Origin of the sequence: Paenibacillus whitsoniae, from assembly GCF_003955665.1 — a bacterium.
Lineage (GTDB): Bacteria > Bacillota > Bacilli > Paenibacillales > NBRC-103111 > Paenibacillus_E > Paenibacillus_E whitsoniae.
On sequence record NZ_RXHU01000065.1, the window covers coordinates 1 to 57,671 of the forward strand.

The 57,671-nt window shown below is 52.0% G+C and carries 54 protein-coding genes and 1 other RNA gene (1 of these 55 running past the window's edge); 7 read left to right on the forward strand and 48 right to left on the reverse strand.

Annotated elements, in window-relative coordinates; translation table 11 throughout:
- The 22 genes from EJQ19_RS20560 to EJQ19_RS20665 form a co-directional block, all read right to left on the reverse strand.
- A partial coding sequence (locus EJQ19_RS20560) for a glycosyltransferase (protein ID WP_206438460.1) occupies nt 1-609 on the reverse strand: 609 nt, incomplete at its 3' end.
- A 7-nt stretch (nt 610-616) separates the two neighbouring features.
- The gene (spoVE, locus tag EJQ19_RS20565; protein WP_126143123.1) at nt 617-1,714 is read right to left on the reverse strand and encodes a stage V sporulation protein E; all 1,098 of its coding nucleotides are present in this window, start codon (nt 1,712-1,714) and stop codon (nt 617-619) included.
- A gap of 42 nt (nt 1,715-1,756) precedes the next feature.
- On the reverse strand, nt 1,757-3,142 hold the full coding sequence (gene murD, locus EJQ19_RS20570) for a UDP-N-acetylmuramoyl-L-alanine--D-glutamate ligase (protein WP_126143124.1): 1,386 nt from the start codon (nt 3,140-3,142) through the stop codon (nt 1,757-1,759).
- 3 nt (nt 3,143-3,145) lie between these two features.
- Nucleotides 3,146-4,081 (reverse strand): phospho-N-acetylmuramoyl-pentapeptide-transferase, encoded by a 936-nt coding sequence (gene mraY, locus EJQ19_RS20575; RefSeq protein WP_420901691.1) that lies wholly within the window; start codon nt 4,079-4,081, stop codon nt 3,146-3,148.
- A gap of 271 nt (nt 4,082-4,352) precedes the next feature.
- The gene (locus EJQ19_RS20580; RefSeq protein WP_126143126.1) at nt 4,353-5,771 is read right to left on the reverse strand and encodes a UDP-N-acetylmuramoyl-tripeptide--D-alanyl-D-alanine ligase; all 1,419 of its coding nucleotides are present in this window, start codon (nt 5,769-5,771) and stop codon (nt 4,353-4,355) included.
- Nucleotides 5,768-7,258, reverse strand: coding sequence for a UDP-N-acetylmuramoyl-L-alanyl-D-glutamate--2,6-diaminopimelate ligase (locus EJQ19_RS20585; protein ID WP_126143127.1), 1,491 nt, complete (start codon nt 7,256-7,258; stop codon nt 5,768-5,770). Before EJQ19_RS20585 ends, EJQ19_RS20580 begins: the two co-directional genes overlap by 4 nt.
- A 263-nt stretch (nt 7,259-7,521) precedes the next feature.
- Nucleotides 7,522-9,453: a stage V sporulation protein D gene (locus tag EJQ19_RS20590; protein WP_126143128.1), complete on the reverse strand. Its 1,932-nt coding sequence runs from the start codon at nt 9,451-9,453 to the stop codon at nt 7,522-7,524.
- Between the two features lie 100 nt (nt 9,454-9,553).
- Nucleotides 9,554-11,857: a penicillin-binding transpeptidase domain-containing protein gene (locus EJQ19_RS20595; protein WP_126143129.1), complete on the reverse strand. Its 2,304-nt coding sequence runs from the start codon at nt 11,855-11,857 to the stop codon at nt 9,554-9,556.
- A 15-nt stretch (nt 11,858-11,872) separates the two neighbouring features.
- Complete coding sequence (gene ftsL, locus EJQ19_RS20600) at nt 11,873-12,322, reverse strand: cell division protein FtsL (protein ID WP_126143130.1); 450 nt, start codon at nt 12,320-12,322, stop codon at nt 11,873-11,875.
- 20 nt (nt 12,323-12,342) lie between these two features.
- Nucleotides 12,343-13,293: a 16S rRNA (cytosine(1402)-N(4))-methyltransferase RsmH gene (gene rsmH, locus EJQ19_RS20605; protein WP_126143131.1), complete on the reverse strand. Its 951-nt coding sequence runs from the start codon at nt 13,291-13,293 to the stop codon at nt 12,343-12,345.
- Between the two features lie 30 nt (nt 13,294-13,323).
- The gene (gene mraZ, locus EJQ19_RS20610) at nt 13,324-13,761 is read right to left on the reverse strand and encodes a division/cell wall cluster transcriptional repressor MraZ (protein ID WP_126143132.1); all 438 of its coding nucleotides are present in this window, start codon (nt 13,759-13,761) and stop codon (nt 13,324-13,326) included.
- A 123-nt stretch (nt 13,762-13,884) separates the two neighbouring features.
- On the reverse strand, nt 13,885-14,982 hold the full coding sequence (locus EJQ19_RS20615; protein ID WP_126143133.1) for a DUF4349 domain-containing protein: 1,098 nt from the start codon (nt 14,980-14,982) through the stop codon (nt 13,885-13,887).
- A gap of 353 nt (nt 14,983-15,335) precedes the next feature.
- Nucleotides 15,336-16,598, reverse strand: coding sequence for an adenosylhomocysteinase (locus EJQ19_RS20620; protein WP_126143134.1), 1,263 nt, complete (start codon nt 16,596-16,598; stop codon nt 15,336-15,338).
- A 12-nt stretch (nt 16,599-16,610) separates the two neighbouring features.
- The gene (gene bshC, locus EJQ19_RS20625) at nt 16,611-18,245 is read right to left on the reverse strand and encodes a bacillithiol biosynthesis cysteine-adding enzyme BshC (RefSeq protein ID WP_126143135.1); all 1,635 of its coding nucleotides are present in this window, start codon (nt 18,243-18,245) and stop codon (nt 16,611-16,613) included.
- Nucleotides 18,246-18,384: 139 nt separating this feature from the next.
- Nucleotides 18,385-19,347, reverse strand: a complete 963-nt coding sequence (locus tag EJQ19_RS20630; protein ID WP_126143136.1) for an ABC transporter ATP-binding protein — start codon at nt 19,345-19,347, stop codon at nt 18,385-18,387.
- On the reverse strand, nt 19,340-20,374 hold the full coding sequence (locus EJQ19_RS20635) for an ABC transporter ATP-binding protein (RefSeq protein ID WP_126143137.1): 1,035 nt from the start codon (nt 20,372-20,374) through the stop codon (nt 19,340-19,342). The genes EJQ19_RS20630 and EJQ19_RS20635 overlap by 8 nt, the downstream gene beginning before the upstream one ends.
- Before the next feature lie 16 nt (nt 20,375-20,390).
- A complete protein-coding gene (locus tag EJQ19_RS20640; protein WP_126143187.1) occupies nt 20,391-21,320 on the reverse strand; it encodes an ABC transporter permease in 930 nt (309 codons plus the stop codon).
- A 2-nt stretch (nt 21,321-21,322) separates the two neighbouring features.
- Nucleotides 21,323-22,255 (reverse strand): ABC transporter permease, encoded by a 933-nt coding sequence (locus EJQ19_RS20645; protein WP_126143138.1) that lies wholly within the window; start codon nt 22,253-22,255, stop codon nt 21,323-21,325.
- A 90-nt stretch (nt 22,256-22,345) separates the two neighbouring features.
- The gene (locus tag EJQ19_RS20650) at nt 22,346-24,121 is read right to left on the reverse strand and encodes a peptide ABC transporter substrate-binding protein (protein ID WP_338143340.1); all 1,776 of its coding nucleotides are present in this window, start codon (nt 24,119-24,121) and stop codon (nt 22,346-22,348) included.
- A gap of 304 nt (nt 24,122-24,425) precedes the next feature.
- Nucleotides 24,426-24,827 carry a DUF3397 domain-containing protein gene (locus EJQ19_RS20655; protein ID WP_126143139.1) on the reverse strand — a complete coding sequence of 134 codons (402 nt, stop codon included), beginning with the start codon at nt 24,825-24,827 and terminating at the stop codon, nt 24,426-24,428.
- 19 nt (nt 24,828-24,846) lie between these two features.
- The gene (locus EJQ19_RS20660; protein ID WP_126143140.1) at nt 24,847-25,800 is read right to left on the reverse strand and encodes a ketopantoate reductase family protein; all 954 of its coding nucleotides are present in this window, start codon (nt 25,798-25,800) and stop codon (nt 24,847-24,849) included.
- 104 nt (nt 25,801-25,904) lie between these two features.
- Nucleotides 25,905-26,558 carry an RsfA family transcriptional regulator gene (locus EJQ19_RS20665; protein WP_126143141.1) on the reverse strand — a complete coding sequence of 218 codons (654 nt, stop codon included), beginning with the start codon at nt 26,556-26,558 and terminating at the stop codon, nt 25,905-25,907.
- Between the two features lie 355 nt (nt 26,559-26,913).
- Here EJQ19_RS20665 and EJQ19_RS20670 point away from each other — a divergent pair, with 355 nt between their 5' ends.
- On the forward strand, nt 26,914-27,144 hold the full coding sequence (locus EJQ19_RS20670) for a DUF2626 domain-containing protein (RefSeq protein ID WP_126143142.1): 231 nt from the start codon (nt 26,914-26,916) through the stop codon (nt 27,142-27,144).
- Nucleotides 27,145-27,217: 73 nt separating this feature from the next.
- On the opposite strand, the gene EJQ19_RS20675 is transcribed toward EJQ19_RS20670, so the two are convergent.
- Nucleotides 27,218-28,327: a class I SAM-dependent methyltransferase gene (locus tag EJQ19_RS20675; protein WP_126143143.1), complete on the reverse strand. Its 1,110-nt coding sequence runs from the start codon at nt 28,325-28,327 to the stop codon at nt 27,218-27,220.
- Nucleotides 28,328-28,418: 91 nt separating this feature from the next.
- Here EJQ19_RS20675 and EJQ19_RS20680 point away from each other — a divergent pair, with 91 nt between their 5' ends.
- The 3 genes from EJQ19_RS20680 to EJQ19_RS20690 all read left to right on the forward strand — a co-directional run bounded on the left by EJQ19_RS20680 (nt 28,419) and on the right by EJQ19_RS20690 (nt 31,103).
- A complete protein-coding gene (locus tag EJQ19_RS20680) occupies nt 28,419-29,378 on the forward strand; it encodes a hypothetical protein (RefSeq protein ID WP_126143144.1) in 960 nt (319 codons plus the stop codon).
- Between the two features lie 105 nt (nt 29,379-29,483).
- Nucleotides 29,484-30,578, forward strand: a complete 1,095-nt coding sequence (locus EJQ19_RS20685; protein WP_126143145.1) for a murein hydrolase activator EnvC family protein — start codon at nt 29,484-29,486, stop codon at nt 30,576-30,578.
- A gap of 36 nt (nt 30,579-30,614) precedes the next feature.
- On the forward strand, nt 30,615-31,103 hold the full coding sequence (locus EJQ19_RS20690; RefSeq protein ID WP_126143146.1) for a hypothetical protein: 489 nt from the start codon (nt 30,615-30,617) through the stop codon (nt 31,101-31,103).
- 56 nt (nt 31,104-31,159) lie between these two features.
- Here the strand turns inward: EJQ19_RS20690 and EJQ19_RS20695 are convergent, their stop codons facing one another.
- Nucleotides 31,160-32,491: a PhoH family protein gene (locus tag EJQ19_RS20695; protein WP_126143147.1), complete on the reverse strand. Its 1,332-nt coding sequence runs from the start codon at nt 32,489-32,491 to the stop codon at nt 31,160-31,162.
- 117 nt (nt 32,492-32,608) lie between these two features.
- On the opposite strand from EJQ19_RS20695, the gene EJQ19_RS20700 reads away from it, so the two are divergent.
- The gene (locus EJQ19_RS20700) at nt 32,609-33,148 is read left to right on the forward strand and encodes a YhcN/YlaJ family sporulation lipoprotein (RefSeq protein ID WP_241243014.1); all 540 of its coding nucleotides are present in this window, start codon (nt 32,609-32,611) and stop codon (nt 33,146-33,148) included.
- Nucleotides 33,149-33,198: 50 nt separating this feature from the next.
- On the opposite strand, the gene EJQ19_RS31925 is transcribed toward EJQ19_RS20700, so the two are convergent.
- The 6 genes from EJQ19_RS31925 to EJQ19_RS20725 all read right to left on the reverse strand — a co-directional run bounded on the left by EJQ19_RS31925 (nt 33,199) and on the right by EJQ19_RS20725 (nt 37,232).
- Entirely contained in the window at nt 33,199-33,336 is a 138-nt protein-coding gene (locus EJQ19_RS31925; protein WP_164716646.1) for a hypothetical protein, read from the reverse strand.
- 253 nt (nt 33,337-33,589) lie between these two features.
- Nucleotides 33,590-33,871, reverse strand: coding sequence for a hypothetical protein (locus tag EJQ19_RS20705; protein ID WP_126143149.1), 282 nt, complete (start codon nt 33,869-33,871; stop codon nt 33,590-33,592).
- A complete protein-coding gene (locus tag EJQ19_RS20710) occupies nt 33,868-34,296 on the reverse strand; it encodes a hypothetical protein (RefSeq protein WP_126143150.1) in 429 nt (142 codons plus the stop codon). The genes EJQ19_RS20705 and EJQ19_RS20710 overlap by 4 nt, the downstream gene beginning before the upstream one ends.
- A 27-nt stretch (nt 34,297-34,323) precedes the next feature.
- Nucleotides 34,324-34,599 carry a YlaH-like family protein gene (locus EJQ19_RS20715; protein ID WP_126143189.1) on the reverse strand — a complete coding sequence of 92 codons (276 nt, stop codon included), beginning with the start codon at nt 34,597-34,599 and terminating at the stop codon, nt 34,324-34,326.
- Nucleotides 34,600-34,743: 144 nt separating this feature from the next.
- Nucleotides 34,744-36,585: a translational GTPase TypA gene (gene typA / locus EJQ19_RS20720; protein ID WP_126143151.1), complete on the reverse strand. Its 1,842-nt coding sequence runs from the start codon at nt 36,583-36,585 to the stop codon at nt 34,744-34,746.
- A 164-nt stretch (nt 36,586-36,749) separates the two neighbouring features.
- Nucleotides 36,750-37,232: a hypothetical protein gene (locus tag EJQ19_RS20725; protein ID WP_126143152.1), complete on the reverse strand. Its 483-nt coding sequence runs from the start codon at nt 37,230-37,232 to the stop codon at nt 36,750-36,752.
- Between the two features lie 173 nt (nt 37,233-37,405).
- Between EJQ19_RS20725 and EJQ19_RS20730 the strand changes: the two genes are divergently transcribed.
- Complete coding sequence (locus tag EJQ19_RS20730; RefSeq protein ID WP_241243015.1) at nt 37,406-38,710, forward strand: MFS transporter; 1,305 nt, start codon at nt 37,406-37,408, stop codon at nt 38,708-38,710.
- 57 nt (nt 38,711-38,767) lie between these two features.
- On the opposite strand, the gene EJQ19_RS20735 is transcribed toward EJQ19_RS20730, so the two are convergent.
- The 9 genes from EJQ19_RS20735 to EJQ19_RS20775 all read right to left on the reverse strand — a co-directional run bounded on the left by EJQ19_RS20735 (nt 38,768) and on the right by EJQ19_RS20775 (nt 46,901).
- Nucleotides 38,768-39,433, reverse strand: coding sequence for a TerC family protein (locus EJQ19_RS20735; protein ID WP_126143153.1), 666 nt, complete (start codon nt 39,431-39,433; stop codon nt 38,768-38,770).
- Between the two features lie 30 nt (nt 39,434-39,463).
- Nucleotides 39,464-40,681, reverse strand: a complete 1,218-nt coding sequence (gene thiI, locus EJQ19_RS20740; protein ID WP_126143154.1) for a tRNA uracil 4-sulfurtransferase ThiI — start codon at nt 40,679-40,681, stop codon at nt 39,464-39,466.
- Nucleotides 40,678-41,862 carry a cysteine desulfurase family protein gene (locus EJQ19_RS20745; RefSeq protein WP_126143155.1) on the reverse strand — a complete coding sequence of 395 codons (1,185 nt, stop codon included), beginning with the start codon at nt 41,860-41,862 and terminating at the stop codon, nt 40,678-40,680. The genes thiI and EJQ19_RS20745 overlap by 4 nt, the downstream gene beginning before the upstream one ends.
- A 156-nt stretch (nt 41,863-42,018) precedes the next feature.
- A complete protein-coding gene (locus tag EJQ19_RS20750; protein ID WP_126143156.1) occupies nt 42,019-42,747 on the reverse strand; it encodes a lytic transglycosylase domain-containing protein in 729 nt (242 codons plus the stop codon).
- A 134-nt stretch (nt 42,748-42,881) separates the two neighbouring features.
- Nucleotides 42,882-44,180, reverse strand: a complete 1,299-nt coding sequence (locus EJQ19_RS20755; protein ID WP_126143191.1) for a hemolysin family protein — start codon at nt 44,178-44,180, stop codon at nt 42,882-42,884.
- Nucleotides 44,181-44,527: 347 nt separating this feature from the next.
- Entirely contained in the window at nt 44,528-44,929 is a 402-nt protein-coding gene (locus tag EJQ19_RS20760) for a hypothetical protein (protein WP_126143157.1), read from the reverse strand.
- A 24-nt stretch (nt 44,930-44,953) separates the two neighbouring features.
- The gene (locus tag EJQ19_RS20765) at nt 44,954-45,169 is read right to left on the reverse strand and encodes a DUF1540 domain-containing protein (protein ID WP_126143158.1); all 216 of its coding nucleotides are present in this window, start codon (nt 45,167-45,169) and stop codon (nt 44,954-44,956) included.
- 42 nt (nt 45,170-45,211) lie between these two features.
- The gene (locus tag EJQ19_RS20770; protein ID WP_126143159.1) at nt 45,212-46,318 is read right to left on the reverse strand and encodes a glycoside hydrolase family 15 protein; all 1,107 of its coding nucleotides are present in this window, start codon (nt 46,316-46,318) and stop codon (nt 45,212-45,214) included.
- An 82-nt stretch (nt 46,319-46,400) separates the two neighbouring features.
- Nucleotides 46,401-46,901, reverse strand: coding sequence for a YpuI family protein (locus EJQ19_RS20775; RefSeq protein WP_126143160.1), 501 nt, complete (start codon nt 46,899-46,901; stop codon nt 46,401-46,403).
- Between the two features lie 341 nt (nt 46,902-47,242).
- Here EJQ19_RS20775 and EJQ19_RS20785 point away from each other — a divergent pair, with 341 nt between their 5' ends.
- Nucleotides 47,243-49,225, forward strand: a complete 1,983-nt coding sequence (locus EJQ19_RS20785) for a S8 family peptidase (RefSeq protein WP_241243016.1) — start codon at nt 47,243-47,245, stop codon at nt 49,223-49,225.
- Between the two features lie 108 nt (nt 49,226-49,333).
- On the opposite strand, the gene rnpB is transcribed toward EJQ19_RS20785, so the two are convergent.
- From rnpB to recO, 9 genes are all read right to left on the reverse strand, one after another.
- An RNA gene (gene rnpB / locus EJQ19_RS20790) (RNase P RNA component class A) lies at nt 49,334-49,747 on the reverse strand.
- A 93-nt stretch (nt 49,748-49,840) separates the two neighbouring features.
- Nucleotides 49,841-50,950: a Nif3-like dinuclear metal center hexameric protein gene (locus EJQ19_RS20795; RefSeq protein WP_126143162.1), complete on the reverse strand. Its 1,110-nt coding sequence runs from the start codon at nt 50,948-50,950 to the stop codon at nt 49,841-49,843.
- Nucleotides 50,926-51,690: a tRNA (adenine(22)-N(1))-methyltransferase gene (locus EJQ19_RS20800; protein WP_126143163.1), complete on the reverse strand. Its 765-nt coding sequence runs from the start codon at nt 51,688-51,690 to the stop codon at nt 50,926-50,928. Before EJQ19_RS20800 ends, EJQ19_RS20795 begins: the two co-directional genes overlap by 25 nt.
- 3 nt (nt 51,691-51,693) lie before the next feature.
- Nucleotides 51,694-52,524: a hypothetical protein gene (locus EJQ19_RS20805; RefSeq protein ID WP_126143164.1), complete on the reverse strand. Its 831-nt coding sequence runs from the start codon at nt 52,522-52,524 to the stop codon at nt 51,694-51,696.
- Nucleotides 52,525-52,658: 134 nt separating this feature from the next.
- Nucleotides 52,659-53,774 carry an RNA polymerase sigma factor RpoD gene (rpoD, locus tag EJQ19_RS20810; protein ID WP_126143165.1) on the reverse strand — a complete coding sequence of 372 codons (1,116 nt, stop codon included), beginning with the start codon at nt 53,772-53,774 and terminating at the stop codon, nt 52,659-52,661.
- A 36-nt stretch (nt 53,775-53,810) separates the two neighbouring features.
- The gene (gene dnaG / locus EJQ19_RS20815; protein WP_126143166.1) at nt 53,811-55,661 is read right to left on the reverse strand and encodes a DNA primase; all 1,851 of its coding nucleotides are present in this window, start codon (nt 55,659-55,661) and stop codon (nt 53,811-53,813) included.
- A gap of 49 nt (nt 55,662-55,710) precedes the next feature.
- A complete protein-coding gene (locus tag EJQ19_RS20820; RefSeq protein WP_126143167.1) occupies nt 55,711-56,172 on the reverse strand; it encodes a YaiI/YqxD family protein in 462 nt (153 codons plus the stop codon).
- Between the two features lie 88 nt (nt 56,173-56,260).
- Nucleotides 56,261-57,076 carry a pyruvate, water dikinase regulatory protein gene (locus tag EJQ19_RS20825; protein WP_126143168.1) on the reverse strand — a complete coding sequence of 272 codons (816 nt, stop codon included), beginning with the start codon at nt 57,074-57,076 and terminating at the stop codon, nt 56,261-56,263.
- Nucleotides 57,077-57,168: 92 nt separating this feature from the next.
- A protein-coding gene (gene recO / locus EJQ19_RS20830) for a DNA repair protein RecO (RefSeq protein WP_126143169.1) crosses the window boundary here: on the reverse strand, nt 57,169-57,671 show its 3' portion. Its footprint extends 247 nt past the window's final position; 503 of the gene's 750 nt are visible here — the last part of the coding sequence; its start codon lies beyond the right edge, outside the window; its stop codon occupies nt 57,169-57,171.

Sequence of the window (57,671 nt, forward strand, 5' to 3'; positions counted from 1 at the left end):
CGCACCGTTCAGCACTTGCGAGCCAAGGCTGCCGCCCATGACGAGAATAACCGGCTTTTGCGTATGAAAGTCGCACAATTGGACGCCTTTGGACGCTTTGCCCTGCAGGATGCCTTCGCGGATCGGAAGGCCCGTCAGCAGCGCTTTTTCTTTGCCGATATGCGCCATCGACTCCGGGAACGTCACGCACACTTTCGTTGCGAACGGAATCGAAATCTTGTTCGCCAGCCCTGGCGTCATATCCGATTCGTGGATGATAACCGGAATGTTGTTCATTCTCGCGCCCAGAACGACCGGAACGGAAACGAACCCGCCCTTGGAGAACACAACGGCGGGTTTCAAACGTTTAAGCAATCGATACGATTCATAAACACCTTTCAGCACGCGAAACGGATCTTTCAAGTTTTTCAGATCGAAGTACCGGCGCAGCTTCCCCGACGAAATCGGATAGAACGGAACCTGCTCCCGGGCGATAATATCTTTTTCAATGCCAGTTGCCGAACCGATATATGAAATTTCCCAGCCCTTCATCTTCAGCTTGCTCATGAGCGCCAAATTGGGCGTTACATGGCCAGCGGAGCCGCCGCCGGTAAAAATAATCGTTTTCATTCCCCAGTCACCTCGAATAACGCGATATGTTGAGCAGGATGCCGACAGACGTCAGCATAAGCGTCAAGGATGACCCTCCCGCACTGATAAAAGGCAGTGTAATCCCGGTTACCGGGAACATGCCGATGACAACGCCGATGTTGATAATCACCTGCACGGCGATCATGCCGATGATGCCGACAGCGATTAAGCTGGCAAACGTATCCGGCGCCGTAATGGCCGCCCGCATGCCCCGCCACACCAGGATGGTAAAGAGCAGCAGCACGAGCGTCCCGCCGATAAAGCCAAGTTCTTCTGCAATAATGGAAAAAATAAAATCCGTTTGCGGTTCCGGCAAGTAACTGAACTTCTGGCGGCTCATCCCAAGCCCGAGTCCGACCAAACCGCCCGGTCCGATCGCATACAACGATTGAATCGATTGATAGCCGGCGCCAAGCGGGTCCTGCCAAGGGTCCAGAAAGGCGGTAATCCGCTTGAGGCGGTACGGGGCGGCAATGACCAAGCCTACGAAACCCGCAACCCCTATCATACCGAGATAAGAGAGATGAAGCAATCTAGCGCCTGACGTATAAATGATTAGGAGAGAGGCGCCGACGAGCACGACCCCGGTGCCAAGGTCCGGCTGCAGCATGATCAATCCGAAGGCAAGCCCCATGATGCCAAGAGGCGGCAGCAAGCCTTTTGTGAAAAGCATAATTTTGGACTGCTGCTCGGACAACAGCTTCGAAAGAAACAGGATCATGCCGATCTTCATGAACTCCGACGGTTGAATGCCGAAAGCGCCGATCCCCAGCCAGCTTCGCGCACCGCCTCGCACGACGCCGATGCCGGGAATCAAGACGATGACGAGAAGTCCGAAGCACAAGATCAAGGCGATTTTGGCATACTTTTTCCAGACCAGATAATCGACATTCATCGTAAAAAACATCGCCACGATGCCGAGCACGGCAAAAATAAGCTGCCGCTTCAAATAATAGAACGAGTCGCCGAATTCGCGATACGCGAGGACATTGCTGGCGCTATATACCATAATAACGCCGATCGTTAACAGCATCAGAGTTGGAATGATGATCCAAATATCAGGAGCGGAACGTGCTTTACCCATACAAACACCTCTTTGTAAGTACTGGGCGTGGATAAGCCCTACTTAAAGGTTATGCACGGACTCCTTAAACATGCCCCCCCTGATCTCATAGGATGGAAACATATCCCAACTGGCACAAGCAGGCGACAGGAGCACAATGTCACCCGGTTCGCTCATCTGCCAAGCCAGCTGTACGGCCTGTTCAACCGCGTCCGCTGCATTAGCAGTATCGACGGTTTGCAGGCGGCTAATCCCCGCCAGCTCAGCAACATGATTAATTTTTTCGCGGGTCTGACCCAACGTGACGAGACCTTTGATCCGCTCGCGGAATATCGGAAGCAGTTCCATATAGTCCGAGCCGCGGTCGAGTCCGCCGGCAATAAGGACGATCGGCTGGTCGAGCGCCTCAATTGAACTGATCGTAGCGACGGCATTCGTCGCCTTGGAGTTGTTATAGAACGAGACGCCGTCCAGTTCTCGGACAAGCTCCAGACGGTGCTCAACGCCCGTGAAGCTGCGCAGCACACCCGCAATCGCTTCCAGCGGCACGCCGGCCGTAATCGCCGCTGCGGCAGCAGCCAGGGCGTTCTCGACGTTGAAGCTGCCGGCGATGCCGATCTCACTGGCTGGCATAATCGGCTGCACGCTGCCCTGTCCGTCTGCATATACCAGCATGCCGTTCTCCAGATAGGTGCCTTCACTCAGTTTCTCCTTCCTGGAGAACGGCAACACTTTCGCCTTGAGGTTCGGCATAATGGCCCGGCACACCGGATCGTCCCAGTTCAGAATCGCCGTATCTTCCTGCGTCTGATTGGCGAATAATTTGGCCTTGGAACTAATATAGTCTTCCATGGTGCCATGGTAGTCCAGATGCGTCTCATAGAGGTTAAGCAGCAGACCGATGGCGGGCCGGAACGATGTCGTCCCTTTCAGTTGGAAGCTGCTAAGCTCCACCACCATCGTGTTCTCCGCCGTGACTTCAGGCGCCGCTTCCGTCAAAGCGCGGCCAATGTTGCCCGCCACGACAGGCTTAAGCCCCGCAGCGTCCAGCATCAGGCCGATGAGCGTTGTCGTCGTCGTTTTACCGTTGGAGCCGGTGATGCCGATAATCGGCGCCTCGCAGAACAAATACGCCACCTCCACCTCGGTGACCACTTCAATCCCGAGCGCTTCCGCCCTCCGGACAGGCTCGACCGAATACGGGATGCCCGGGTTTTTGACGACAAGCGCCACCCCTTCATGAACGAGGGAGTCCGGATGATACCCACAAACAACAGAAATACCCAGAGCCTCCAGTTCGTCGGCTTCAGGGCATGCAGTCCGGTCCTTTTTGTCATTTACCGTTACAACAGCACCGATTTGGTGAAACAGCTTCGCCGCAGCGACACCGCTGCGCGCAAGCCCAAGGACAACCACTTCCAGTCCACGATATTCCCGCGGATGCTTCATGTTCTATAACACCTCATTCATATAAAGTCCGAGCGCCGCAAGCACGAGGCCTACCACCCAGAACGTGATGACAACTCGCCATTCGGACCAGCCGACCAATTCAAAATGGTGATGAATCGGACTCATTTTAAATACGCGCTTGCCTCTTGTTTTAAACGATACAACTTGGATCACAACCGATAAAATCTCAATCAGGAACACACCGCCGACAATCGCCAGCAGCAGCTCCGCTTTCGTCAAAATCGCAACGGCCACAAGTCCCCCGCCGATCCCGAGTGAGCCCGTGTCGCCCATAAACACCTTCGCCGGATGCGCATTAAAGACGAGGAAGCCCAGTACGGCGCCTACCATGGCCGCAGAAAAAATCGCCGCCTCCGGCTGCGTGTTGTTCATCGCGATAATCGTATAAGCGCCGAATGCGATCGCACTCGTCCCTGCGAGCAAGCCGTCAAGGCCGTCCGTGAAGTTCACTGCATTGGATGCGCCCAGCATAATGATCGCCATAATCGGGAAGTAGAGCCAACCTGCATTAATGTGGAACGAGACGAAAGGAATGTAAAATTCCGTGCTGTGCCCCTGCACAATCAGCAAATAGCAGACGATGGCGGAGATCAACAGCTGGCCGAAAAGCTTTTGCTTCGCGGTAAGCCCCAACGAGCGTTTAAACACAATTTTAATATAATCGTCTAAAAAGCCGACAAGTCCATATCCCAGTGAAGCGATCAATAAAATGAGCAAATCCATATTTTTCTCGGCAAAACGCAGCGTCGCCAGCGAAAGCGCCAGCAGAATGATGATGCCGCCCATCGTCGGTGTGCCCTGCTTTTTGAGATGCGCCTTCGGGCCTTCCTCCCGAATCTGCTGGCCGAATTTCATGCGCCGCAGTATCGGAATGCACAGCGGGCCCATAATCAAGGCCAGCACAAATGCGACGCCCATGGTAAATAACACTTCGTTTTCCACATTGGTTCCCCCTGCTCGTTTCCGTCACTCTATTGTCCATACCATGCGTGTTCAAAAAGTCGGGTTTTCAGCACCGAGAAGTTACGAGAAGTTGAAGAAAGAGGAGCGGAGTGTAGGCAAAACCTACATGGCTACCTTCCTTCAATCGAAGCTGAATGCAAGATTCAATGTCGAATCCGCTTCCTGGCTTACTTCGTGATCAAAAGACGACTTTGTGAACTTCCTCATCAGTGAAGCATATAACGTTCTATTTTTCAAGCAAGGTCTGCACGACTTGTTCAAGCCGCATGCCGCGCGAGCCTTTCACGAGCACCAGGTCCTCGGGGGCCGCGGCTGCGGCGAGTTCCTCCGCCAGCTGCGCTTTGTCGTCGTAGGCGCGCACATGCGCCGCCGGGAACGCCTTCTGCGCTTCCTCAGCGATGAAGCGCCCAAGACGGCCGAACGTGAAGACGTAGTCGACACGTTCCGGCGACAGCATCGCGCCAATGCCGCGATGGAACTGCTCTTCGTGCTCGCCAAGCTCCAGCATGTCGCCGAGCACGAGGAATTTCCGACCGAAGCCGCTCAGCTGCTCGGTCAAGGTAATCGCAGCCCGCATCGAGGCGGGGCTGGCGTTATACGCATCGTTGAGCACGGTCAGCCCGGAGGCTGCCGTCAGCTTCTCGATGCGCATGCTTGTCATTTGCAGCGAGCTCAGCCCCGCTGACACATTTGCCGGCGAGACGCCGAAGCGCTCGCCGATGGCGATGGCCGCGAGCGTGTTCACCACGTTGTGCTCGCCGAGCAAAGGCACGAACAATTCCGGATACTCCGGGGAATTGATCGTGAAGTACGCCCCGTCCGCATCCATCCGGATGCCGGTCGGGAAGCGGTCGTTGTCCGCCGCACGGCCAAAGCGGACATGCTCCAGGTTGGCCGGCAGACCATCGGTTGCCGTCACGGTCGTGCCGCCGGCGCTGCGTTCCGTCAGCGCCATCGCAATCAGCGGCTCGTCGCCGTTGTAGACGAGCAGCCCGCCGGGCTTCAGGCCGGCAACGATCTCGGCCTTCGCTCGGGCGATCTCCTCTCGGGAGCCGAGCTGCAGCATGTGCGACTCGCCGATCATCGTAATGATCGCCGCGTCCGGCTCCGCGAGCTGGGACAAGAGCGCGATCTCACCGCGCCCGCTCATGCCCATTTCCACGACCGCGAACGGGGTGGTTTCTTCCAGTGCGAGGAGCGTCAGCGGCAAACCGATGTGGTTGTTCAGGTTGCCTTTCGTTTTATGCACCGCATACGTGCTGCCGAGCACGGCGGCGACCAAATCTTTGGTCGTCGTTTTGCCATTGGAGCCCGTAATGCCGATCACTTTCACAGCCAGCTCGTTTTTGTAAGCTTTGGCCAGCTGCTGAAGCGCCAGCAGTGTATCCGTGACGACGATGTGCGGAATGTCCGCAGGGCCGGCGCCGTGGTCGGCTTGCCACAGCACAGCCGCCGCTCCTTTTTGCATAGCTTCTCCCACATAATCGTGCGCGTCAAACCGTTCTCCGATCAGCGGGACGAACAGACTCCCGGCCTGAATGGATCGCGTATCCGTCGAAACGCCGGTAATGCGCACTTCCTGCGCCGTCCCGGACACTTCGCTATGAATCATCGCCGCAATGTGCGCTAACGTTCGTTGAATCACTGGTTTCTCCCCCTAATAGCCGCCCTGGCGATCAAGCGATCGTCAAAATCGTGCTTGACCCCCATAATATCCTGATACGTTTCGTGGCCTTTACCCGCTATCAATACTACATCCTTGGGGCCTGCCCCTTCAATAGCCATCTGTATCGCTTTTCGGCGATCCGCGATGAGTGTAAACTGATCCTCCGGATAATGCAGCTCCTCTAGACCTGGCACAATATCCCGCAAAATGGCCTCCGGGTCTTCCGTCCGCGGATTGTCCGACGTCACGTAGACATAATCGCTGTACGAAGCCGCCACTTTGCCCATCACCGGCCGCTTCGTCCGGTCGCGGTCCCCGCCGCAGCCGAATACGGTAATGACCCGACCCTCGGCAAATTCGCAAACCGTCGACAGCGCATTTTCCAGTCCATCCGGCGTGTGCGCATAATCGACCAGCACGAGATACGGTTGGCCTTCATCGACCACTTCCATACGGCCCTCCACGACTTGTACAGCCGCCAGGCTGTCACAGATCGCGTCAAGCGAGATGCCTTCGGCAAGCGCTGCGGAAATCGCCGCAAGCGTGTTGTAGACGTTAAATTTGCCGACCAAGCGCAGCTGGAGGCTCCGGCTTCCGGCAAACGTACGTACTTCGAACGCCGTGCCCTGGGACGTCATTCGGATGTCGGTCGCCTGCACATCGCACGGCTGATCGATGCCGTACGTGATCACTTGCGCCGCCGTGAGCTCTTCGAACCGCTCGGAAGCGGCGTCGTCCGCATTCAAGACGGCATACTTGCGACCGGCAGGCTCCCCGTTAAAACTGTTGCCGAGTCGTGCGAACAGCAAGCCTTTTGCCTCCGTGTATGCTTCCATCGTTTTATGATAATCGAGATGATCCTGTGTCAAATTCGTAAAAATCCCCGTCCGGAACGATACGCCCTTGACCCGCCCCATGGCGAGACCGTGCGAGGACACTTCCATGACGCAGTACTCCGTACCGCTATCTGCCATCTGCCGCAAAATGCGCTGCAGCTCCAGCGCCTCCTGCGTGTTCGTCGCCTTATTCTCGTGGTATTCATTGCCAATCTTGATATGAATGTTGCCCATCAGGCCTGTGGTAAAGCCTTGATCCGCCAATATTTTTTCCAATAAGTACGTTGTCGTCGTCTTTCCGTTCGTTCCTGTAATTCCGATCATCTTCATCTCTTCACTCGGATATCCGTAGAAATGCGCCGCCAACGCTGCCATCGCGTAGCGGGCGTCCTTCACGACGAGCTGAGGAACCGGCAGCTCCAGCACACGCTCCGTGACAAGCGCAGAAGCCCCAAGCGCAAGCGCTTTTGGGGCGTAGTCATGGCCGTCTACGGTAAGTCCCGGAATACAGAGGAAGAGATCCCCCGGCTTTATTTTACGAGAGTCTGCCTCAATCCCAGTGATGTCTGTGTCAGCGTCTCCGACGATGCGGGTGATGAGCAGTGCGGAAGCAAGCTCGATCAGTTTCATGAGCAACCCTCTCTTCCCAATGAGGTAGTTCAAAAAGTCGTCTTTTGATCACGAAGCCATGCAGGAAGCCTCTTGCGTTCAGCTTCGAAGGAAGGTAGCCATGTAGGTTTTGCCTACACTCCGCTCCTCCTTCTTCAGCTTCTCGCAACCTTCTCGGTGCTGAAAACCCGACTTTTTGAACACTATCTTATTATGGACAATTTTATGCAAGTAGAAAAGTGAAACATGTCTTATTCGCAAAATCTTTTTGGGCAAGCGCTACGTTATTGCTGAGGCGGCTCAACATTGGAAAGGAAAATCCGGATCGTCGAGCCTTGATCGACACGCGTGCCCGCTTTAGGCGCCTGGGAAATGACGTATTTCCCGTTGCCCGATTTCGCCAGCTTAAAATTCATGTTCAGATCTTCTAATATATCATCAACTGACGCGCCAACCAAGTCCGGCACTTCCACAACCGGCGTTTCGCCGTAGCGGTAATCTTTGTCAAGCTGGTTTTTGTCCGGTTCCACTTTCATGTAACGCAGGGCGTCCGCCATGATGTTCTTGACGAGCGGCGCTGCGATCAGCCCCCCGAACTGAATGCCTTGCGGATCGTCCACTGCCGCGTAGACAATCACCTTCGGGTTATCCGCCGGCGCAAAGCCGATGAAAGATACGATATGTTCATCCGGTGAATACCGGCCGTTGATGACTTTCTGCGCCGTACCCGTTTTGCCGCCGACCCGGTAGCCGTCGATGAACGCGTTGCGCCCCGTCCCTTTGGCCACGACGCTTTCCAGCGCTTCGCGGACTTGTTGCGACGTGTTCTCTGAGATTACGTTGCGCACGAGCTGCGGCTCGACAACGTCGACAACTTCCCCGGTATCCGGGTTCGAGAACGACTTCGCCAGAAACGGCTTGAACAGCTTGCCGCCGTTGATCGCCGCCGATACCGCCGTAATCTGCTGAATCGGCGTCACGGATACGCCCTGCCCGAACGCAGTCGTTGCAAGCTCGACCGGTCCGACTTGCGACGGTTTGAACAGAATGCCGTTCTCTTCACCGGCAAGATCAATGCCTGTTTTCTTCCCGAAGCCGAAGTTATAAATATAATCGAAGAGCTTCTCTTTGCCAAGACGCTGGCCCATTACGACGAAGCCAGGGTTGCACGAGTTCTGCACGACTTGCAGCATCGTCTCGCTGCCATGGCCGCCGCGCTTCCAGCAACGCAGGCGCGCGCCGCCGACTTCGATGGCGCCGGGATCGTAAAACTGCTCGTTTTTGAGATCGACCTTCTTCTCTTCTAGCGCCGCAGCCAGCGTAATAATCTTGAACGTGGAACCCGGCTCATACGTTTTCCATATCGGCAGGTTTCGGTTATACGTCTCCGCCGGGTACTCTTGATATTTCGCCGGATCATACGTCGGGCGTGAACCCATGGCCAAAATCTCGCCGTTGTTCGGGTCCATCATAATCGCGACGACGTTCTGCGCTTGGTACTGCTCCATCGCCTGATCAAGCTCGCGCTCCATCACGGACTGTAGATGGCTGTCAATCGTCAATTTGACGTTGAGTCCGTCTTTCGGCGGCGTGTACGTCTCTGTTGTGCCTTCCAAGGTGCGGCCTGCCGCGTCCGTCATATAGGCGATGCTGCCTCTAAGGCCGGTTAATTGCTCATTGTATTTGGCTTCAATGCCCGTAAGCCCTTTATCGATGCCAGCAAACCCAAGGATATGCGCAGCAAGCGTGCCGAACGGGTAGTAGCGTTTATTGTCTTCGGCCACGACGATGCCGGGCAGATTCAACTTGCGGACTTCCTCCCCCTTTTCCAGTGTAATCTTGCGGCCGGACGGGCGGATGTAATTTTGCGACGCTTTCTTCGTGATCTGCTTGTAAATATCATCGACATTGCCTTCCAGCACCTCGGCCAGCTTCTGCGCTGTGCTCTGCGGGTCTTTGACTTGCACGGGAATGGCAACAATCGTAGGCGTCGTTATACTGTACGTGAGGGCAACGCCGTTTCGGTCCTGAATTTCGCCCCTTTTCGGCATGTAATAAATTTCTCGGCGCCAACTGTCATCGGCTTTGTCCGCCAACTCTTGTCCTATCCACAGTTGCACATAGGCCAACCGGATAATCAATGCTGTAAAAATAACCGTACCGATAATTAACGCCATAAACAATCGGCGGCGCAGCGTAACGTTAGAAGCTCGCATGAACGTTCAGTCTCCCTTCCCAACCTGTCAGGACTATTCCTAACATGAATATTCGGGACAAACAGGGGTTAGAACAAGCTCTCATGCGAGCTTCCCGGGGTTAAGGCGTTTTCGATTTATTTTGCGTCTTGGCGGCCGTGCCTGGCGTCGGCGTCGGGGACGGAGGCGGTGCATCCCCTGCGTCACCGTTCGAGGTTGGCGGAGCGCTTGCCGTCGTCTCCTCGCTCACGCCGATTGGCCGCAAGGTCAATTTGACCGCTTGTCCAGCCTCCGCTGCGCCCTGCTCCGTGACATACCCTTCGCCGGACGTTTGACATTCCGTGCCGAAGAAGGAGCACACCTCCACCGCGTCGCGCAGCGATTTGCCGATCAGGTTCGGCAGCGGCATGCCGGTGACGTCCTGCATCGCAACATACGTGTGCTGCGTGGATAAAATTTCAGTGCCCGCTTTCGGGAACTGGTTGACAACCTTGTCGCCTCGCCCGAAAACATCGAGCGTCAAGCCGGTATCCTTCGCGATGCTCTTCGCATTGTCCTGTGACATGTCCGCAAAGTTCGGCATCGTCAGCCTGCTCGTTTCTTTCTTTACGACCTTCGCCGGCTTCTTGCTGGAGGGAACCCCCAAATATTGCAGAGATTCGCCTGCAATTTCTTTAAATGCCGGCGCCAGCACCTGACCGCCGAGGTGGTAGTTGCCGCCGAGATCCGGCTGGTCGGCGATCAGCGTGATCAGAATTCGGGGGTCTTCAACCGGGGCATAGCCGATAAAAGAAATCACCCACGTATTCGGGGAGTACGTTTTATCTCCAGGCAATACGATATTTGCCGTCCCTGTTTTTCCTGCGACACGATAATCGTCCATAAAGGCTAGCTTGCCCGTTCCGATCTCCTGATCTGAGACGACCTGCTCCAGATAACCGCTCACTTGGGAGGCGACTTCCGGGCTGACCACTTGACGGATCACCTGCGGCTGCACGTCGGAGATGGTTTTGCCGGTTTTCGGATCGACAATCGCCTTCACGATATGGGGCCACATGAGCTTGCCGCCGTTGGCGATCGCCGCATAGGCCGCCGTCTGTTGGATCGCCGTGACGACGACCTTCCCTTGTCCGTATGTTGCTGTTGCAAATTCCGACGGATATTGCATATCGATAAGTCCGGACACTTCGCTCGGCAGATCGATATTTGTTTTCGTTTTAAAACCAAACTTCTCGATATAATCTTTGAACTTCGGCGTGGTCAGCTTCTCGATCCCCAGCTTCACAAACGCAACGTTACTTGAGCGCTTCAGCCCGTCCAGGAATGAAATTTTGCCCCATCCTACATTGTTGTGGTCATGGAGAATACGGTCCGAGACCCGGATTTCCCCGGACTGGTACATTTCATTCGGGTTGAACACCCCTTCCGCTACTGCGCCGGCCAGCGTCACCAATTTGAACGTAGAACCCGGCTCATAGCGTGACGACACCGCCCGGTTAATGAACGCCGATTGATCTTTCGTGGAGCCGTACGTATTCGGATTAAATGTCGGCGTATTCGCCATCCCCAAAATTTCCATCGTCTTCGGATCGACCGCAATCGCCGTGAGGCTCTTCGGGTGCCATTGATCATTCACTTTCGCCAAGGCGCTTTCCAGATAATACTGGATATTCTTATCGATGGTCAGACGCACGTTGCTGCCGTCCTCTGCCGGTTTGAAATCGACTTTCCCCTCTGGCAGTTCCACGCCTTTGCCGTCCTTCTCGTAGCTCATGCTGCCCGGCACACCCTTGAGCACGTCGTTCATTTTAAGCTCGAGTCCTAGCGAAGGTTCGCCCTCCTTGTTCGTATAGCCGAGAATGTGTGCCGCCAGTGTCTCATTCGGATAGTAGCGTTTCTTGTCTTCTAAAATATAAATGCCAACATTCGCTTTCGTCCCCAGTTTCAACTTGGTTTGCAGCCTGGCAATCAGTTCGCGAACTTGATCCGCTTTATCCTTACCGATCTTCCAACCTTCGTTGCGGATCTCGACATTTCGGGCCAGCTTTGTGCCGTCCAAATTTTTCCTAGTCGCCCGATCCCGAATCTTATTCACAAGCTCGGCTCGAACAGCCTCCGAATCTTTCAAAATGTCCGCCAAGCCCTGCGAGACATCCTCCACAATTTGATAGTTGTTCAGCATTTCCGGATCGAGTGCGATCGTATAAGCGGTCGACTCAATCGCGAGCGGCTTGTCATTTCGATCCACGATGCTTCCGCGGACAGGAGTAATGATTTTATCCGTCTCCCACCGTTTCTCCGCTTTCTCTAGCAGCCAGGAGGCTTCTACGACTTGAATCCAATAGACTTTCACAATGAGGACAACAAAAAGAAGGGTAAAAAACCCTCCGATCAGTAAAGAGCGCAGCTTAATTTTTTTTGTCATAGGAATACCTGCCTGTTACGGTTTAGAAGACGTTTTGCCGGATTTACTGTTCGTGGCAACCGTTGTCGTTTTCGATTTCGTTCCCGTGGTCGTCGCAACGGCGCTCTGCTTCTCATCCGTGACGTTAAACCCTAACCGCGCCGCTTCCTCCTTCAATCGTTCCGGACTTTGCAGCTTGTAGACTTCCGACTTGAGCGCGCTGTTCTGCGCCTCGATCTCCTTGATCTGCTCCTGCATCACTTTAATCTCCGCATTCATCTGGTAGATCGCCGCATAGCGCCACAAAATGACACCTGCAACGATAATGCACAACACCACGGTAAACAGATACAGCAGCTTTTCCTGTGCAGGAAGGGCGGACTTGCGGTACATCACCTTCGTCGTCTCTTTTATTTTCACGCGTTGAGGTGCCGCTGGCTTGCGTTTGGGGTCGAGGGCCAAATTGCCCTGAATGTATCCTGGCATCGTTTATTTCCTCCCTTGGTTCAAAGCCTCTCTGCTATGCGAAGCTTCGCTGATCGTGCTCGTTGGTTGACGTCCAGTTCTTCTTGACTGGCTACGATAGGTTTGCGGGTTACTAACTTAAGCGTGCCGGATTTGGTGCAGACGCACATCGGAAAATCCGGCGGGCATGTACATTTTTCTAATTGGCTGGTAAAAAACTGCTTGCAGATGCGATCCTCGAGCGAGTGGAACGTAATGACGGCAATGCGCCCTTGCGGTGCTAGGCAGCGTATGGATTGTTCCAGCGCCTCTTCAAAAGCGCCAAGCTCATCGTTCACCGCGATCCGCAGCGCCTGAAAGCTCCGCTTCGCAGGGTGACCTCCCGTGCGTCTTGCCGCAGCGGGAATCCCTTCCTTAATCAGTTCGACGAGCTCGCCGGTCGTTTCAATCGGCTTTTTGCTGCGCGCTTCGACGATCACGGCGGCGATGCGCCGCGAGAATTTCTCTTCGCCATATTCATACAAAATTCGCGCAATTTGGTCAGCGGGCCACTCATTTACGATGATTTTGGCGGTGAGCTCCGTCGATCGGTCCATTCTCATGTCGAGCTCCGCATCCTGATGATAGCTGAACCCTCGTTCGCCTTCGTCAAGCTGCGGGGACGAGACACCAAGATCAAACAAAATGCCATCCACCTGCGGCTTACCATCCTTCATTGCTCTGGGCTCGCTGCGCAGCACCATTTCCAATTCGCGGAAATTGCTTTTGACGATGGAAACGCGATCACCATACGGGGCAAGCACCGTCTGCGCATTCGCGAGCGCAACGTCGTCTTGGTCCAGCGCAATCAGCAGTCCGTTCGGTCCAAGCTTGGACGCGATCAGCGAACTGTGCCCTGCCCCTCCCATTGTGCAATCGACATAAACGCCGTCTGACTTTATATGTAGTCCTTCTACCGATTCTTCTTTAAGTACCGTCACATGATGAAACACTGGATGTCCTCCTACAACTACTGCCTTTTTCTATAAATCAAAATTAAAATCGACCAGCTTTTCCGCAATTTCGTTGAAAGACTGTTCAGACTCATTGGCATAGCTTTCCCAAATTTGCTTGCTCCAAATCTCAACGCGGTTGGAAACGCCGATCACGACGCAATCTTTCTCCAGCTTTGCATGCTCGATCAAGTTGCCCGGAATGTTGGCACGGCCCTGCTTGTCCAGCTCACACTCCGCTGCGCCCGAGAAGAAAAACCGGGTGAACGCACGCGCGTCCGACTTCATTAGCGGCAGAGCTTTCAGCTTGCCTTCGAGGATCAGCCATTCCGACTGCGGATAGACGAACAAGCACTGGTCCAGTCCACGGGTGATGACAAAAGATTCGCCGAGGGCTTCCCGAAACTTGGCGGGAATGATCATGCGCCCCTTTTCGTCGATGCTATGTTGATATTCACCCATGAACACAGCACCCGGCCCCCTTTTCCTCCACTTTGTACCACTTTCCACCACATTTGAATCAATATTCGCTAAAAATAAGAAAAATCCTGCTTCGTCAGCAGGATTTTCAAAATAATTTTCATTTTTTTGCTAAGATTGTACGTCTTTCGTCTCCGTTTCGCTCGCAGACTGCTTCTCACCCAAGGCATTGTCCCTTTGAAGCGCTGCGCGAATGGCTTCCAATTTGCTGCGGCGTTTGCGTCTGTAGGCCCAGATCGGGATGCCAAGCAGTAGTAAGATAACCAGCACCGGGAACGCAGCCGCCAGAAAGACAAGGATTCCCTGCAAGCAGGCAACTAACACATTGAGACTGGACTGCCATGCCTTTTGCACGCGCTCGGTCAAAGTCAGTTCATTCGGATTAGCGAGCAAAGGCTTCTTGCCCGTTGCCTGAAACATGCGCAGCTCGACCGTGGAATACGCGACATTCTGATCCAAGTAGCGCATGCGCCCTTTGATTTGCTCAATCGCCTCCTGCACCTTGGAAAGCTCATTCGAAAAAGCAAGCAGATCGTCCGTCTTCGTCGCCTTCTCCATAAAGCTCAGCAGCCGCTCTTCGAGCACTTGCTTTGCCTTTAGTCGCGAGGTGAGGTCGACATACTCTTCCGTGACATCCTGCCCCTGCACATTCCGCTGCAGCGTCGGCGAAATTTTCTCCAGTCCGTCGAGCAGCGAGACGAAGCCGTCTGCCGCTATCTTGATCGTGTACGTCCCGCCACGTTCGCCGGTGGTTGCGTTCTCCGAAAATTGCAAAATGTAGCCTCCGCTCAGCGCCACGAGATCGCGCAGCGCCGTCTGCGCCTTGGCGTAGTCCTCTACCGGCATGACCAAGTTAGCTTTATAGATCAGTTTCCGGTTAAAACCGTCCACGCCATCGGCCCCCGTCGGCGTCACGACCAGGCTCGGCGCAGGTTGACCCGACGTTGATGACGCGCTGGCCGCGTTGGCTTGGGCCGCTGGCTGCGCCTGCGACGATGTCGATTGCTTCGTCTCTTGGCCAGATGCGTTCGCACGGTCCGCCGTTGCCGTCGTTGTCCCCTCCGCCTTCGCCGGCTGCACCGCTTTCATATCCTGTGCGCTTGAAGCCGCCGTGCTGCCCGCATCCTTGGCCGAGCTGCAGCCTGCGAGCAGCAGCAGGGCGATGAACGCCACTGCAAGCCACCAATTCCCCTTACGAGCTGCAAACATTTGACGCGCCCCCTCTGTTAATATTTGGCATGACAACCTCTTAACGATGGAGGACGCATCAAAGTTGCATACCAGCAACGAATGTTTTTTCGTCGGGCCGGCCCTTGCTTCTATTAAGCAAGTTCAGCTCGCATCGCAGTAGCTTGCCTATGAGGCGGAGCCGATTTTAGCGGTTACCACAGCGCTTATTCGCCTAAATTTGCCTCGTTTCAGACTCTAACGGTTGCCATAGGGCTTATCCGTCCTGCCCATTTTATTCAAAACAAAAAGCCGCCCCGATACGCCAATGTTCTCTCGAACACGACATATCAAAGCGGCATGTACTTCACACCGTTATATTTAAACTTATACTCTTAATGCTCCGCCCAGCTGTCCAGATACAGCTTCTGCTCATCCGACAAGCTGTCGATGGAGGTGCCCAGCGACTCCAGCTTGTAGCGCGCCACTTGCTCGTCGAGCACGTACGGCACGTTCACGACTGTTTGGCCGAGCGCTTTATATTGCTCGTTCACGTGCTTTAGCGACATCGCTTGCAACGCGAACGTCATATCCATAATTTCCGCCGGGTGGCCGTCCCCAGCCGCCAGGTTCACAAGCCGGCCTTCCGCGAGCACATACAGCTTACGGCCGTCTTTCAATTGATACTCCTCGATGTTGCGGCGCACCGTCCGGATCGTTGTCGACAAAGCCGCAAGCTCCGGTTTGTTCACTTCAACATCGAAATGTCCGGCATTTGACAGAATCGCGCCGTCCTTCATCACTTCGTAGTGCTCACCACGGATCACGTCACGGTTGCCTGTGACCGTCACAAAGAAATCGCCCAACTTCGCCGCTTCCTTCATCGGCATAACTGCAAAGCCGTCCATGTAAGCTTCAACACCTTTAATGGCGTCGATTTCCGTCACGATGACATTCGCACCAAGCCCTTTGGCCCGCATCGCCACACCTTTGCCGCACCAGCCATAGCCGACAACGACGACGGTTTTCCCGGCCACCACCAGGTTCGTCGTCCGGTTAATACCGTCCCAAACCGACTGCCCCGTGCCATAGCGGTTGTCGAACAAGTACTTACAAAACGCGTCATTCACTGCAACCATCGGGAACGCCAGCTTGCCTTCCTTTTCCATCGCTTTCAGACGCAAAATGCCTGTTGTCGTTTCTTCCGCACCGCCACGCACATTGACCGCCAAGTCGGTACGCTCGGAATGAAGGATGGATACGAGATCGCCGCCGTCGTCAATAATTAGATCCGGCTTGGACTCGAGTGATTTAATCAGCAGTTCTTTATACTCTTCCGGAGACGGATTATATTTCGCAAACACTGTAATGCCGTCTTCTACCAGCGCCGCGCACACATCGTCCTGCGTGGAGAGGGGGTTGCTGCCCGTAATCGTCACTTCGGCACCGCCGGCTTTGACGACTTTCGCCAAATACGCCGTTTTCGCCTCGAGGTGAAGGGAAATCGTCACTTTCAGCCCTTTGAACGGCTGTTCCTTCTCAAACTGCTCGCGAATGCGGTTCAATACAGGCATATGCGCCTGCACCCAATCAATTTTCAAGTGGCCATCCGGCGCAAGCGCCATGTCTGTTACGATGCTTTTTTCCAATGTCGACATTCCCAGTTCCTCCTACAAATAAAATACGCGATGCACGCCGTCTACAGGAATCGGCGTATCCAGCAAGGCATGCAGCCAGCCGTCCCCATAGCGATTCAGATAAGCACACCCATTATACACTCTTTCCTGCGGCTTGGCGAACGGAATAATCGTCAAACGAACGCGCTCCAGCTGCCGAATGGCACTGTCAAATTGCGTTTGATGCGCTTCGGACGCTTTATGTTGGAGGTAATCGATCTGTTCCAAAATTTTGGCCATGTTCGTATCCCCAAGTTTTTTCACACCGGAATTAATCGAACCGAGGGATTCGACCAATGGCTGATAGCTGTCACGAAAAATCGCCTTCACCTGCTCAAACCGCTCCGGTAGCCGAAGGGTATCCTGCTCATCCAGCCAAGCCTGCTTCTTCTGCTCGTAACGTTCAATTACATCATTCAATGAAAAATCATATTTATCCATCTGCTTTTTGATCGTACCTTCGATCAGCGTAAACTCCATTCGCGGCAGCACAATCGGCATCTGCAGACCGAACCTCTCAAACGCTTCTTTCGTCAGCGACCAATAAGCAATTTCCCCTGGTCCGAGCACCGTTGCCAGCACTGGAAACAAGTAATCCTGCATCAGCGGCCGCGTCATGACGTTATTACTGAACGACTCCGGTTCACGCAGCGCCCTCTCGCGAAGTTCTTCCGGCGTGAATCGAACCGTTCCTTTCCGATCGGTGTACACGCCATCTTCCCGATGCAGCAGCAGCCGCTGACCATGGGCAAAAACAAACAGATTCGCGCCATTATCCTGAATATCGGCCTGCGCTCCGTAACCGGCTGCCACAACTGCTTCCTTGCTCGCGGCCAGCGCTTGTGCCAGTTCTTCATTACGCACGATAAGCTGCTCGAACAGGCCCGCTTCCAGCTTGCGCAGCGCCGGTTCATCGGAGTCGATCAGCACGAGGCCGTATTCGCCGAACAGCATCGCCATCCAGCGTGCAAACGCATCGCTAAGCGTCGCGCCTTGCTCCACTGAAGCGCGAAGCTTCCCGAGCAGCGCTTCCTTGAATTCCGTATCCATCAGCGTGTGATCCAACGCTGTAAGGGCTTCTTCCCAAGCTTCCGGCGATACAGGAAGCCGGCTGACCGATGTGCGCTGTCCTGTCGGATGATCGATTTTTATCTTCTCAATCTGCTGCGCCTGCGTCAGTGCAAACAGATGATTCACTTCGTCGAAATCATGATCCTCGCCCGCAATCCAGAAGATCGGCACAACGCTTCGCCCCAGCTTACCGCTCCACTCACGCGCGGCCTGAATTAGCGTAATCGCTTTATACAGCACCAGCAATTGCCCGCCAAATAAGCCGGCCTGCTGTCCGCCGACAATCGCCAACGTCTTCGCATCATGCAGCGCCGCAATCGAAGCGAAAGCCTGATCGTGATTGCCGATCCTTTCATTATATGTGCGCAAAACCTGCACGAGCTGCTCGCGGTCGGCTTGCGGTCTCCCTGCAGCTTCATCCAACCATTTGACCCGGGTTTCCCAGCTCGCAGCGCTCGCAAAATGATGCGGATATAGCGCCCTCACAGCTTCCGAACCGGCAACATAATCTTCCGCCAGCGGTTGGGATTTCTTCCAATGAAATGAATCTATTTGCATCGACATCTGTCTCCTCTTCATCCCAATTCAACTCTCATCCTTTGATTGTACACGTTAGGTCCCTAATCGTCAAAACTGTATTTTTAATAATTACAATTCATAACCAAAGAAACCGCCCCTCTCGGGACGGTTCGAACAATTAATATAAATGGCAAGCGACAAAATGGTTCGGTTCCACTTCGATGCTAGGCGGCATAGATGCCGCGCATTTCTCCATCGCATGCGGGCAGCGCGTACGGAACGGGCAGCCGCTAGGCGGATTGAGCGGACTCGGCACATCGCCTTCCAGAATGATCCGCTGACGCGAACGTTCGACCTCCGGATCCGGAATCGGAATCGCGGAAAGCAAAGATTGCGTGTACGGGTGCAGCGGCTTCGCATATAGATTCTCCGACGTCGTAACTTCAACCAGGTTACCCAGATACATCACGCCGATCCGATCAGATATATGCTTCACCATCGCAAGGTCATGGGCGATGAACAGGTACGTTAAACCCATTTCCTTTTGCAGACGTTTAAAAAGATTGACAACTTGCGCTTGGACGGATACGTCCAAGGCGGAAATCGGCTCATCCGCAATAATGAATTTCGGCTCGATGGCAAGTGCACGGGCAATCCCGATCCGCTGACGCTGACCTCCTGAGAACTCATGCGGGAAGCGGCTCGCATGCTCGTCGTTGAGACCGACGGCGCGCAGCAGTTCCATGACGCGTTCTCTGCGTTTCGCGCCGGAATACAGGCCGTGAATATCGATTCCCTCGGCGATAATGTTGCCAACTGTCATCCGCGGATTCAGGGACGCGTATGGATCCTGGAATACCATTTGCATATTCCGATTGAAGTCCTTCAGCTTTCTCCCTTTCAGCTCATGAACGTTCTCGCCTTCAAACAGAACTTCACCGGAAGTTGCTTTATATAAGTTAATGATCGTACGACCCGCTGTGGATTTCCCGCAGCCGGACTCGCCGACAAGACCAAACGTTTCACCGCGCTTAATCTCGATCGAAAAGTTATCAACGGCTTTCAAAATCTTGCCGTTGCCGAGATTAAAGTGCTTTTTCATATCGCGGATCTGCAAAATCGGTTGCTCAGACTTAGACATGTTGTCTACCTCCCACTCCGGCAGGGCGTTCAACCTTAGGTGCATCCGGGTGCTGCAACCAGCAAGCAGCTGTGTGCGTCTCGGAAATAATCGTATGCTCCGGGTCCTCTTCCAAGCAATGATTCATGGCATAAGGACATCTCGCCGCGAACGCACAGCCCTTCGGAGGTGCAAATAGATCCGGCGGCGTGCCGGGAATCGGCACGAGTTCTTCGTCGCTGCTAGTGTCCAGACGAGGAACGGAACGGAGCAAGCCCCACGTATACGGATGCTGCGGCTCGTAGAAAATTTCGTCTACGGTGCCCTGCTCGATAATTTTACCTGCATACATCACCACGACGCGCTGCGCCATTTCCGCAACAACACCCAGGTCATGCGTAATGATAATGATGGATGATTCCGTTTTCTCGGAAATGCTTTTCATCAGCTCGATAATTTGCGCTTGAATCGTCACGTCGAGGGCTGTTGTCGGCTCGTCCGCGATCAGCAATTTCGGAGAGCAAGCGAGTGCAATGGCAATCATGACACGCTGGCGCATACCACCGGAAAGCTCGTGCGGATATTGGTGAATCCGACCTTCCGGCGAGTTAATACCGACCAGTTTAAGAATTTCTATCGCTTTTTCGCGAGCTGCTTTCTTGCTAAGACCTTGGTGCTTCATCAAGCCCTCGGTAATTTGATCCCCGATCTTCATCGTTGGATTGAGAGAGGTCATCGGATCTTGGAAAATCATACCCATTTCGGAGCCGCGAATTTTCTCCATTTGACGGTTGGAGAGCTTGGTAATGTCGACCTTGCCGTCAAAAATAATCGAGCCGCTTTTTATATAGCTAGGCGGTGAAGGGATCAAACGCATCAGCGTTTGAGCGGTAACGGATTTTCCGCAGCCGGATTCCCCTACGATCGCCAATACTTCACCTTTTTTCAAAGAAAACGAAACGCCGCGCACGGCTTGTACTTCCCCCGCATACGTACGGAAGGAAACACGCAAATCTTTTACTTCCAGCAAATTGTTATTGGTGCTCATCAACATTCACCCCTTCTTACTTGCGCATTTTCGGATCAAGCGCATCACGAAGCCCGTCGCCGAGCAGATTGAAGCTCAGGAGAATCAAGCTGAAAATAATCGTCGGGAAAATCAGGCGATGCGGGAACAGACGAATATAGTTCGCGCCGTCCGACAGCAAGTTACCAAGCGAAGCCAGCGGCGGCTTCACACCGAGACCGATAAAGCTCAGGAACGCTTCTGTAAAAATCGCCGAAGGGACGACGAACGTAATTTGTACGATAATGATGCCCAGCGCATTCGGAATCAGACTGCGCATAATGATGCGCATCGGGGAAGCTCCGAGTGTGCGGGAGGCCAGAACGAATTCCTGTTCTTTCAGCGTAAGCATTTGCCCCCGGACAAGCCGAGCCATCGGTACCCAGCCGGTAATGCTGTAAGCAATAATGATGGACGAAATCCCGGAACCGATGACCATGATCAACAGGATCGCGATCAAGAGGAACGGAATCGCATAGACGATTTCAATGGAGCGCTGCATGATCTCATCGACTTTCCCGCCGTAGTAAGCGGAGATACCGCCATAAATCACGCCGATCACCAAGTCAATCAATGCCGCGACAATCCCGATAAACAAGGAAATGCGCGTTCCCCACCAGACACGCGTCCAAAGATCGCGGCCGAAATCGTCGGTTCCGAACCAATGTTCAGAAGAAGGTCCGATATTTTTTATTTTTAAATTTTGCGTTTGATAGTCATAACTAGAAACAAAAGGCACAACGATCGCGAGAATGATTAAAAGAACTAATATAATCAAGCCGGCCATAGCCAGTCTATTTTTCTTAAGTCGTCTCCAAGCGTCCTGCCAATAATTCAGCGAAGGTCGAACGATAACCTCGCTCGCCAAGCTCTTATCGGATACGGGAGCAAACTTGTAGTTGTTAGCTGCATCCTGCGGAGTTTGCATCATTATTTCCCGCCTTTCCCAAGACGAATTCTAGGATCTACAAAACCATAAACGATGTCCGTAATGAAAATGACGACAATCAGAATGACCGAGTAAAAAATCGTCAAACCCGAAATCATGGTATAGTCATTCGAATACACGGAAGATACGAAGTGTTTCCCAAGGCCAGGAACACTGAAAATTTGCTCAACAACGAGCGTACCTGTGATGACGTTTACAAATATTGGACCAATGATCGTAATAACCGGCAATATGGCATTACGAATCGTATGCTTGACGACAACCGTAAGACTGGACAAGCCTTTCGACTTCGCTGTTTTAATATAATCCTGATTGAGTACATCTAACATCGACGTACGCATCAAGCGCGCAAGAATGGCAATGGTACCGAACGAAAGCGCAATGGCCGGGAGCACTTTATAGCTTGGGCCTTTCCATAATCCAGCAGGCAGAATGCCCCATTTAACGCCAACATAGTAGGAAAGCAGCGGACCCAGAACGAAGGACGGAATCGATACGCCAACGATCGCAATGAACATCGCCGTGTAATCGCCGGCTTTATTGTGATTGAGTGCTGCAATAATACCCAGTATCAGCCCGACGACAATCGCGATCACAATCGCAATTAAACCTAGCTCAAGTGATGAAGGGAAAGCTTGCTTAATAATGTCGGTAACTTTGTGAGCAGGAAATTGAAAGGAAGCTCCTAGATCGCCGTGGATGATGTTGTTAAGGAACGTCAAGTACTGCTGCCACAATGGCTTATCCAAACCGTATTGCTTCATTAACATATCTCTTGTGGCTTTAGGGATTTTTTCCGCACCTTCCCCGAGCGGGTTACCCGGAAGGTTTTTCATCAAGACAAATGTAAATGATGCAATCAGCCATAGCGTGATAAGCGCATATAGGAAACGGCGAAGAATGAACTTAACCATATTGCTCCTCCTTTGTTAATGTACAGGTGAGACATTTAGAAGAGGCCGCGCACACGAGGTGCGAACGGCCCCTTCTTTGTCTGCTTCATCTTATTTAATGGAAGCCCATTTCAATTCCCACTCTTGTCCAAAGGAAGGAAGGATCAAGCCTTCAACATTCGGTTTCTTCAGGTAAGCGCGAGTACGGAAGTAAAGTGGGGATACGCCTTGATCATCCATCAGGATTTTCTCAGCTTCAACTAATGCTTTAGCGCGTTTCGTTGTATCAACTTCCGTTTGAGCTTGTTTGATCAGTGCATCGTATTGCGGGTTGCTGTAGTCGCCTTCGTCGAACTCGCCGCCGGTTACCCACATATCCAGGAATGTCATTGGATCGTTGTAGTCAGCGCCCCATAGGGAAAGTGCGATGTCGAAGTCATGCTTGGAAGAAAGCTCGATACGGAGCGCATGCGGAACTGGGTTCGCTTCGGCTTCGTAGCCAAGGTTTTGCTTCCACTGTGCAAGAATGAACTCAAGGGATTTCTTCGCAGTTTCCGTATCATCCGCATTGATTTTCATTTTTGGCAGAGCCGTCAGGCCTGCTTCTTTCAAACCTTCAGCCAACAATTGCTTAGCTTTTGCCGCGTCAAATGGAGGCTGCGTGTTGCCTGCCGTTTTACGGAATTCGCCGCCAGCACCGTCAGCCGTACCGCCAGGCACCAGACCTGTGGAAGGAACAGAGCCGTTCGCAAGAACAGTGTCGACATAAGCTTGACGATCAATCGCCATGCCTAGAGCTTGACGGATTTTTTTGTTCGCAAGCGCAGGTTGCTTTTTCGTTTGGTACATCAGGTAGGAGTTTGTCAACTCCGGTTTTGGCATATTGTCCGGCTTGCCTTTGTACAGTGTCAACTGGTCGCGGTTGATTTCAGTCAAGTCAGCTGCGCCCGTTTCGTACAAGTTCAGACCAGTGTTAGGGTCTTTTACGATATTGATTGTAGCTTTTGTAATTTTAACGTTCGCTGCATCCCAGTACTTGTCGTTTTTAACAAGTTCAAGCGTTTGACCGTGATCCCACTTACTCAACAGGAACGGACCTGCACCGATAACTTTGTCAGCTTCAGCGCCGTATTTGTCGCCGGCTTTCGTTACGAAATCTTCACGTTGCGGCAAGAAAGCGCCGAAAGCAAGCATTTGTGTAAAGAAGGCAACCGGCTTTTCAAGTGTAATTTCAAGCTGTTTGTCGCTGATTGCTTTAACAGCAAGCGCGTCTTGTGCTTTCTTCACCTCTTCAGGCGTTTTCGCCTTCGTTACCGCTTCGCCGCCTTTGATCCAAGCAACTACGAAGCTGTATTGCGCTTTCGTTGCTGGGTCTAGTGTGCGTTTGAAAGAATATATGAAGTCTTGTGCTTTAACAGGTTGTCCATCAGACCAGTTTGCGTTGTCGCGAATGTCGATGGTGTACGTCAAACCGTCAGCGGAGATTTTAGGGAAATCTTTCGCCAGACCAGGAGTGGCTTTGCCGTCTTTATCTGTACGGTAAAGACCTTCGTTAACTGCGCTGAGCATTGTAAATGCAGCATTAGCTGTCGTTTTGGAGCTATCCAAAACCGGTGGCTCTGCAGAGAAATTGATTTTGATTTCTTGCGGTTTGTTGGACGCTGGAGCTGTCGTGCCAGCCGCACCGCCGGATGGGGATGCGGACGGAGTTTCCTCATTCTTGCCGCAAGCAACGACTACGCTGCCCATCAGTGTTAATGCTACTGCTGTTGATACCCACTTTGTCGCTTTCATAAAAACTCCTCCTTTAAAATTATGTATATCTAGCCATCTATGGTCAGGTGTTTTGCAAGCATTTATGACGCAAACCTTACACCATGCACCCAAGTAACAATGAAACCGTTTTTCTTATGTTATATTATCTAACCTATATCTCTGGTAAAAAAATTTACTAGAGTCTACGCAAGGAATTATAACATATCAGGAAGGATTGTCCACAATTAATTTACCATTTGTTAAAAACAGATTAAAAAAAGCCTTCACGGTTTTTTATTATACAACCATCGGTCAATAAAATCTAGACGATTTTCGTTGTTATTTTCTACAAATCTCAAAGAAATATTACAAACAACACCTTAATTTTTCGTTAACTTCTCCAAATAACTAAAAATAAGTTGATAAAATTATGATACTAGGTTGCAAAAAGGAAGTTTTTGCCGATGTGCACGATGAACAATAAAATATAAAGCGCCGACAATCCCAAAAAACTGAATCTCCACACCACTCGCCCCACACGGATCAAATCGGGCTTCCCCTTTGTCCGAGTCTGATACCCGCCGATCATGCCGAATGTAATCAATAGAACGAGAACAATTAGCCAGAACCCAAACTGCGTGTGAAACAGCCGATTCCACATCAACGAAACAGAGCCCAGCAAAAAGAAGTTCGTGATGTCCATCGCGAGCCTCGTCGTCATTTTCTTATCCTTCAGCATGAACCAGATCAGAAACCAAATTGCCGCAAAGGTTACAAACGGAGCAACGGCAAGCGCCGCGTATAGTGTAGACAGGAATCCGGCTAACATGTTCATCATCTTTCAACCACCCGCTTCTTTATCCTTCCATCGCTTTGACAAGGCGATATACCATATTATGATTCGGCAGCGCCAGCCCCGCTTTCCCGGCCATGCTCACCAAACTTCCATTCAAATAATCAATCTCGGTCGGACGGCCCCCAAGCACATCCTGCAGCATGGAGGAGTGATTCGCGCTCGTCGCTTGACACACCTGTACAATCGTCGTCCACAAATCTTGCGCAAGCGAAACATGATACGCCTCGGCAACTTCGCTTGTTTCGCGGAACAAGTCCGCCATCAAGGAACGCGTCCACGCTGTATCCAGCAGTTGTCCGTTGGTTACCTTGAGAATCGCAGTAAGCGGATTAATCACGCAATTGATCGCCAACTTATTCCAGATGCGCTCCTCCATATTTTTCGACAAGTCCGCTTGAAATCCTGCTTGCAAGAGCACTTCTTTTAGCGAACAATGCCGCTGCAGCAGGTTATCGTTCATTTCAGACGTTAACCCTCCGATATAGGTCACCCCGTGCCCGGTATGCCGAACCGCCGTGCCTCCTTCGCGTTTGGCCCCCTCCGTTGTAACGGCAAATAACACACGACCCGCGCCTAGCGCTCCGATGACTTTATGTTCATGACCGATTCCGTTTTGAAAACAGATCAGACAGGCTTGCGGAGCAAGCTCCGATTGCAGGCGCGCTAATAGCGTCTCCGTAATAGCCGGCTGCTTCAGCATCAGCAGTACATAATCAGCGTTGCGAAGCCCCTGTACGGTTTCATCTGCACTGCCGTTATAACATTCAATCGAGATGTCAGTATGTGAAACTATTCTTCGCTCTCCGCTCATCTCCTGAATCGCAATCCCTCCCTGCGCAAGCGTCTCCGCCTGCTCCCGCGTTCTTGCAATCAACGTCAGTCCCTTGCAGAGAGGTACGAGTTTCGCGGCAAATAACAAGCCCAGCGACCCTCCTCCGATAATTGTCATGCGCATACGAGCAACCCCCTTGTTCTTCCTTTCATTATACGAAACCGGCGAGCAAACCAAAAGCCCCAGCCAAGGCACTGGACCTTGACTGAGGCTTGAGATAAGCAAAACTATTCTACTCTTTCTAAATTCCCGTTCGCATCCATCTTGAAGCGAGGCTTCTCCTCTTCTTCTTCTTCCACGAGAAAGGCCATTTTCCGGGCTCGATCCATAATTTGAATCAGCGCTTTATAATCATCGTTGACCACGCGATAATCCGTTTCCACTTCATTTACTTGTTTATTGAGCTTGTTGTTTTCTCTGCCAAGTCTATCGAGCTCTTCTTCTTTTTCCTGGAGCTCTTTCTCAAGCGATTTAATATGACGATTCATGTCTTGATAGGTGGTCTTCCACTGTCTCAGGAACCGAATCACCGCGTCGATGGACAGTGTTTCTTCCGTAAATCCTTCATTCTTATTCACCGCAAGCTCCGAGCTTTCCAACAAACCGATGGAGGACGCTCCTGAGATGGAAACCGGCGCATGCTTTTTCTGCTGCGTCCGTTTTTGACGTTGGGCCTTGGCGATCTGAATCGCCGCCTCATATTTTTTTCTAACAAAACTATTCCACCGAAAACCACAAGCTGCCGCGGTGCGGCCAATGCGCTCCCCGACCTCTTCAAACGCAGATAATTGCGTGCTGCCCTCCCGGATATGACGCAATGTCAACTCCGCTAAAATCAAGTCGTCTTCGTCGCTCCAAGCATCTTGTCTAATTGCCGACATAAGGTCAAACCTCCTAACGATAGTATAGGGACCCGTCACCCGTGCTGCTTAACGTTCGCCTATTTACAGCTGCAACCTATAGAGGAATCAATTGTTCAGTCACAAGTTGAATTGATTCGTGCCATTATTACTATTTCTATGCCCATACTAGAGTTCATAGAATCTATTTGATACTAAATGGTATTGCCATTTTTTTAGGCCCTCATACATGAAATGCGCATAAAATGGCATACTAGCCTTAGCCCAAGAAATGTTTGCAATTTCGTCACGGTTTGACGGTTTACACCACTTCCATCAAAAGGTATAATGTGGTGTAGTTAACGTGCAACGTGGTATGAGAGGGGGATGTTACGAGATGGATCGCATGTTTCGAGTGCTTGGATTCTGGACACTTGCTATCGCATTGATGAGCTTGGCAGGCGATATGATACCAATGTCTCTGATTTTCTTTTTTCAAACTGCTGTATTCGTGATTCTAGGGTATATGCGTTTGTCTGAGAGAACGTACATATTGTTGTTCTGGGGATACATGATTCTTTCCTTTAGCGGATTTACGTATTGGTCATTTTTCAAAATGACGGTCTAATCCCTTATTCTCGTGGACAAACCAAAAAGGTGAATCGGTTTTCATGCCGACTCACCTTTTTTGCATGGCGAAGCTATGATTTGGTCGCAATGAACACTTTGAATAACTCGCTCATGCCATCGCTTAGCAGCAGCTGCCGAATGGATCGATTCCGTTTGGACACTTCGCTGAACGGGTTCGGATCATAATGCGCTTGCAGTTTCTCCAGGATCCCTTGCGCAACCAGGAATTCGCGCTGCGTTTGCAGCGGCGCCGGCACCAGTCCATTCGCCTCCGCGACCGCGCGGCATTGCGAGAAATCCACATGCGCCGTCAAATCCTGTTCCCCGGGATGAAGGAACGGATCGCTATGCGCCTGGTGACGGTAATAGCACATCAGTGTACCCAGCTTGCGATGCGCAGCATACAACTCTTCCTCGCGGTCACCGTAGTCGATGATCAACAGCGCACCGCCGGCCATCCGCCGTGCGACATCCGCGATCCAATCTTCCGCGGCCAGATTGATTTCGACAATTTGTCCCTCCTGCCACTGAACTTTCAACCGCTTCGCCGCGTCTAACACTCGGCGTTCTACATCCGGCAGCCAAAGTTCGGTGAAGGCTTGACCCTGCTCGCTCCAAGCGACGTGAGATTCCAAAAAGTCGCCCTTTCGATACTGCAGCCGATGCACCGGAAAGGCGTCCAGCAGTTCGTTAGCCAGTACATATACGTGTTTCTGCGGCGGCTCGGCAAGCCAGTCCTCACCGTCCGTGTAAACGACTTTCCCACTGTGTGCGCTGAGCGTTTCCCGCTGCAAGTCGCGATGATAGGGAGAAGACTCTACCATGGTATACCGGAGGCGCTCGTAGATATTCGGCTCCGCCCGCCGTATGTCATCCAGCACATGCAGCGCCATGCGGCCGTTCCCTCCACCCCATTCAACCAGGTGAAGCGGTGTCTCAGGTTCATGCCTGATTTGTGAACACAACCACTGCGCAATCATCTCGCCCATCACTGTCCCGATGGAAGAGCTTGTATAGAAATCGCCGCTCTTGCCGATTTTTTCGCGGCTTTGTCGGTAGTACCCCTGCGTTTCGTGATATAAACATAACTGCATGTAATCGTGAAAAGAAATACATCCTCTCGGATCCGCTTGCATGGCTTCTATTAATACGAACGTCATGTCTTGTGCGATATGCGACATCAAGTATGCCCCTCCAATTGTTTACTTAAAGACAAATGCGCGGGAAACCATTATAATGAATAAGGATTTACGGAAGGAGCGAACATCCAGCATGTCAAAAAAATGGATCGCCGGCGCAGCTTTAACTACGCTCAGCCTGGTTTCGTTAACGGCTTGTACCGATAACACGCAAGTTAAGGAGACTGTGCAGCAATCACTTACCAAGCAATCCGAAATGAAATCGTATACGTTCGAGGGAAGCACGACGCTTTCAATCGGGAACGACGTGCTCAAATCGGCCAATCCGCTTACGAACGAGCTGCTGTCTCTGGTGAAGGAAAGCACGATTACCTGGAAAGGCATCTCCAACCTGGACCCGCTGCAGTATCAGACAGATTTGCAGATTACGCCGAAAGGCTCAACATCCCCGTTTGAGATTCCTATTTTAATTAAAGATAGCAAAATGTATTTTAATATACCAGCCCTGAATAAAGGGACCGATGAGTTTTTCGCCTTGGATCTGCAAAAATTAAGTGCCGGCAGCACCGGTCCGCTGAATGCCGATACTTTGAAAAATACGCCGCAGGTGACGACGGCGATGAGCAAACTCGTGTTGGACGGCCTGGATGCCAAATGGTTTAAAGAAGCGAACGATCCGATCAAGCTGAAAGACGGCACATCGGCGAAATCGATTACGATTGAGCTGACCAATAAGAATGAAAAGGAAATCAACACCGCGATACAGGCCAAAATGCCGGAGTTCCTCTCCACACTGCAAACCAACGGCCTCTTGACGGCCGATAAAGCGGAGCAGTTCCAGAAGAACGGCCTGCAACTCAAAGCGCCAGGCAAAATCGCCCTCGCCATTGACGACCAAGGCTTTGCCCGTGATCAGTCGCTCGACCTTACGTTCCTCTTGACGGTGGATGGCAAGCCGCAAGAAAGTCATGTCATCCTGCATCAAGCATTTGATGCAATTAACCAGAATACGCCGCTGACCCGTGAAGTGCCGGCTAAGGCCAAAAATTTCGAGGATATCTTGAAATTCCTCGCGCCTGCAACGAAAAAATAGCGACCGATTGGCGAGAAATACTTACCTCCCCCCAGAGGTAAGTATTTTTTTGTGCTTCAATTAATAGAAATATGATAATCTATCCATAGGGGGAGAGCACAAGCCATGACGTCAAAACTTAGAGCCACGCTGGTATCCATTCTATTAGCCGCACAGCTCGCGCTGCCGCCAGCAGCAGCCTCGGCCGAAGGCACAGCGCCGACAGATACAGAGACGCAAGAGCTTGTTCAAAAAGGGCTGACCATTTTTGAAATCGACAAAGAAGTCGCTCGGCTAAACGATCAGGACGCCGCGATCGGCGAACAAATCAAACAAAACGAAAGCAATATCGACAAGCAACAGGGACAAGTCGATACCACACGCAAGCATGCCGGCAAAGTGCTTCGCGCTTATTATACCGGCGAGCGGGATTCGATCTGGATGATGCTATTCTCCGTTCGATCCTTTACCGACGCCTTGCGGATGTTTGAATATTTGCAAATGATCGTACGCAACGACCACCATGCGCTGAATACATATACCGACTCGGTCAAAAAGCTGACAAGCCTCCAGGACGACCTCACGAAGTCCCGCGCAAAGCTGCAAGAGACCAAAGCCAACTATTTAACGCAGCGCGAGCGGTTGGTCAAGCTTCAGGAAGAGCTGGACCGCCAGCTCGCAGCCAGTACACAGGCGGAAGCCATTGCGTCGCAGATCAAGAGTCTGAACGACGACTGGAAGGAAAAAGGGATTCCTGTAGTGAGAGAGTATCTCGACAGTTTATCCCAGGGGTTCCGCGAACTTCCGCAATTTCTGGCCAAAGACAGCAAATATATGGACCTGTCCAATCCGAAAAATTTGCTTATACAAATGGGCGACACCGATTTCAACAACTATTTGTACGCGAAAAGCGATCTGCTTAAACATCTCAGCTTTACGTTTGAGGAAGGCTACATTACGGCTAAAGGGAAAAAAGACGACGTTGACATCGCCATCGAAGGCAAGTTCGACCTCGTCCAGCAGCCGGACATGAATGAAGTCCGCTTCACGGTGAACAAACTGCAATTCAACGGCTATCAATTGCCGGATACGACGATCGCCGACTTCTCCAAGGATTTTCAGCTCGGTTTTATTCCGAAGAAGTTCATCTCCCAGCTTGATGTCACCCAGGTTGAGATGAGAAAAGGGCTGATCGTTGTAAAATTGAAACTATCCTTGTAAACTAGACGGATACCACTCACAAAGCGAGGAATAGGCATGGAAACAAAAATTGGGATCGCCATGGAGCTTCCCGAAGGAAAACTCCCCGGCTTTTACGCGCAAATCGTGAAAGCGTTGGCTGGCAAAGCCCAGCTGTTTGACCGGGATAAAGAACTGCTGATCGTGGATAATGAATCGCAACAGCAGGCCGTACTTGCGGTGATGAAAGATTTTGGCATCGAGACGTCCGTCATGAAGCTGCGTTTGCTCGCTCCTGACGCGGAGCTGACCGAGTTGTTTGACGATTACGGCTTCACGAGCCGCGCAGAGCACAACTATGTCTATGATAAAATCGTGACAGCTTTCCGCTTCGCGGAAGGCTGCGACCAGGCGGACGTCGATCAGGCCGCCCTGCAAATCGAAGAGCATCTGATCGCGCTCTACACAGAGCGCGGTCATGATGTTTATATCGTGGACGGCCAGCTCGAAGAGCTGGTGCACGGTATCGCGAAAGCCTATCGCTGCAGTATTGAGCTGTTGCCGTAAACGGAAGAAAGCCCGCATGCCTCTGAATCACGAGGCGTGCGGGCTTTTCTACATTTTCACAGCAAGTCGGCCGCCAACTGAGCGAGATGCGAGCGTTCACCGCGCTCCAGCGTTACGTGACCGCTGATGCCTTCTTGCTTGAACCGCTCGACCACGTAGGTGAGACCGTTGCTGGACGCATCCAGATACGGATGGTCGATCTGATCCGGATCGCCTAACAGCACGATCTTACTACCTTCCCCAACCCGGGATACGATCGTTTTCACCTCGTGCTTGGACAAGTTCTGCGCTTCATCGATGATGATGAATTGACCAGGAATCGAACGGCCGCGAATATACGTCAACGCCTCGACTTGAATACTGCCGAGCCCGGCCAATATTTTCTCAATGTCTCCCGGCTTCTTCGTATCGAATAGATACTCGAGATTGTCGTAAATCGGCTGCATCCACGGCCGCAGCTTCTCATCCTTCTCCCCTGGCAAATACCCGATATCCTTGCCCATCGGCACGACCGGTCTTGCAATAAGCAGCTTCTTGTACTTGCGGTCATCCTCGATTTTCATAAGACCTGCCGCAAGCGTGAGCAGCGTTTTCCCTGTTCCCGCTTTACCGGTGAGCGTCACCAACGGAATGTCATCATTGAGCAGCAGCTCCAATGCCATGCGCTGTTGGGCGTTGCGGGCGGCAATGCCCCAGATCGGATCGTTGCTCATATACAGCGGTTCAAGCTTCTTGCCGTCCGGTGTCACCTTGAGCAGCGCGGATTTGGAGGAGCCGAGTTCGTCCCTCAGAATCACAAACTCATGCGGGTGCAGCATATAGCCGAGATTCAAAGACGTGACGTTCAGAAAGCGATAGGTGTAAAACTCATCGATGATGGAAGGATGCACATAGAGCGTAATATTCCCGGTATACATGTCGGTTTGGGCAACAATACGGTCCGTCAAGTAATCCTGCGCCGGAATGCCCAGTACGTCGGCTTTGATACGTACAAGCGTATCTTTGCTGACGATCACGACAGGGCGCGGCTGATCGGTTTCCTGTTCTTCCAAATGATAATTGAGCGCAACCGCAAGAATGCGATTATCGTTAGTTAGTTCGGCAAATGTATCCTGCAGCTTGGCAAAGCTGCGGTGATTGAGCTCCACTTTAATGCTGCCGCCGTGCTCGAGCGTGATGCCGTTGGATAAGTTTCCTTTTACCCGCAAGCCATCTAATAATCTCGAGACGTGCCTCGCATTCCGACCGATTTCATCCGCATTTCGTTTCTTCGAATCGATCTCTTCCAACACCACGGCGGGTATGACCACTTCATTATCTTCAAATGCGAACAAAGCATTCGGATCTTGAAGCAGTACATTCGTATCCAGCACGTAAATTTTTTTCATTGGTGTGTCCCCTCCCAGATTTGGCGTTAGATCATTGGTTATATGCTATACATACATACAACCTAACCGCGCAGGACAAACTAAGCGCGAATGCAAAGGAAGAAAGGATCGATTCTGGTGAGACTAATAGGGGTTTATTTACTGATTGCTACCCTCGCGGTAGGCTGCAGCCAAGCGCCGAAAAGTGGTGCCTCCTCTCAAGATACGACTCAAAAGCAAATCAAAGTTCAACAAATCGCTCCGCAGAAGCTTGAGATCAAGGACCCGAAGGCCGTTGCAGAACGTTTGGAAAACTTGGCAAGCTCTATCCCACAAGTTGAAAGTGCGCATTGCGTCGTCTTCGGCAATACAGCGGTTGTCGGCATTAACATTAAGAAGGATCTCGACCGCTCCAAGGTCGGTACCGTGAAATATTCGGTCGCCGAAGCGCTCAAAAAAGATCCTTATGGCGTAAATGCGATCGTGACGGCCGACATGGATTTAGACCAGCGCCTGCGCAACATCCGGGATAACATTCGGGCTGGAAGACCCGTAACAGGCTTTGCCGAGCAAATGGCCGACATCGTTGGGCGCGTCATGCCTCAGCTGCCCCGCGACATTCGGGAGCCGCGTGATGTTGAAACGAACAATGTGGGCCGCGATACCGGCGCGCGATAAGTCGGAGAAGATGATAAAAAGCCTGTCTGCATACGCAGATCAAGGCTTTTTTATCGCATCAAAAACTTGCCCGAGTAAAAACGCGCAAACTCGGCATCAGCAAGCTCGATCATATTCGTTTTAGGGAACATAGCGGCGCCATGAGTCGTCCATAGCTGAGGTCGTAGACCTGTTAGGTGATCGTCCATAACGTTTGCGCCTCCTAAATAGGGGATGAAAACGCTCCTTACACTTACAGTATAGCATAGCCGGTGGCAAGCGTTCCACCTTTATGTATCTATTTTCATGCGGCGAATGCACTCCTTTTTTTCATGTTGAAATGGCGGATATACATAAGTTTACGCCGCCGCGGCGAAGATATGTCCCGGCTTCGAGTATTTATACTTCCGCCATGTGCAAAAAGAACCTCCAATGGAGGCCCTCACAAGCATGACAACGATGTTATTGATTGTTGTAAACCGGATTGGATCGGATGTCTTCCAAAAGCTTTGCCGCGCTTTCCAAATCAAATTGCACTGACTTCGCTTCGCCCTGCTGGACATAGCGAATAACGACGAGGTCGCGCTCCTCAGCGATCTCTACGTCTAGCCCGCTAACCCTGTGATCCTCCGTCAAAATCATCTCGAAAAAGTCTAGCGTCTCCTTGGCAGCCCCATCGTCAGGCCGCGCTTCCGCTACAATGTGCATTTGCAACCAATTGAAAAAAGCATCCTGCTCTTTCATCCCATCCCGTCCTCTCTGAAAAGTACGAGGTCAAAGCCCGCTTCAACCCATTGCCGCCAAAGCTGAACCAATTCCTCATGCTCCTTCGGCCAATCGTTCGCAGCCGCCAGCAGTTCCAGCACCTCCGGGCGCGTCAGCAGACGGTCCAGAAACGCTTCTGCGCAGTGCGATAAATGAAAGGGCTTTCCATCAAACACGATCGCCCCCTCCGCACTTAGAACAAATTCTGCGTCGTCTAGGCCGCAAAAGTCTTCGTCGTCGCTCAGCAGCAGACTCGCCTTGAACATCGGCAGCAGCCGGGGATGCCGGGCGCCCGCCCATGTACGCAGCGCAGCCAGTGCATCGTCATCTGCCAACCTAAGGCGCTCTGCGCCCAAAACAAGCGGTTCGTAGTGCGTGATCGGAGTAAACCAGTAAGCGTTCATCCCTGGGCCCCTTTCGAAGCATTCTCGTTAAGTTGGTCGATTGCCGCTGCGCTTCTCGATAAAATATCGAACGCGAACCAGGAACATCAACGCAATCGCCACCGTCAGACAGAGTACAATCGGCAAGCCGACAATTTGGAAAACAAGCAGCATCACGGAGCCGATCGCCATTAGCACGTACACAATGGCCGCTTTCAGCACCGGCAACTTGCGAGTGCGAAACACTTTATTATAGACATACGACATGAAGACAAAAATAAGCAAATACGTAATCAGCAAGTGATTGGCTAACCATTCATTCAATGCACCCAACGCTGGAACACTCCATTTCTCTCTCGTGGTAAAAACAATCCTAGTCCCCATTATCTCTCAAATGGCGAAATAAATAAAGGGAAATGCGGCACACAAGCCGGCATTTCCCAATTTTTGAACATCATGTGACAGCAATTAAGCATTCGCTTCCGCCATTTTACGGTGCTTCTCCGCACGCTCGCGCTCGCTCTTGTTCAAGATTTTTTTACGCAGACGAACGGATTTTGGCGTAATTTCGCAATACTCGTCGTCGTTCAAGTACTCCAGCGCCTGCTCCAAAGAGTGGAGACGTGGCGTCTTCATTTTGACCGTTTCTTCTTTATTCGCGGAACGGATGTTGTTGACCGCTTTTTCCTTACAGATGTTCACGATGATGTCGTTATCGCGCGTGTGCTCGCCGACGATCATGCCTTCGTATACTTCCGTTTGCGGATGAACGAACAGAATGCCGCGATCTTCAACGGACAAAATGCCGTACAGCGTCGATACGCCAGTCTCGCTGGAAACGAGTACGCCTTCATGACGTCCGCCTACGTTCGCGCCAAGGTATGGCCCATAGCTGTCAAAGGCATGGTTCATAATACCGTAACCGCGTGTCAGCGTCAGGAAGTTCGTTCTGTAGCCGATCAGACCGCGCGCCGGGATTAAGAACTCCAGACGGACGTTGCCGCTGCCGTTGTTGATCATGTTGACCATTTCCGCTTTGCGGGAACCGAGGCTTTCCATAACGGCGCCCATGCTGTCTTCCGGCACGTCAATGATCAGACGCTCGATTGGCTCCATTTTTTGCCCGTCGATTTGACGAATGATAACTTCCGGCTTGGAAACTTGCAGCTCGAAGCCTTCACGACGCATGTTCTCGATCAAAATCCCCAAATGCAGCTCGCCGCGGCCGGAAACAACAAACGCATCCGGGCTGTCCGTTTCTTCCACACGCAGGGAAACGTCGGTTTCCAGCTCTTTGAACAAACGATCACGCAGCTTACGCGATGTAACCCATTTCCCTTCGCGGCCTGCGAACGGAGAGTTGTTCACAAGGAATGTCATTTGCAGCGTCGGCTCGTCGATTTTCAGGACTGGCAGTGCTTCCGGATTCGCTGGATCTGCGACCGTTTCACCGATGTTAATATCTTTGATACCGGCAATGGCGATGATGTCGCCAGCGCCCGCTTCTTCAATTTCTATCCGCTTGAGACCGTTGAAGCCGAACAGCTTCTCGATCCGCGCTTGCTTCGTGCCGCCTTCGCGCGTCATGACCGCAACGCTTTGACCTTGACGGATTTTCCCACGGTTAACGCGGCCAACACCGATACGGCCCAAGTATTCATTGTAGTCCATCAGCGTGACAAGGAATTGCAGCGGTTGTTCCGTATCTTCCGTCGGATGTGGAATGTGGTTAACGATCGTCTCGTAGATCGCTTCCATGTTGGCATCTTGCTTTTCAGGATCCAAGCTGGACGTTCCTTGCAAAGCAGATGCGTACACGACGTGGAAATCAAGCTGCTCATCGGAAGCGCCGAGCTCGATGAACAAGTCAAGCACTTCGTCCACAACTTCCGCAGGGCGGGCGTTCGGACGGTCGATTTTGTTCACGACAACAACCGGCTTCAAGTTGCTTTCCAGCGCTTTACGCAATACGAATTTCGTTTGCGGCATTGTACCTTCGAATGCGTCAACGACGAGCAATACACCGTCTACCATTTTCATAATCCGCTCTACTTCACCGCCGAAGTCGGCGTGTCCAGGTGTATCTACGATATTAATCAAGAAATCTTTATAATTAATGGCCGTATTTTTGGCTAGAATGGTGATGCCGCGTTCTCTTTCCAGATCGTTGGAGTCCATCGCTCTCTCTTGGACCGCTTCATTGTCGCGGAACGTTCCGGATTGTTGCAGCAATTTATCGACGAGTGTTGTTTTCCCGTGGTCAACGTGTGCGATAATCGCGATATTGCGAAGCTTTTCTCTTGCGTGCATGAATTCAAACCCTCTCTACCCTATAAATTTTCGTCTCTGTCCACAAAATAAGCGTCGGACAAAAGCGCCGACGCTTGACATTTAAACTTATTATACGCAGAAGTTCGACTTTATGCAAGGTAAAACCGCATCTCCACAAAAATTTTGCGATCCGATTGGCTGCTTTACCAAAGTTTGCGCTTACGGAAAATCATCGCCAACCCGGCAATTACGAGAATCAGCGCGATAATATAAATCCCGAGTTTGACGAGCAAGGTGATGGTGAAAAATACGGCCGACAGCACACCCAGCACGAGCGCCGCAATCCAAATCGAACGGTCGCTGCCTCGGTCATATAAGTACAGTTCATACAGTCCGATCGCGATACCGAGAATGAAGCCCGGCCATAAATAGCTCATTGCTCCCCAACCAAAAATGTTGCAATAAAAAAACATCACGCCGTACGTCGTGAGAATGCCTCCCGGGACCAATACCGCTGCGGGCAGCGTGCGATTGAAGTAAAAATAATGAAACAACAAGCCCGGCACCAGCACAACCAGCGGCCAAAAGAAGGAAAACAGCAGATGGAACACGCCCAGCTTGCCCAGAAGCAGCAGGACAGCCACCGCGATAAATAAAATGCCGATCGTATACCGATTTCTTGCCATGAATTATCTCCTCCCGCATGACAGATCAGAAAAGAGCGCAAATCGACACTCTTTTACAAACAGTGTAGCTTACTTCTTGAGAAATTGCTAGGGCGAGTCTGCTGCCCTCGGAACGGGTTTTCAGACACGCCCTAGGTGATATCGCTGCCAACTGTGCGTTCATTCCCTTCCCCTTGGACATACTAAAAGCGGTTCCCGCTACATTTCCTAGCGCGCGCAGATTCTGCCATTCGCAGCACCTGGGAGGATGCATGAAACAAACCGCTAATACGGCTTCAGCACAGCGCAAGCCGCTTTGGACCAAAGCTTTTGTCACCACGTCACTAGCTAACCTGCTGCTTTTTTTCAGCTTTCAGATGCTGATTCCGACCATTCCCGCTTATTTATCCCAGCTTGGCGGCGATGAAGTTCAGATCGGCTTGGTGATCGGGATCTTCACCATCTCCTCCTTACTGACCCGACCTTTTGCTGGCCGGGCGCTTGACTCGCTAGGCCGCAAGCATGTGCTGTTGGTCGGATTGACCATCTGCACATTGACCATCGCCGGTTACTCGTTCCTGGCCGCAGCCGCCCTTATTCTCGCCGCCCGCTTCGTTCACGGCATCGGCTGGGGGCTGTCGACGACCTCACTCGGCACGGTCATCGCCGACATTATCCCGCCGGAGCGCCGCGGCGAAGGCATGGGCTATTACGGCTTATCGAACACACTCGCCATGGCGAGCGGTCCGCTTACCGGCTTATGGGTGATGCAAACCTACAGCTTTCACACCGTGCTGATCGTCTCCACCGGACTGGCCCTGCTCTCCGTGCTCTGCTCACTCTTCATCCGCTATGAGCGGCCGCAGTTCCGCGCAGCCGAACAAGCCGTTCAGCGCTTCACCGACCGACTGTGGGAGCGAACCGCACTGCTGCCTTCGGCGCTGCTGCTGCTGACCGCGATCTGTTACGGCGGCATCGTGACCTTCATTACCTTGTATGGGCAAGAAGCCGGTATTCCAAACGTTGGGCTGTTTTTCCTTTGCAACGCCTCCATGGTACTGATCGTCCGTCCCCTCACTGGAGTCCTGTTCGATCGCAAAGGCCCCGCGTGGGTGCTCGTCCCCGGCGCAATCTTCACCTGCACGGGGCTGTGGTTGCTCTCCTACGCCCATTCGAACGCCTCTCTCGCCGGGGCCGCGCTCTGTTATGGCATCGGCTTCGGCTCGCTGCAGCCGGCGCTGCAGGCATGGACGATCGCGCGAGCGGCACCTTACCGACGCGGCGCAGCGAACGGCACGTTCTTCTCCGCGAACGATCTCGGCATCGGCCTTGGCGCCATGCTCCTCGGCGGCATCGCGCACGCCATCGGCAGCTACGCCGTGATGTACCGTCTGTCAACAGGACTGATCGTCCTGTTCCTGGTCGTCTATGGTTGCTCGTTTTGGCTGCACGCGCAGAAGCTGTCGAGGGCCAGGGCGTCCGGTCAGAAGCCGCGGTAGCCGGCGAGACACGCAAAAAAAGAGAGACAAGATTTGGACATCTCGTCTCTCTTTTTACTACGCTTTTTTCCTTTTGCTCAGTTTCGTCAGCACCCCGGCCAAAATAACGACCGCTGCCGCGAGAATCGGAATCCACGTATGCAGGAATTCGTAATCGTGTAAAAACCAATCGATCATCTTCTCGTCCTTCACAAACATTTCCCCGGCCGTATATCCGAGAATGCCTGCGCCAATATAGATGAGAATCGGAAATTTGTGCAGGAGGTTCATCACCATCGTGCTTCCCCAAATAATAATCGGAATACTGAGTCCAATCCCCAGAATGATGACCGTCGTATTGCCGTTCCCTTTGGCCGCGATCGCAAGCACGTTGTCCAGACTCATAACAAAGTCAGCCACAATAATCGTCCAGACCGCTTTGCCGAGCGAGCTCGCCTGCTTGACATCGGAATGGTCCTCATCATCGGTAAGCAGCTTAATCGCAATATACATCAGCAGAATCGATCCGCCGGCCTGAATGAACGGGATGTCCAACAGCGCGACCGCCACCAACGTTAAGACGAGACGCAGCGCGATCGCTCCGAAGGCTCCCCACCAAATGGCTTTCTTTCGGTCCTCGAGCGGCAAATTTTTGCTGGCAAGCGCAATGACGACCGCATTATCCCCGCTAAGCACAATATTAATCAACATAATTTGCAAAAAAAGCAGCAATGCATCAAGCATACCAGTCAAAGCCCCCTAAAGCGCATTGGTTTAAAATAAATGAGCGTGCGATTCCTCGTTCGGTTTCCATTTGCCATGAACAATCGTAATTGTCTCGGTCTCCTGCACTGCCTTGTCCAGCAGCTCCGGCAGGAACGTCATCGCATCCTCAATCCTCTCGACAACCCTGAGATTCGGATTCGTGCTCGGCGACGGCGGCAAGAACAAGGAACAGCAATCCTCATAGGGCAAAATCGAAATCGGAAACGTGCCGATCGCTTCGGCGTGCTCGATAATGCTTTGCTTGTCCATCATGATGAGCGGCTGCAGCAGCGGCAGCGTAACCGCCCGGCCGATGGCCTGCAGACTCGGCAGCGTCTGGCTCGCAACTTGTCCGAGGCTTTCGCCGGTGACCAAAGCGCCCAGTCCCTCGCGCTCGGCGATCTTTTCCGCGATCCGGTACATCGCTCTGCGAATCAGCGTCACCAATAGATTGTCCTTATACGCCCCGTGAATGGACGTCTGCACTTCTGTGAACGGCACCAGGTGAAGCTTGATCTGGTTCGTGTACCCGGCAAGCTGATGCGCCAGCTCCATTACTTTCTCCTTGGCGCGCTCGCTCGTGTACGGATAGCTGTGAAAATGAATCGCTTCGATCGCTAGTCCTTTGCGCAGCGCCATCCAACCGGCGACAGGACTGTCGATACCGCCGGAAAGCATGAGCAGCGCTCGTCCGTTCGTACCGGCCGGAAAGCCGCCAGCGCCGGGAATCACTTCCGCATACAGCAGGACGCGGTCTTCCCGAATCTCGACTCGCAATTCAACCTCCGGATTGCGGACATCCACGTTCAGACCCGGCATCCCCTCAAGCACATAGCCCCCAACATGATAATTCATCTGCTGTGAATCCAATGGAAAAGCCTTATTCACTCTACGAACCGTCACTTTAAATGTTGCAGGCTTTGTGGGCAAAGCCTGCATAATTTGCAGCGCTTTCGCCTGAATCGCTTCCACATCCATCGACGCGTGATAAGCAGGACTGTACGAAGCCAGTCCAAAAACACGCTGAAGATGCGCAGGCGCTCCTTCATACGCCGTCTGATCCCCTAGCTCCACATATACGCGTCCAAACTCAAGAATATACCTCGCATCCGGCCACCCGCTCAATACTTTGCGAATTTGCTTCATGACACTGTCTTCAAACCGTTTGCGGTTCTTCCCTTTCAGCATCATTTCGCCAAATCGCAAGATGTAACAATCCGGTCTCATTGCTGCCCTCTCCCCCTTCTGCTTGACCCGCCGCTTCTCATTGGAGAAAGCTCCTTCACAATGCTTCGCAGTTCCTTCAGGAACAGCGCAACATCCGCTTCCTGATGCGTCTCCGACAAGCTCACGCGCACTCCGCTAATGGCCTGCTCACGCGGTCGTCCCATCGCAAGCAGCACCCCGCTCGGCTCGGACTCCCCCGAAGCGCAGGCCGATTTGGTCGAGACGAAAATATGTCGCTGCTCGAACGCATGTACCACCACTTCCGCCTTCATCCCCGGAAACGTAAAATGCACAATATGCGCAGCCATTCGCTCCGGATCGTCCTGCGGACAAGTGACGACCAGCTCGGGGATCTCCGCGATCCCTGCAGTGAGCTGGCGGCTGAGCCGCCTTACATGCGCTAGCTTGTCCGCCTGCCCCTCCAGCGTCAGCCGCAGCGCCTTGGCCATGCCGACGATGAGCGGCACGTTCTCCGTGCCGGAGCGTACGCCGCGCTCCTGACCGCCGCCTGCGAGCAAAGGCCGCAGCCCCAGCCCCTCGCGGCAGTACAAGAAGCCGACGCCCTTCGGGCCGCGAAACTTGTGCGCAGAAGCGCTCATCAGATCGATGCCCCACGCCTTCGGATTCAGCGGCAGCTTGCCGAAGCCTTGAACGGCGTCGACGTGGAAAGCGATTTTGGGATACGCCGCAAGCAGCCGGCCGATCGCCTGGATGGGCTGTATCGTGCCCACTTCATTATTCACATACATCACGCTGACGAGAATCGTATCCTCGCAGATCGCGGCTTGCACATCTTCCGGTCTCACATAGCCATCCGCCGTAACCGGCAGCACCGTTACGCGGAAGCCTTCCTCCGCCAACTGTGCAAACACTTCTTGAACCGACGGATGTTCAATCGCGGTGGTAATGAGATGCATTCCCCGATGCCGATAGGCATAGGCTATGCCTTTGATCGCCAAATTATTGCTCTCGGTCCCGCCGGAGGTGCAAATGATCTCCGAAGGTTCCGCGCCAAGCGAAGACGCAAGAAGCGATCTTGCGCTTTTCAGCACATTTTCCGCTTCCACGCCTAGCCGGTGAATCGAAGACGGGTTGCCGTAATAACGCTTCATCACTTCGGCAATCGTATCTACGACTTCATTATATAGCGGCGAAGTCGCCGCATAATCCATATAAAGCATCGCTGCCAAATCCCCTTCTAGCTGCTAACCGACCTTAAGCGCCGGGCTATGTATACACGTCTTACAACATTAAAGCTTAAATCACGCGATAACTCAAGTGCTTTTCCAACAAAAAAGCTGACCCCCGCCCCCATCTCGCGGAAATCAGCCTTCTTTTTAAGAGGAATAACGTTGCCGGTAGCCTAGCACTTTCGATACATAAGCCTGCGTTTCAGCAGGAAGCAGATGCAGCTTGTCACGTAAATCCTGGTCGGTCCGGATACCGAGTCGATCGATGCGGCCGGGCCCTGCATTGTAAGCTGCAAGGGCTACACTTTCGTTGCCGTTATACTTTTTGAGCAGACCGCTCAGGAATCGCGTGCCGGCCTCTACATTTTGCGTGGGATCAAAAGGATTCGTTACGCCAAGCCCGAGACCCGTGGCATCCATCAACTGCATTAACCCCTTCGCCCCTGCGGAAGATACCGCTTGATGGTTGAAGGAGGATTCTTGCTGAATCAGGGCCTTCACCAGAGAAGCATCCACACCGTATTTCCGGCTGGCGGATTGAATCAGCCCGTCAAAGGCAGTTGTCGAAGCAGCCGACGCGGCAGGCAGTGCACTCGTCAACCCTTGCTGAGCGAGCGGGTTATAAGAACGGCCCAGTAGACTTAGCGGATCGGGCAGAGTCCCGTCTTCAACCTCGCCAAGCGCAGCCATGGTCGGATCGGTGTCGCCGCCTTGTCCCATCAGCGATTGAAGCAAAGCACCGAAATCGCTGTCATCGTTCGTTACGGAAGACGAAGTGTCGTCGGAAAATAAGCTTAATTTGCTTAGTATTTGCAGCTGGAGCAGCTCTTTCATGACTCTAGGATCCACACTGTTCGTCCCATTCACGCCGTTCATTTCGCCATCCTCGTTTCATCCAGTCTCATACCCTCCATTGTACACATTTTGTGCCCTCAAGACAACGAAAACCGATAGCCGGACGCATTAATTCATGAAAAAAGAGACAGCCATCAGCTGTCCCTCTTACGCTTTCAAGAAATATTTTGTTCATACAGGTCTTCTTCGTTCTCACTTGCCGTCCGCTTCACCGTCACGCGGGAAATACGTAGGTGATCCGTCTCTTCGACGGTAAACGTGAACTCCTCGTTGTAGACCACTTGCTGGTTACGGCTTGGCGGAATCTCAATTTGCGAGTAGATCCAACCGCCGATTGTATCGTAATCGTCCGACGCGATCTCAAGACCGAAATATTCGTTCACCTCGTCGATGAGCAGAAGCCCGTCAATAGAGAACGTATGTTCATCTTTCATTTCAATGGTCGGACGCTCTTCGTCAAATTCATCCTGAATTTCGCCAACGATTTCCTCCATGATGTCCTCCAGTGTCACAAGACCGGAAGTACCGCCGTATTCGTCGATCAAAAGCGCCATTTGGCTTTTGCGTTTCTGCATCATTTTCAGCAGGTCGCTGATCTGTATGGAGTCCGGCACCGTGGTGATCGGCCGAATAATCTTCTTAATACCGCGCAGATTGGCGTCTGGCTTGAGCAAATCCTTGATATGGACGAAACCGATAATATTGTCCTTGTCAGGGTCGCAAACCGGATAACGCGTGCGCATTTCTTTGATGGCAATGGCCAGGTTCTCCGAGTAAGTGAGCCCGGCGTAGAGACATTCCATTTCAGTCCGCGGTATCATAATTTCGCGCGCCGTCGTCTCGGCGAATTCAAATATATTATCAACAAGCGTAAGCTCTGTGTTATCGATGAGTCCGTTTTTGTGGCTTTCTTGCATCAGCACGCGAATTTCTTCCTCGGTGTGAGCCGATTCGTGTTCCGTCGCAGGCTCAATGCCGGCACGGCGCAGCATCCAATTGGAGATGCCGTTCAGGATCCAAATGAAAGGGTACATGATTTTAAAAATAACAACCATCGGGCCCGACGAAAATAACGTAACTTCTTCCGCTTTCCGTATGGCGTACGTTTTGGGGAACTGTTCACCCAAGGTGATATGCAGCGTCGTCATTAAAGAAAAGGCAATGATAAAAGTAATGGTATGAAATACAGAATCGGGCAAATGCAGCGGCGCAAATAACGGTTCCAAAATTTTGGCGAAGGTCGGCTCCCCGACATAACCAAGTCCGAGTGACGTCAACGTAATTCCCAACTGACAGGCCCCCAGATAGGCATCCAGGTTGTTCATAATCCGTTGCGCGAATTTCGCGTTGCGTCGCCCTTCTCCGACAAGCGACTCAATCCGGCTTCCTCGTACTTTTACCATGGCAAATTCCGCTGCAACAAAAAAACCGTTCAACAACACCAGTCCAAACATTAACAGAAAACTGATTAACGTTTCGGGCAAAGGATCTTCCAATACCGTACCTATCCCCTTTAAAAAGTGCCAAACGCACCAAGGAGACTAGGTGCACCTCCCTTAATTTCAATTGAATTTAAAATATCACTATTCATTATATAATAATACTCTAAGCATTCAAAGGTGCGAATATGACTCCTCAAGGCAAATAGTACGAGCAAAAGGGAGCAAAAGGCGTAAAACCTTCCGTTTACGGGCTTATATTCGGGATTAACGCGCTCGCGAAGCATTTTTTTCGTGATTTTCACTACAGAATCGTATAAAAAAGAAAACAAGCCGATCACTCGGCTTGTTTTCCCCATAGGCTACGCATAAAAAGGAACGAGTAGGAAATAAGCGGCAACTGCCAGTAACCCCAGAGCAATCGACCAGCCGCCAAGCGCTTTGTTGCCCATGACAACGGCGATCACGCCAAGGATAATGCCCGAGATTCCCAAGAGTACCGGCCAAACGAACAGCGATGCAAGCGCAACAAACAGGGCAAAATACCCCACCGCCTTATTGCGGGTAACGGCCTCAACCAGTTCCCCAACTTCTTGATCGCTGACCGAAGATTCCGTTCCATATGCGCTGCGGTTCAAGGCACGAGGCGGAGCCGCAATCTCCGCCGCATACTCTTCCTTCAGGTCAAGCCCGCTTTCGACGCGCAGCTGTTCCTTCTGGAACCGCTCCTTGGTGGCTGTGTGCAAAGAGTCGTCCTCTTTCATCAGGCTACCTCCGTCTCTTGCGTCTTAGCTGCTTGACTTTTGCTTAAATGTTTGACAACATGTCGCTGCCGCTTCACCTGCGGTGTCTTGATGATTGTGATCGAATGATTCCGAGGCAAATTCCTCATCGAAGTTAGCAGATGCATGCTGATCAATCTCAATCATGATAGAATCGGCATTGCATTTGTTCCCCTTCTTCCAATATTCACAATTGGCTACTGCACATGATACTTCTGGCATGCTAATCACCCCCACTAACAATTTGCCCGTGGGGGGAATAACCTATTCTTCGCTTAGCTTGTCAGATAGCACCAGAAACATCGCGTGCGACCACAACAGCGGCAGCGCCGGCTCACCCAGCTTCTCAACCCATTCGTGATAAGCTGACGGCTCGCGCATCGCATCTTCGGACTGCTCTGGGAGCCGCCCCAGCCCATCCGCTTTACTGACGATCCAATTCAGACACCGTTCCGCTTCCACACGATTGCCAAGCTCCGCTTGATACAAACCGTACCATGCAGTCAGTAAAATCCATTCCCCGCCGCCATAATAGCGATCTTCGGCATAGCGCTGAACGCCAGTGCCTCCCGGCCTGAGCTCAGCCTCAATCGCTTGCACGGTCCCGCGCATGACAGGATCTTCGGCATCGCATACGCCAAACGGCAAACAAAGCCACAAGAGACTCGCATCGACACCGCGGAGCGCAGGACGCCAAATTTCATCGATACAATGAATCGACTTTACAAAATGTCCGTCCACAATGGCATGCTCATAAATAAATGCCTTGATTAGTGCCGCTTTCTCTAGTAGTTCCCTACGGTTCTCCAACTCGCCTAACGCTTTCAATCCGCCATATACGCAGGCTAGCGTCGCCGGATGTACATAATCCGGAAACTCTTCCCAGCAATCGAAATTCGGGTAATGCCAGAAGGTCATTAAGTAATCGACCGAGATTTCAACACTATCGCGAAGCTCTGACAGCAATTCCCGATTCCCTGTCAATCGAACATGCTCCGCCAGTCCCCACAGCCACGCTCCATAGCCATCCAGTTGAAAATGCCCCCACTCCGAACGGTCGTCACGGCCGTCCAAATGATAGCGCGTTCCCAAAAACTCGGATCGGTCAATCCAAATACGCTGCTCGTGCTTATGCCTAAGCGCTTCTACCGTCGGTCGCTTATCTTTCAGCACACGATGCACCCATCTATAGAACAAGGCGCTGCTTTCGTGCTTGCCCACGCGATCCATCGCATTCGCGATAAACGTGCCGTCCCTAAGCCAACTGTAAGCATAGGTTGGAAATAATGGTGAGGCAATATACCCGCCGCTAGGGTGCTGATTCATTGTAATAATAGCAATGCTGCTTTGGACTAGCGCTTCGCGATTCATCTCGGCAAGGCCCCTTTCTAAAAAGAAAAGAGATGCGCTCGAACGCATCTCCTGATGTCTAATGTGTGTAGGTCAGTTTGGATTATACTTTCTCGCCTTGCATACGGCGCTGTGTGATGTAATCCGTTTCATAGTAAGCCAAGTCTTCCCGAAGCTCTTCGAATACTTTTGACAATTCAATTGTCAAGTCACGAACTTCGCGGCAAGGCTTTTTGCGGAAACGAATGGCATCTTGGCCCGTGTAGGCATAGCGGCCGTCTTCCGAATAGCACTCATTTTTAGGATAGAAGAAGGTATTTACGCATGTATGGTATACCTCATAGAGCACTTTTTCCGAAAAATCAACATTGAATGTCGGACGTCGCAAGCTAACGCCTAGTTTCTCATATGCCACTTCACAGAAGACGAGCAGGTGACGCGTGTCCTGTAAATAACCGCGGTAAAACTCATCCATCGCAGGATCATTTTCCACATTGAGTTGAGAAAGCGAATGTTGATTTAGAAACAGTTCCATTTTGGCCGTTGTTTCTTTCAGTTTCGTACGCGTAGATTCACAAACATTCTTGACATTAAAAACAGCCATTATGAAGACCTCCTATATGTGCGTGTTCAAAAAGTCGGATTTTCAGCACCGAGAAGGTTGCGAGAAGCTGAAGAAGGAGGAACGGAATGTAGGCAAACCTACATGAGTACCGGACTTCGAAGGTGAACGCAAGATTCGATGCCGAATAGCTTCCTGGCTTGCTTCGTGATCAAAAGACGACTTTTTGAACTACCTCTTATAATTGCGCTACTTCTATCCTACCATAAATTAATTCGAAGTGGTATATGTAAAACGCCGGGCAGAAGTGCATAAAACGTCTCGACTCTCCAAAACCTAACTATAGCCTATTGGACATTGTTTTGTAAATGGAGGGGTTACTTTTGTGGCGGTATATCACGACAATTGCACTAATTTTATGCCTCGGGATCTTCGCCTTTCCCGCTCGGCCCAAGGATAGCGCCAAGCCGGGACCTGAGGTGTTCAGCGCCAAGCACGAAACTTCTTCCAAGTTAACACTGGTGGAACAAGATGTGAAGTTGACTGATGAATTATGCCGAAGCCAGTGCTCTCTCGATTATGCGAAAATGCTGGCCCAAATCGACAGCGGCATGCCGGCGCAGGCTGTGCTGAGCGATATGCAAAAGCATCATGAGAAAATGCATCTGCTGATTTGGACAAAGCGCGGTGAACCGCTGGAAAAAGGGGTAACATCGGGGGATGTCGCTGCCGGAAGCTATAAAAAAGAGGCTTCGAAGTACTTAGCGGAAGCGAAAAAGCAAGTCGATCAAGGCAAACATTATCAATCTCCGAAATTCGGCGCAGGCAAGGATGTTTACTTTGTTCAAGGAACGCCGGCCGTGACCGGCAAAGACGGACTGGTTGGACTCATCCATCAAGATGTGCTCTATCAAGTAACGGACCATCAGATGAAAAACTTGCGTCTCGAGCCTTATCCGAACGAAAATCGTTGGAAAATCGAATCCGTTCATACCGATACCTTGCAGGACAAAGTCGTCGATCATCCCGAAGATAACCAAGGAACGAGCCACTATCATCAAAATGAAGTCGTCGTCCGCTTCAAAACGGATCCGAACGCTGCACAGCTTAAGCAAATACAAGCGGAAATAAAAGCAACATCCCTGCAAAAGCTTGGCTACACCTATGTGTTCCGCACGAGCAGCATGGAAGCTAAAGCATTAATGGCTTACTTTAAAAAATGGGATGTCGTCTATGCGGAGCCGCATTATCTTTATTTGACGAACGATGAAAGGGCTAGGAATCACGAAGAAAAGAGCGGGGCTGCAGCGGCCGATGAAACAGAAGGCGAAATTTCCAGCAATTTTACGCCGAACGATAACCTCTACAGCCGTTATCAATGGAATCTGCCGCTAATCGAAACCGTGCAGGGCTGGCAGCTCAACCGCGGCGCCAGCGATGTCATCGTCGGCGTTGTGGATACCGGCGTCGATCTCCAGCACCCCGACTTGCAGGGGCAACTGCTTCCGGGCTACAACGTCGTCAGCGGCAACAGCGATCCGCAGGACGACGTGGGCCACGGCACGCATGTCGCAGGCGTTATTGCAGCGCTCGTCAACAATAACCGCGGCGTGGCCGGCATGACGTGGTACAACAAGGTGCTGCCGGTCAAAGTGCTGGACGAAACAGGTGCGGGCAGCACGTACTCCGTGGCGCAAGGCATCATCTGGGCGACGGATCACGGCGCCAAAGTCATTAATTTAAGCCTCGGCAACTATGCCGACTCCGGCTTCCTGCACGATGCGATTAAATACGCGTTTGACAAAGATGTCGCGCTGATCGCGGCCAGCGGCAACGACAATACCGAACGGCCGGGCTATCCGGCGGCCTATTCGGAAGTGTTTGCCGTCGCTGCAACCGATTCAGAGAATATGAAGGCAACATTCTCGAACTACGGCGACTACATCGACGTGGCCGCACCAGGCGTCAGCATCGCCAGCACATACCCGAACAACCAGTATGCCGCGCTTTCCGGCACTTCCATGGCAAGCCCGCATGTCACGGCGCTTGCGGCTTTGGTCCGTTCGACCAATCCGAATCTGAAAAACACGGAAGTGTATGAGCTTATCCGCAAATCTGCGCGTGATATCGGGGACGAAGGCAAAGATAATTATTTCGGTTACGGCGTCATCGATGTCGTCAAAGCGATTCAGCTTGCCGAGGAAAGCGTGGGTAACACACAATCAGCCCCGGCCGAAACCCCAACTTCTGAGGAAGAATCAAGCACAACGACGAATGCGAGCGACCGTGTGTCTGCGCCGCTGCCATCCTGGCCACAGACGTTGGCACGGCAGCTGTATTTGATTACGCGACGGCATTTGGATTAATCATATGAAAAGCGGTGCCATGGAGTGTAATCTCCTTAGCACCGCTTTTTTATTTGACACATATGCATAATGCCCGCAAGGCATAAGCCATGCGGGCAGTCGACTGAAATGGAAAGCTTGCCGTAAGCCGGGTTCTGTACTTCCGGTGGTCGTAACGGGCGTCTGTCCCCTGCCACCATCGAAGCGACAATCATCTATCTAGGCCGTGCATTGCTGCATGGCTCAAGCGACCAACCCGAACGCGTCTCAGGCGAAGACTGCCGCCTCGAAAGCGGCTTGCGTTCCTCTAGGTCTTGCTCCAAGTGGGGTTTACCAGGATCTATGTCACCATAGAACCTCGTGGTCTCTTACACCACGGTTCCACCCTTGCCTGATCTCCTTGCGGAGCCATCGGCGGTCCGTTTCTGTGGCCCTATCCTTCAACTCGCGTTGACTGGACGTTATCCAGCACCCTGCCTTATGGAGCCCGGACTTTCCTCTCGCTGCAGCTTACCTGCAGCCAGCGATTGTCTGTCAAACTTTCCAGTGCATAGGCTAGTATACTAGGATTGCTCCTGAATTACAACACCCGATCGTTTCCTGCATAGCCAAAACGTTAACCATTCGCGCTTCCGCCTATAGGAACTGGAACGGCTCCGTCGAAAGCTCAGACGCGATCACCTGCGTCTGGGTCTTGGCCAGCTGCGCGGCGAGGTAGTCCGCGACGCCGCGCTTCATGACTTTCTCGACGTTGTGCCCAACGTCGAGGAGTGCAATCCCCGCCGCGAGCGCATCGTGCGCGGTGTGGTAGTCAATGTCGCCGGTGACGAGCACATCGGCGCCCGCAAACATGGCATGCCGCACGTAGCGGCTGCCGGAACCGCCCAGCACGGCCACCTTGCGGATGGGCCGTGCCAGATCGCCGACGACGCGCACCGCCGGCACGTCGAACACCCGCTTCGCGTGCGCCGCAAGCTCGCGAAGCGTCATGGCCGCGGGCAGCTTGCCCACGCGCCCCAAACCGAACACTCTACCCTTCAGATCCATCGGGTAGAGGTCATAGGCCACCTCTTCGTAAGGGTGGGCCTTCAGCATGGCCTGCACCGCCCTGCGCTGCACAGAGGCGGTGACAATCGTCTCCACGCGTACCTCGGCTACGCGTTCCAGCTTGCCTACCTCCCCAATGAACGGATTCGCGCCTTCCTGCGGAAGGAACGTACCGGTCCCGGGGATGTTGAACGAGCAAGAGCTGTATTGGCCGATGCCGCCAGCTCCCGCCTTAAAGAGCACATCCAGAACTGCCTGGTGATGCGTCTCGGGCACAAACACAACCAGCTTCTGCAGCTTCTCCGTATGCACATCTTCCAGATGTGTCAACTCCTGCAGCCCCAGCTGGCTCGCCAGCAAATCGTTGACGCCGCCCTCGGCTACATCCAGATTCGTATGGGCGATGTAGACCGCGATGTCGTGTTTGATCAGCTTTTCATACAATCGCCCTGCAGGCGAATCCGTTTGCAGATGGGCCAGCGGCCGGAAAATAATCGCATGATGCGCGATGATCAAGTCCACGCCCGCGGCAATCGCTTCATCCACCACCGCATCGGTGACATCCAGCGCCACCAGCACTCTGCGAATATCCTTTTGAAGCGTGCCGAGCTGCAAGCCAATCTTATCATCCGCCATCGCATAATGCTTTGGCGCAAGCTGCTCAAACAGTTGAATTACCGTTTGACCTTTTGCAAACATGCGAGCACCTCCTGAATGTCACGAATCTCCTGCCGCACCTGCTCAGCCTTCAAAGCGGATGCTTCAGCAGTGGACAGCTGCAACTGCGCTTCAATCATCGCGAGCTTTTTGAGCTCGCTCTCCCATTTCATGAACCAAATGTCCGGCGCTTGCTCCATCAGATAAGGTCCCATCAGCAACAGCCGATCCTTCTGCACCCGTACGCCGTCCGGAAGCGTACGGTCGGCATATAAAGCTTCTAGCGCCGCTTGCTCCAGAGCCGGCACCTGAGCCGCCGTCAAAATCTCATAGATCTTGCCGTCTTCCTCCAATATGGCTTCCGAAGTCAAGCTCCAGCCGTTACTGAGCAGCCAACGACGGACATGCTCCTCTCCGACATTGGGCTGCAAAATCAGCAAAGAAACGCCTTCTAGCTTTGCCTTGCCCGCCTCCAGAATGGAGGCGATCAAGCTGCCCCCCATCCCTGCAATTGTAATAACGTCGACTTCACCGGGTGCTATGACGGCCAGCCCATCGCCGGAACGAACGTCGATCGTCCGAGATAGGCCGCACTCCAGCACTTGTCGTTTCGCTGCTTCAAACGGTCCCGGATTGACTTCTCCCGCTACGCCGTATGTAATGATTTGATTTTGAGCCAAATATGTTGGCAGTAATGCATGATCCGATCCAATGTCCGCAAGCTTTACGCCTGCCGGCACCCGATCTGCAATCATTCCAAGTCTTTTCGATAATTTCACCATCTGTTACATTACCCACTCTACCCATTTTTTTCGCAGCGCAAAAAGAGCCGCACCTGCTGTTACTAATTTTACCGCAAACGAAAGCTGAATGATACGCACGCTCATATTGGCATCCAGCACAAATGTCATCGCTTCCGGCATAAACCACACCAAACAGCCAATCAGCATCAGCACGCCGGCCGCCTGTTTATTCGTATGATGCGCAAGCCAAGCCATCCATATGAGCACGATGCTTACCGGAAGCCAGCTAATTTCCAGCGTGAACCAAGCCGGGTGCTCCAGACGCTGCAGCAGCAGCCAGCCATACGTGCCGACAAGCCCTAACCAGCCGCAAATTTGGAAAATCGCCATCCGGCCGATTAATCCGTTGAACAGCCATATCATACTGCATAGCGCCAAATAACTGATATAGGCTGCGTTCGCATGGACACCGGCTAGATAAAGGATGTAGATCCCGAGCAGTAGCATAGCAACCGACGAAACCCCACACAGCACATAAGCCACAATCGGCTTCTTCGTGCGCTCCCGATAAGCAAGACCGTAGCACAGAATGACCAGCAGCGCAGAGACCCCAATTTGCATTGGCAATGCAAAAGAGTTAAAATTAAGAGCAGATAAGGCAACTGCAGTAATTATTGCAACGATGGCCAACCAGATTTTCCAGGAACTGTTTGTAACGGTTGTGGCGGTTATGCCCAATATGGATGCCTGCTTGGTCACCGTATCATCACCGTATAGATTTAATAAAAAATCGCAGTAATGCTCCGGAAGCAGCTTGCTCCGCCGCCATCTTTCAATTTCTCTTACAATCATCGTTCTTTTTTCAGCATCCATAGTTTCGTCACCTTCCTAGCTACTATATCGGTGCGCGCAGGGTGAAGCTTTAGTAGCAGTTTTGGGCGACCCTTCCATCCTTCATTTCCATGCAAAAAGACCCCGCCGAATATCGGCAGGGCCTGATCCACGACTTATTCCAGAAAATCTTTTAAACGTTTGCTGCGGCTCGGATGTCTAAGCTTTCTGAGTGCCTTTGCCTCAATTTGACGAATCCGTTCCCTTGTAACGCCGAACACTTTCCCAACCTCTTCCAACGTACGTGTACGTCCGTCGTCCAGACCAAAGCGCAGGCGAAGCACGTTCTCTTCTCTTTCCGTGAGCGTATCCAACACATCTTCCAGCTGTTCTTTGAGCAGTTCGTACGCTGCAGCATCGGCAGGAGCTAAAGCTTCCTGATCCTCGATGAAATCTCCCAAGTGCGAATCGTCCTCTTCGCCAATCGGCGTTTCGAGCGATACAGGTTCTTGAGCAATCTTCATGATCTCGCGCACTTTATCGGTGCTTAAGTCCATTTCTTTTGCGATCTCTTCAGGTGCCGGTTCACGGCCAAGTTCCTGCAGCAATTGACGGGATACGCGGATCAGCTTGTTGATGGTTTCCACCATATGTACCGGAATCCGGATCGTTCTTGCTTGGTCGGCAATTGCACGCGTAATCGCTTGACGAATCCACCAGGTCGCATACGTACTGAATTTATAGCCCTTCGTATGGTCAAACTTTTCAACCGCTTTGATCAGACCCATGTTGCCTTCCTGAATCAAATCAAGGAACAGCATGCCGCGGCCTACATAACGTTTGGCGATCGAGACAACAAGACGCAGATTCGCTTCCGCCAGACGGCGCTTCGCTTCTTCGTCCCCGTTTTCTATACGTTTGGCCAAGCCCACCTCGTCTTCCGCAGAAAGCAACGGCACCCGGCCGATTTCCTTCAAATACATCCGAACGGGATCATTAATTTTAATCCCCGGCGGCAAGGCCAGATCATCGTCAAAGTTAAACTCGTCGCGCTCATTGTCCTCGGAATTCATAGAATCGTCGTCCGATTCATTCCCTACATCAATGCCTTGCTCGGAGAGTTGTTCAAAAAACTCATCGATTTGTTCAGGATCCTGATCGAAGGGAGCTAATTTCTCCATAATATCCTTGTAAGTCAATGAAGACCTTTTCTTCCCTTGCTCAATAAGCTGGTCTTTCACTTGTTCCAAGGTCAATTCTGTCTCTAGTTCTGTACGCTGATCATTCGCCATGGTACGGACTCCCTCCTCCCTAGTCATGAAGTAAAGCTAAGATGACTTCAACTGCTGTTCTAGGGCAATAATTTCAATTGCAATTTGCGCAGCCTTCAGGTGGTCGCCTTCACGCTCCGCGCGGACTCGCTCTTCTTTCTTGCGCGCTACTTCTTCTTGCATCGGAACTTTACGAATCTGGCGAATATAGTCGTCAATCACTTGTTCGTTCATTCCATGACCGGCTCCCATCATGACGATGGAACTGGCCAAGCTCTCAAGCTGTTCGTCTTGCAGCATGGCAATGTATCGGCTTGCATCGGGCTCAGCATATTGAGCGTAGTAAGCATATAAATAAGCAGCTAAGACTGCGTGAGCTTCAACATTGAATTGATCACCAAGCTCCTTTTCCACATGCGCGCAAACCTCGCGATCATGCATCATAACCGCTAAAATCAAACGTTCTGCATTATGATAGGCAGGTAAAAGCGTTGGCGACTTGTTAGAGCGCGTTCGTTCCGCCCCTCTCCCATTATTCATAACATTATTCCACAGAATTGGTTTATTATCCCCATCCGGCTTGTTTTTTTCGGACTGCAGCAAGATTTCATGGAGATCCAATTTCATAGCTTCATAGGAAGAATCCGGGAATTCAGAGGCAAGCTGTTTCAGGTAATGCTCCCTCTCCATTGGGGAAGGAAGTGTACTGATCAATTTCACCGCAGACTGTAAATAACGAATGCGGTCACCATCCTCGTGCAATTTAAAATTTTTGCGAATGTATAAAAGCTTATATTTCATCGATGGTACGGAAGCGCCAATGACCTCGCGTACGAATCGGTCGAACCCGAATTGCCCAATATATTCGTCGGGATCTTTGCCATCCGGTAACATCGCTACCGTAACGCGGCTTCCTGCTTCCTCCAACAAAGGAATGCTCTTGTATGCCGCAGCTTGACCTGCATGATCGCCATCGTAACAAACGACGATCTGATCGGCATTCCGGTTCAGAATCGAGGCATGCTCCTTCGTCAGCGCGGTTCCCATGGTTGCTACACCGTTCGTAACGCCAGCTTCCCAAGCTTTGATCAAGTCTACGTATCCTTCGAAGATGATGGCTTGCTGCATTTTACGCATGTTCGGCCGCGCCAGATGCATGTTATACAAAGTACGGCTCTTATTAAATAGGATAGACTCCGGACTGTTCAAATATTTCGGCTGAGCGTCCCCCATGGCTCTTCCTGCAAAAGCGATCACTTTGCCGGCCGAATCGCAAATGGGAAACATGATGCGCTCCCGAAATTTGTCCACATATCCTTGTCCGTCATGCTTAGCCGATATCAAGCCCCCGCGCTCCATCAAGGCAAGATCGAATCCGCGCTTCTCAAGCTGCTGGACTAACGTATCCCACATCGCCGGCGCATAACCGATCTGAAAAGTATCGATGAGCTTATCAGAGATGCCTCTGGCAGTCAAGTAACCTTTTGCCGCCCGCCCCTGCTCCGTATTGCCGACAATATAATGATAAAATTTGGCGGCGAATTCATAGGCTTTGAGCAAAGTCGCTTTTTCCTGCTGCTGCTCGTTCTGTTCTTCGGAAGCACCTTCCCATGTAATAGGAATATCCGCTTCCTCTGCCAACTTCCTTATCGCTTCAGGATAGCTTAGACCTTCGATTTCCATAATAAAACGAATGACATTTCCGCCCGCCTGACACCCGAAACAGTTATAAATCTGCTTTTCAGGTGTCACGGTAAACGAAGGGCTCTTCTCGGAGTGAAACGGACATAAGCCCTTCATATAGTGCCCTTGTTTTGTTAAATGTACGTGCCTGCCAACAACATCAACAATGTCATGACGTGTAAGTACAGCCTCAATGACCTCTTCAGGTATGCGTCCGTACCTCATTTCCATCCACCTACAATTCAAGTCGCTATTTCCGACTCAGTACTATTCGCTATTCTTTTTCGATTTCCTGCAAATATTTTAAAAGTTTTGTCAAACCGTGTAGAAAATTTTTGCGATCTTCCTCCGTAAAAGGTTTCGGCCCTTTCGTATGCTTGCCGCTCCTTCGAAGCTTCGCGGAAGCATGGCGGCGTTCAAGCAAATAGTCAATCGAGCTGTCTGTGTATTCCTGTCCGCGATTGGTGAGGCAGATCGCCCCTTTGGCCAGCCCTAAAGCGGCAAGTCCAAAATCTTGAGTAACCAAAATGTCCCTGGAACGAATATGATTGGCAATGTATAAATCGACAGATTGATCGGATCGGTCGACTTGCACAACCTTCACGCCGGGATTTTCCTTCATTTTGTGATCAAACGAAGCGACCAGCACCACTTGGATACCGAATGGCTTCGCCGCCTGTTCGATTTCCGCTTTGACAGGGCAAGCATCTGCATCGACAACGATTTGTCTTACCATCCAAGGACATTCCGCCTTTTCGAAATCTCACCGTACTATTATATACGATGGGTGAGCAAAAAAATCCTGCAAAGCCGATCATAAAACGTTACTGCACATATTCGATGTGGTCCAGAATCAGACTCGCCGTTTCTTCGACGGCACGGTTGGATACGTCGAAAACGACACAGCCGATCCGGTTCATGATCTTGTCTGCAAAATCCAGTTCTAGTTTTATACGTTCCACATTCGCATAGGTTGCATTTTCTGCAAGGCCGAGCGTGCGAAGTCGTTCCTGGCGGATCACATTGAGCTTGTCCGGGTCAATGCGCAGGCCGATGATTTTATCCCTGGGCACGGTGTAAATCGCCGCCGGCGGCTGCATTTCCGGAACGAGCGGCACGTTGGCTACTTTTAAACGCTTATGTGCCAAATACATCGAAAGCGGCGTTTTGGACGTTCGGGAGACGCCAAGCAAAATGATGTCCGCCTTTTGAATGCCGCTGAAATCACGTCCATCGTCGTACTTCACCGCGAATTCGATCGCTTCTACCTTTTTAAAATAATCTTCATCCAGCGGATGAATCATGCCGGGTTGCCTGCGCGGTTCCTGGTGCAGCACATTGCCCAGCGCAGTTACGACAGGGCCTAACAAATCAATGTAAGGAATATCGTATTGCTTGGCTTTCGAGATCAAGTCGTCCCTGAGTTCGGGAATGACCAACGTAAAGACGACGATGCCGCCATGCACCCGAATTGCGTTAATGACTTTATCAATCGCGTCAAAATCGTGCACGAACGGCGCTCGCACAATCTCAACAGGCGCCGGATGAAACTGCATCGCGGCGGCGCGAACAACCGATTCCCCCGTTTCGCCGACGGAATCGGAAACCACATACACCCGAGTGGGCTGCGGCTGCGTCATAACATCTACCACCTTCCCGCACGAGAAAAACCTCACCGATCTGCAGACAGCATAAAGGCGAGGCGATTTCAAGAGCGTTTGCATGTGAAATCCTAAATGTTATACTTCTCCATTTGTTCGATAAATCCTCTTGCTTTCCAATGCACACCGATGTGCGTATCCATGTAAGTTCGCATGCATGTTTTCAGCTGTTGTTTCGTTTCTTCTTTCACTTGAACGCTGCCAAGTCTGCGCATATCCATGCGTGGAAACAGTTTGAGCAGCTTCTGAGCCCCTTCTCCAACGGCAATGGCCGAAGGATCTTTGTGTCGGCATCGCATACAAAGCAGCCCTCCCAACGTGGGACTGAACGAAATAATGCCATCGGTGCCGCCGCACGACACACAGCTGTCTGTCACCGGCAAGTAGCCGGCGAGGCCGAACATTTTCATTTCATAGAGATGAACGACGATTTGCATGTCCTTGCCCTCTTCAATTGCCGCAAGACCTGCGCGGAGCTGCTCAAAAAAATAATGCCCGCCCTCGTCATCGCCAAACATCCGATCCGTCATCTCCGTTAAATAGGAAGCATAAGCCGATTTATGTAAGTCTTCCC

Coding starts and splice junctions, on each gene's coding strand:
- spoVE (WP_126143123.1), bottom strand. CDS start 1,714: ATGGGTAAAGCACGTTCCGCTCCTGATATTTGGATCATCATTCCAACT.
- murD (WP_126143124.1), bottom strand. CDS start 3,142: ATGAAGCATCCGCGGGAATATCGTGGACTGGAAGTGGTTGTCCTTGGG.
- mraY (WP_420901691.1), bottom strand. CDS start 4,081: ATGGGCGTCGCATTTGTGCTGGCCTTGATTATGGGCCCGCTGTGCATT.
- EJQ19_RS20585 (WP_126143127.1), bottom strand. CDS start 7,258: ATGAAACTGATCGAGCTTGCTTCCGCACTGCTCATCACCCGCATCGTC.
- EJQ19_RS20590 (WP_126143128.1), bottom strand. CDS start 9,453: ATGCGAGCTTCTAACGTTACGCTGCGCCGCCGATTGTTTATGGCGTTA.
- EJQ19_RS20595 (WP_126143129.1), bottom strand. CDS start 11,857: ATGACAAAAAAAATTAAGCTGCGCTCTTTACTGATCGGAGGGTTTTTT.
- ftsL (WP_126143130.1), bottom strand. CDS start 12,322: ATGCCAGGATACATTCAGGGCAATTTGGCCCTCGACCCCAAACGCAAG.
- EJQ19_RS20615 (WP_126143133.1), bottom strand. CDS start 14,982: ATGTTTGCAGCTCGTAAGGGGAATTGGTGGCTTGCAGTGGCGTTCATC.
- EJQ19_RS20620 (WP_126143134.1), bottom strand. CDS start 16,598: ATGTCGACATTGGAAAAAAGCATCGTAACAGACATGGCGCTTGCGCCG.
- bshC (WP_126143135.1), bottom strand. CDS start 18,245: ATGCAAATAGATTCATTTCATTGGAAGAAATCCCAACCGCTGGCGGAA.
- EJQ19_RS20630 (WP_126143136.1), bottom strand. CDS start 19,347: ATGTCTAAGTCTGAGCAACCGATTTTGCAGATCCGCGATATGAAAAAG.
- EJQ19_RS20635 (WP_126143137.1), bottom strand. CDS start 20,374: ATGAGCACCAATAACAATTTGCTGGAAGTAAAAGATTTGCGTGTTTCC.
- EJQ19_RS20640 (WP_126143187.1), bottom strand. CDS start 21,320: ATGCAAACTCCGCAGGATGCAGCTAACAACTACAAGTTTGCTCCCGTA.
- EJQ19_RS20645 (WP_126143138.1), bottom strand. CDS start 22,255: ATGGTTAAGTTCATTCTTCGCCGTTTCCTATATGCGCTTATCACGCTA.
- EJQ19_RS20655 (WP_126143139.1), bottom strand. CDS start 24,827: ATGATGAACATGTTAGCCGGATTCCTGTCTACACTATACGCGGCGCTT.
- EJQ19_RS20660 (WP_126143140.1), bottom strand. CDS start 25,800: ATGCGCATGACAATTATCGGAGGAGGGTCGCTGGGCTTGTTATTTGCC.
- EJQ19_RS20665 (WP_126143141.1), bottom strand. CDS start 26,558: ATGTCGGCAATTAGACAAGATGCTTGGAGCGACGAAGACGACTTGATT.
- EJQ19_RS20670 (WP_126143142.1), top strand. CDS start 26,914: ATGGATCGCATGTTTCGAGTGCTTGGATTCTGGACACTTGCTATCGCA.
- EJQ19_RS20675 (WP_126143143.1), bottom strand. CDS start 28,327: ATGTCGCATATCGCACAAGACATGACGTTCGTATTAATAGAAGCCATG.
- EJQ19_RS20680 (WP_126143144.1), top strand. CDS start 28,419: ATGTCAAAAAAATGGATCGCCGGCGCAGCTTTAACTACGCTCAGCCTG.
- EJQ19_RS20685 (WP_126143145.1), top strand. CDS start 29,484: ATGACGTCAAAACTTAGAGCCACGCTGGTATCCATTCTATTAGCCGCA.
- EJQ19_RS20690 (WP_126143146.1), top strand. CDS start 30,615: ATGGAAACAAAAATTGGGATCGCCATGGAGCTTCCCGAAGGAAAACTC.
- EJQ19_RS20695 (WP_126143147.1), bottom strand. CDS start 32,491: ATGAAAAAAATTTACGTGCTGGATACGAATGTACTGCTTCAAGATCCG.
- EJQ19_RS31925 (WP_164716646.1), bottom strand. CDS start 33,336: ATGGACGATCACCTAACAGGTCTACGACCTCAGCTATGGACGACTCAT.
- EJQ19_RS20705 (WP_126143149.1), bottom strand. CDS start 33,871: ATGAAAGAGCAGGATGCTTTTTTCAATTGGTTGCAAATGCACATTGTA.
- EJQ19_RS20710 (WP_126143150.1), bottom strand. CDS start 34,296: ATGAACGCTTACTGGTTTACTCCGATCACGCACTACGAACCGCTTGTT.
- typA (WP_126143151.1), bottom strand. CDS start 36,585: ATGCACGCAAGAGAAAAGCTTCGCAATATCGCGATTATCGCACACGTT.
- EJQ19_RS20725 (WP_126143152.1), bottom strand. CDS start 37,232: ATGGCAAGAAATCGGTATACGATCGGCATTTTATTTATCGCGGTGGCT.
- EJQ19_RS20735 (WP_126143153.1), bottom strand. CDS start 39,433: ATGCTTGATGCATTGCTGCTTTTTTTGCAAATTATGTTGATTAATATT.
- thiI (WP_126143154.1), bottom strand. CDS start 40,681: ATGAGACCGGATTGTTACATCTTGCGATTTGGCGAAATGATGCTGAAA.
- EJQ19_RS20745 (WP_126143155.1), bottom strand. CDS start 41,862: ATGCTTTATATGGATTATGCGGCGACTTCGCCGCTATATAATGAAGTC.
- EJQ19_RS20750 (WP_126143156.1), bottom strand. CDS start 42,747: ATGAACGGCGTGAATGGGACGAACAGTGTGGATCCTAGAGTCATGAAA.
- EJQ19_RS20755 (WP_126143191.1), bottom strand. CDS start 44,180: ATGTTTGGACTGGTGTTGTTGAACGGTTTTTTTGTTGCAGCGGAATTT.
- EJQ19_RS20760 (WP_126143157.1), bottom strand. CDS start 44,929: ATGAAAGAGGACGACTCTTTGCACACAGCCACCAAGGAGCGGTTCCAG.
- EJQ19_RS20765 (WP_126143158.1), bottom strand. CDS start 45,169: ATGCCAGAAGTATCATGTGCAGTAGCCAATTGTGAATATTGGAAGAAG.
- EJQ19_RS20770 (WP_126143159.1), bottom strand. CDS start 46,318: ATGAATCGCGAAGCGCTAGTCCAAAGCAGCATTGCTATTATTACAATG.
- EJQ19_RS20775 (WP_126143160.1), bottom strand. CDS start 46,901: ATGGCTGTTTTTAATGTCAAGAATGTTTGTGAATCTACGCGTACGAAA.
- EJQ19_RS20795 (WP_126143162.1), bottom strand. CDS start 50,950: ATGTTTGCAAAAGGTCAAACGGTAATTCAACTGTTTGAGCAGCTTGCG.
- EJQ19_RS20800 (WP_126143163.1), bottom strand. CDS start 51,690: ATGGTGAAATTATCGAAAAGACTTGGAATGATTGCAGATCGGGTGCCG.
- EJQ19_RS20805 (WP_126143164.1), bottom strand. CDS start 52,524: ATGGATGCTGAAAAAAGAACGATGATTGTAAGAGAAATTGAAAGATGG.
- rpoD (WP_126143165.1), bottom strand. CDS start 53,774: ATGGCGAATGATCAGCGTACAGAACTAGAGACAGAATTGACCTTGGAA.
- dnaG (WP_126143166.1), bottom strand. CDS start 55,661: ATGAGGTACGGACGCATACCTGAAGAGGTCATTGAGGCTGTACTTACA.
- EJQ19_RS20820 (WP_126143167.1), bottom strand. CDS start 56,172: ATGGTAAGACAAATCGTTGTCGATGCAGATGCTTGCCCTGTCAAAGCG.
- EJQ19_RS20825 (WP_126143168.1), bottom strand. CDS start 57,076: ATGACGCAGCCGCAGCCCACTCGGGTGTATGTGGTTTCCGATTCCGTC.